The sequence below is a fragment of the Kitasatospora sp. NPDC098652 genome, assembly GCF_044760155.1.
Classification (GTDB): domain Bacteria; phylum Actinomycetota; class Actinomycetes; order Streptomycetales; family Streptomycetaceae; genus Kitasatospora.
This window is the reverse complement of record NZ_JBIWAQ010000021.1, coordinates 114660-168612: the sequence shown is the minus strand read 5'-3', so window position 1 is coordinate 168612 and position 53953 is coordinate 114660. Positions and strand designations below refer to the sequence as shown.

The 53953-nt window shown below is 72.2% G+C and carries 47 protein-coding genes and 2 pseudogenes (1 of these 49 running past the window's edge); 28 read left to right on the top strand and 21 right to left on the bottom strand.

Features of this window, described 5'->3' with window-relative positions; all coding sequences use genetic code 11:
• Nucleotides 1-156: 156 nt before the first annotated feature.
• The 11 genes from ACIQWA_RS33385 (at nucleotide 157) to ACIQWA_RS33335 (ending at nucleotide 11633) form a co-directional block, all read left to right on the top strand.
• A complete protein-coding gene (locus ACIQWA_RS33385) occupies nucleotides 157-1026 on the top strand; it encodes a diiron oxygenase (RefSeq protein ID WP_402488941.1) in 870 nt (289 codons plus the stop codon).
• An 87-nt stretch (nucleotides 1027-1113) separates the two neighbouring features.
• Entirely contained in the window at nucleotides 1114-1974 is an 861-nt protein-coding gene (locus tag ACIQWA_RS33380) for a hypothetical protein (RefSeq protein WP_402488939.1), read from the top strand.
• Complete coding sequence (locus ACIQWA_RS33375; RefSeq protein ID WP_402488937.1) at nucleotides 1974-2990, top strand: NAD(P)H-dependent flavin oxidoreductase; 1017 nt, start codon at nucleotides 1974-1976, stop codon at nucleotides 2988-2990. Before ACIQWA_RS33380 ends, ACIQWA_RS33375 begins: the two co-directional genes overlap by 1 nt.
• Before the next feature lie 10 nt (nucleotides 2991-3000).
• The gene (locus ACIQWA_RS33370; RefSeq protein WP_402488934.1) at nucleotides 3001-3246 is read left to right on the top strand and encodes an acyl carrier protein; all 246 of its coding nucleotides are present in this window, start codon (nucleotides 3001-3003) and stop codon (nucleotides 3244-3246) included.
• Nucleotides 3247-3258: 12 nt separating this feature from the next.
• Nucleotides 3259-5157, top strand: coding sequence for an ABC transporter ATP-binding protein (locus tag ACIQWA_RS33365; RefSeq protein WP_402488931.1), 1899 nt, complete (start codon nucleotides 3259-3261; stop codon nucleotides 5155-5157).
• A complete protein-coding gene (locus ACIQWA_RS33360) occupies nucleotides 5154-6938 on the top strand; it encodes an ABC transporter ATP-binding protein (protein ID WP_402488928.1) in 1785 nt (594 codons plus the stop codon). Before ACIQWA_RS33365 ends, ACIQWA_RS33360 begins: the two co-directional genes overlap by 4 nt.
• A 29-nt stretch (nucleotides 6939-6967) precedes the next feature.
• Nucleotides 6968-7222, top strand: a complete 255-nt coding sequence (locus tag ACIQWA_RS33355; RefSeq protein WP_402488926.1) for a hypothetical protein — start codon at nucleotides 6968-6970, stop codon at nucleotides 7220-7222.
• Between the two features lie 33 nt (nucleotides 7223-7255).
• The gene (locus tag ACIQWA_RS33350; RefSeq protein ID WP_402488924.1) at nucleotides 7256-8392 is read left to right on the top strand and encodes an FAD-dependent oxidoreductase; all 1137 of its coding nucleotides are present in this window, start codon (nucleotides 7256-7258) and stop codon (nucleotides 8390-8392) included.
• A gap of 30 nt (nucleotides 8393-8422) precedes the next feature.
• A complete protein-coding gene (locus tag ACIQWA_RS33345; RefSeq protein WP_402488921.1) occupies nucleotides 8423-10024 on the top strand; it encodes an amino acid adenylation domain-containing protein in 1602 nt (533 codons plus the stop codon).
• Complete coding sequence (locus ACIQWA_RS33340; RefSeq protein ID WP_402488919.1) at nucleotides 10021-10944, top strand: hypothetical protein; 924 nt, start codon at nucleotides 10021-10023, stop codon at nucleotides 10942-10944. The genes ACIQWA_RS33345 and ACIQWA_RS33340 overlap by 4 nt, the downstream gene beginning before the upstream one ends.
• Nucleotides 10941-11633: a 4'-phosphopantetheinyl transferase superfamily protein gene (locus ACIQWA_RS33335; protein ID WP_402488916.1), complete on the top strand. Its 693-nt coding sequence runs from the start codon at nucleotides 10941-10943 to the stop codon at nucleotides 11631-11633. Before ACIQWA_RS33340 ends, ACIQWA_RS33335 begins: the two co-directional genes overlap by 4 nt.
• A gap of 2 nt (nucleotides 11634-11635) precedes the next feature.
• On the opposite strand, the gene ACIQWA_RS33330 is transcribed toward ACIQWA_RS33335, so the two are convergent.
• From ACIQWA_RS33330 to ACIQWA_RS33300, 7 genes are all read right to left on the bottom strand, one after another.
• Nucleotides 11636-12499 (bottom strand): alpha/beta fold hydrolase, encoded by an 864-nt coding sequence (locus ACIQWA_RS33330; protein ID WP_402488914.1) that lies wholly within the window; start codon nucleotides 12497-12499, stop codon nucleotides 11636-11638.
• 653 nt (nucleotides 12500-13152) lie between these two features.
• On the bottom strand, nucleotides 13153-14193 hold the full coding sequence (locus ACIQWA_RS33325) for a hypothetical protein (RefSeq protein WP_402488911.1): 1041 nt from the start codon (nucleotides 14191-14193) through the stop codon (nucleotides 13153-13155).
• A 153-nt stretch (nucleotides 14194-14346) separates the two neighbouring features.
• On the bottom strand, nucleotides 14347-15822 hold the full coding sequence (locus tag ACIQWA_RS33320; RefSeq protein ID WP_402488908.1) for an APC family permease: 1476 nt from the start codon (nucleotides 15820-15822) through the stop codon (nucleotides 14347-14349).
• 532 nt (nucleotides 15823-16354) lie between these two features.
• Nucleotides 16355-17551 carry an ROK family protein gene (locus ACIQWA_RS33315; protein ID WP_402488906.1) on the bottom strand — a complete coding sequence of 399 codons (1197 nt, stop codon included), beginning with the start codon at nucleotides 17549-17551 and terminating at the stop codon, nucleotides 16355-16357.
• A gap of 692 nt (nucleotides 17552-18243) precedes the next feature.
• Nucleotides 18244-19341 carry a lactonase family protein gene (locus tag ACIQWA_RS33310; protein WP_402488904.1) on the bottom strand — a complete coding sequence of 366 codons (1098 nt, stop codon included), beginning with the start codon at nucleotides 19339-19341 and terminating at the stop codon, nucleotides 18244-18246.
• Nucleotides 19335-20483 carry a galactonate dehydratase gene (dgoD, locus tag ACIQWA_RS33305; protein WP_402488901.1) on the bottom strand — a complete coding sequence of 383 codons (1149 nt, stop codon included), beginning with the start codon at nucleotides 20481-20483 and terminating at the stop codon, nucleotides 19335-19337. Before dgoD ends, ACIQWA_RS33310 begins: the two co-directional genes overlap by 7 nt.
• Nucleotides 20484-20529: 46 nt before the next feature.
• Nucleotides 20530-21843, bottom strand: coding sequence for an ROK family protein (locus ACIQWA_RS33300; RefSeq protein WP_402488899.1), 1314 nt, complete (start codon nucleotides 21841-21843; stop codon nucleotides 20530-20532).
• A 54-nt stretch (nucleotides 21844-21897) separates the two neighbouring features.
• Here ACIQWA_RS33300 and ACIQWA_RS33295 point away from each other — a divergent pair, with 54 nt between their 5' ends.
• The 8 genes from ACIQWA_RS33295 (at nucleotide 21898) to ACIQWA_RS33260 (ending at nucleotide 31272) form a co-directional block, all read left to right on the top strand.
• Nucleotides 21898-22689, top strand: coding sequence for an NAD-dependent epimerase/dehydratase family protein (locus ACIQWA_RS33295; protein ID WP_402488896.1), 792 nt, complete (start codon nucleotides 21898-21900; stop codon nucleotides 22687-22689).
• A 16-nt stretch (nucleotides 22690-22705) separates the two neighbouring features.
• The gene (locus ACIQWA_RS33290) at nucleotides 22706-23998 is read left to right on the top strand and encodes an extracellular solute-binding protein (protein WP_402488894.1); all 1293 of its coding nucleotides are present in this window, start codon (nucleotides 22706-22708) and stop codon (nucleotides 23996-23998) included.
• A gap of 71 nt (nucleotides 23999-24069) precedes the next feature.
• On the top strand, nucleotides 24070-24954 hold the full coding sequence (locus ACIQWA_RS33285; protein ID WP_402488891.1) for a carbohydrate ABC transporter permease: 885 nt from the start codon (nucleotides 24070-24072) through the stop codon (nucleotides 24952-24954).
• 40 nt (nucleotides 24955-24994) lie between these two features.
• Nucleotides 24995-25909: a carbohydrate ABC transporter permease gene (locus ACIQWA_RS33280; RefSeq protein ID WP_402488888.1), complete on the top strand. Its 915-nt coding sequence runs from the start codon at nucleotides 24995-24997 to the stop codon at nucleotides 25907-25909.
• The gene (locus ACIQWA_RS33275; protein ID WP_402488886.1) at nucleotides 25906-26565 is read left to right on the top strand and encodes a bifunctional 4-hydroxy-2-oxoglutarate aldolase/2-dehydro-3-deoxy-phosphogluconate aldolase; all 660 of its coding nucleotides are present in this window, start codon (nucleotides 25906-25908) and stop codon (nucleotides 26563-26565) included. Before ACIQWA_RS33280 ends, ACIQWA_RS33275 begins: the two co-directional genes overlap by 4 nt.
• Nucleotides 26558-27508 (top strand): sugar kinase, encoded by a 951-nt coding sequence (locus tag ACIQWA_RS33270; RefSeq protein WP_402488883.1) that lies wholly within the window; start codon nucleotides 26558-26560, stop codon nucleotides 27506-27508. The genes ACIQWA_RS33275 and ACIQWA_RS33270 overlap by 8 nt, the downstream gene beginning before the upstream one ends.
• Nucleotides 27509-27612: 104 nt before the next feature.
• Nucleotides 27613-30177 carry a ricin-type beta-trefoil lectin domain protein gene (locus tag ACIQWA_RS33265; RefSeq protein ID WP_402488880.1) on the top strand — a complete coding sequence of 855 codons (2565 nt, stop codon included), beginning with the start codon at nucleotides 27613-27615 and terminating at the stop codon, nucleotides 30175-30177.
• A gap of 102 nt (nucleotides 30178-30279) precedes the next feature.
• Nucleotides 30280-31272 carry a ricin-type beta-trefoil lectin domain protein gene (locus ACIQWA_RS33260; RefSeq protein ID WP_402488878.1) on the top strand — a complete coding sequence of 331 codons (993 nt, stop codon included), beginning with the start codon at nucleotides 30280-30282 and terminating at the stop codon, nucleotides 31270-31272.
• Between the two features lie 135 nt (nucleotides 31273-31407).
• On the opposite strand, the gene ACIQWA_RS33255 is transcribed toward ACIQWA_RS33260, so the two are convergent.
• On the bottom strand, nucleotides 31408-32478 hold the full coding sequence (locus ACIQWA_RS33255) for an endonuclease/exonuclease/phosphatase family protein (RefSeq protein ID WP_402488875.1): 1071 nt from the start codon (nucleotides 32476-32478) through the stop codon (nucleotides 31408-31410).
• A gap of 88 nt (nucleotides 32479-32566) precedes the next feature.
• On the opposite strand from ACIQWA_RS33255, the gene ACIQWA_RS33250 reads away from it, so the two are divergent.
• The 5 genes from ACIQWA_RS33250 to ACIQWA_RS33230 all read left to right on the top strand — a co-directional run bounded on the left by ACIQWA_RS33250 (nucleotide 32567) and on the right by ACIQWA_RS33230 (nucleotide 36638).
• A complete protein-coding gene (locus ACIQWA_RS33250) occupies nucleotides 32567-33259 on the top strand; it encodes a response regulator transcription factor (RefSeq protein ID WP_402488873.1) in 693 nt (230 codons plus the stop codon).
• Between the two features lie 13 nt (nucleotides 33260-33272).
• Nucleotides 33273-34367: a sensor histidine kinase gene (locus ACIQWA_RS33245; protein ID WP_402488870.1), complete on the top strand. Its 1095-nt coding sequence runs from the start codon at nucleotides 33273-33275 to the stop codon at nucleotides 34365-34367.
• Nucleotides 34364-34942 (top strand): ParB/Srx family N-terminal domain-containing protein, encoded by a 579-nt coding sequence (locus ACIQWA_RS33240; RefSeq protein ID WP_402488867.1) that lies wholly within the window; start codon nucleotides 34364-34366, stop codon nucleotides 34940-34942. The genes ACIQWA_RS33245 and ACIQWA_RS33240 overlap by 4 nt, the downstream gene beginning before the upstream one ends.
• Nucleotides 34943-35004: 62 nt before the next feature.
• Nucleotides 35005-35181 (top strand): hypothetical protein, encoded by a 177-nt coding sequence (locus ACIQWA_RS33235; protein ID WP_402488865.1) that lies wholly within the window; start codon nucleotides 35005-35007, stop codon nucleotides 35179-35181.
• Nucleotides 35182-35786: 605 nt separating this feature from the next.
• On the top strand, nucleotides 35787-36638 hold the full coding sequence (locus ACIQWA_RS33230; protein WP_402488863.1) for a hypothetical protein: 852 nt from the start codon (nucleotides 35787-35789) through the stop codon (nucleotides 36636-36638).
• A gap of 100 nt (nucleotides 36639-36738) precedes the next feature.
• Here the strand turns inward: ACIQWA_RS33230 and ACIQWA_RS33225 are convergent, their stop codons facing one another.
• Nucleotides 36739-37065, bottom strand: a complete 327-nt coding sequence (locus tag ACIQWA_RS33225; RefSeq protein ID WP_402488860.1) for a hypothetical protein — start codon at nucleotides 37063-37065, stop codon at nucleotides 36739-36741.
• Between the two features lie 283 nt (nucleotides 37066-37348).
• Between ACIQWA_RS33225 and ACIQWA_RS33220 the strand changes: the two genes are divergently transcribed.
• The 3 genes and pseudogenes from ACIQWA_RS33220 to ACIQWA_RS33210 all read left to right on the top strand — a co-directional run.
• A complete protein-coding gene (locus tag ACIQWA_RS33220) occupies nucleotides 37349-38002 on the top strand; it encodes a hypothetical protein (protein WP_402488952.1) in 654 nt (217 codons plus the stop codon).
• Between the two features lie 291 nt (nucleotides 38003-38293).
• Nucleotides 38294-39559: a M64 family metallopeptidase gene (locus ACIQWA_RS33215; RefSeq protein WP_402488858.1), complete on the top strand. Its 1266-nt coding sequence runs from the start codon at nucleotides 38294-38296 to the stop codon at nucleotides 39557-39559.
• Nucleotides 39560-39815: 256 nt separating this feature from the next.
• Nucleotides 39816-40188, top strand: a pseudogene (locus ACIQWA_RS33210) (alpha-L-fucosidase); the annotation flags it as partial.
• Nucleotides 40189-40310: 122 nt separating this feature from the next.
• On the opposite strand, the gene ACIQWA_RS33205 reads toward ACIQWA_RS33210, so the two are convergent.
• The 10 genes from ACIQWA_RS33205 to ACIQWA_RS33160 form a co-directional block, all read right to left on the bottom strand.
• Nucleotides 40311-42842, bottom strand: a complete 2532-nt coding sequence (locus ACIQWA_RS33205) for a choice-of-anchor D domain-containing protein (protein ID WP_402488855.1) — start codon at nucleotides 42840-42842, stop codon at nucleotides 40311-40313.
• Nucleotides 42843-43526: 684 nt separating this feature from the next.
• Entirely contained in the window at nucleotides 43527-43697 is a 171-nt protein-coding gene (locus ACIQWA_RS33200) for a hypothetical protein (protein WP_402488852.1), read from the bottom strand.
• 240 nt (nucleotides 43698-43937) lie between these two features.
• Entirely contained in the window at nucleotides 43938-44531 is a 594-nt protein-coding gene (locus ACIQWA_RS33195; RefSeq protein WP_402488850.1) for a hypothetical protein, read from the bottom strand.
• Between the two features lie 90 nt (nucleotides 44532-44621).
• A complete protein-coding gene (locus ACIQWA_RS33190) occupies nucleotides 44622-45317 on the bottom strand; it encodes a hypothetical protein (RefSeq protein ID WP_402488847.1) in 696 nt (231 codons plus the stop codon).
• Nucleotides 45318-45731: 414 nt separating this feature from the next.
• The gene (locus ACIQWA_RS33185) at nucleotides 45732-46958 is read right to left on the bottom strand and encodes a DegT/DnrJ/EryC1/StrS family aminotransferase (RefSeq protein ID WP_402488845.1); all 1227 of its coding nucleotides are present in this window, start codon (nucleotides 46956-46958) and stop codon (nucleotides 45732-45734) included.
• A gap of 5 nt (nucleotides 46959-46963) precedes the next feature.
• Nucleotides 46964-47563, bottom strand: coding sequence for an HAD family hydrolase (locus ACIQWA_RS33180; RefSeq protein WP_402488842.1), 600 nt, complete (start codon nucleotides 47561-47563; stop codon nucleotides 46964-46966).
• Nucleotides 47560-49017 carry a GMC family oxidoreductase gene (locus ACIQWA_RS33175; protein WP_402488840.1) on the bottom strand — a complete coding sequence of 486 codons (1458 nt, stop codon included), beginning with the start codon at nucleotides 49015-49017 and terminating at the stop codon, nucleotides 47560-47562. The genes ACIQWA_RS33180 and ACIQWA_RS33175 overlap by 4 nt, the downstream gene beginning before the upstream one ends.
• A 26-nt stretch (nucleotides 49018-49043) precedes the next feature.
• Complete coding sequence (locus ACIQWA_RS33170; protein WP_402488837.1) at nucleotides 49044-49778, bottom strand: SDR family NAD(P)-dependent oxidoreductase; 735 nt, start codon at nucleotides 49776-49778, stop codon at nucleotides 49044-49046.
• Between the two features lie 35 nt (nucleotides 49779-49813).
• Nucleotides 49814-50968 carry a sedoheptulose 7-phosphate cyclase gene (locus tag ACIQWA_RS33165; RefSeq protein ID WP_402488835.1) on the bottom strand — a complete coding sequence of 385 codons (1155 nt, stop codon included), beginning with the start codon at nucleotides 50966-50968 and terminating at the stop codon, nucleotides 49814-49816.
• Nucleotides 50969-51016: 48 nt separating this feature from the next.
• Nucleotides 51017-52180: an MFS transporter gene (locus ACIQWA_RS33160; protein WP_402488832.1), complete on the bottom strand. Its 1164-nt coding sequence runs from the start codon at nucleotides 52178-52180 to the stop codon at nucleotides 51017-51019.
• A gap of 255 nt (nucleotides 52181-52435) precedes the next feature.
• Between ACIQWA_RS33160 and ACIQWA_RS33155 the strand changes: the two are divergent.
• Nucleotides 52436-52936, top strand: a pseudogene (locus ACIQWA_RS33155) (CobW family GTP-binding protein); the annotation flags it as partial.
• On the opposite strand, the gene ACIQWA_RS33150 reads toward ACIQWA_RS33155, so the two are convergent.
• Both ACIQWA_RS33150 and ACIQWA_RS33145 read right to left on the bottom strand, forming a co-directional pair.
• Nucleotides 52933-53751, bottom strand: coding sequence for a TIGR03943 family putative permease subunit (locus tag ACIQWA_RS33150; protein ID WP_402488830.1), 819 nt, complete (start codon nucleotides 53749-53751; stop codon nucleotides 52933-52935). The pseudogene ACIQWA_RS33155 and the gene ACIQWA_RS33150 overlap by 4 nt on opposite strands.
• Nucleotides 53748-53953 carry the 3' end of a permease gene (locus tag ACIQWA_RS33145; protein ID WP_402488827.1) on the bottom strand. It continues 817 nt past the right edge of the window, so only the last 206 of its 1023 coding nucleotides appear in the window; the start codon falls outside the window, past its right edge — the gene reads right to left on this strand; its stop codon occupies nucleotides 53748-53750. The genes ACIQWA_RS33150 and ACIQWA_RS33145 overlap by 4 nt, the downstream gene beginning before the upstream one ends.

Sequence of the window (53953 nt, the reverse complement as noted above, 5' to 3'; positions counted from 1 at the left end):
AACGCGGCGAGGTGCGCTTGTGCCCTGGGGGTACCTCCCGGCCGAAGGCTGGGGGAGCGTCGCGCGCCCGGCGGGAATTGTCAGACACGCCCTAGCCCCAGCCCACAGCCGGTGGCCCCGGCCCCATCACCGACCAGCGGAGAGAAACCAGTACCCATGAGCACTGCCACGATCTGGGACCGCGAGGTCCGGACCGCCGTCCACCGGCTCACCCAGGCGGCCGAGAACGAGTACTACAACCCCTACAAGACCTTCGACTGGCCGCAGGAAATCGAGCCGTGCGCCAAGTGGCTCAGCGACGACCTGCTGAGCACCCACGGCACCGGCCTTGACCGCGAGCTGACGCCGGAACAGCTGCGGCTGCTGGGCAAGTGGGAGAGCATCAACTTCTACAGCCTCAATGTGCACGGGATCCGGGAACTGATCCTGGAGGTGGTCAACCGCATCCACATGCCCGGCTACGAGATCCCGACCAAGTTCTTCCACCACTTCGTGGGCGAGGAGAACGAGCACATGTGGTTCTTCGCCGAGTTCTGCCTGCGCTACGGCGGCCGGATCTTCCCCGATCTCACCATGGCCTTCCCGCGCCAGGAGTTCTCCGCGGACTTCGAGAACTTCATCGTGTTCAGCCGGATCCTGATCTTCGAGCAGATCGTCGACTACTTCAACAGCAGGATGGCGGCCGACCCGACGCTGCCGGAGACCATCCGGGCGATCAACCGGATCCACCACCAGGACGAGTCCCGCCACATCGCCTTCGGCTGCCAGCTGGTGCGCGCCATCCACGAGCGGCTGGTCGCCGTCGGCGACGAGCGCGAGTTGGCGGCCGCCGCCGCGTACGTGGAGCGTTACATCACCCTGACGCTGCAGCAGCTCTACAGCGTCGAGGCGTACCGGGCGGCCGGCATCCCGGACCCCCTGGCGTTCCGCAACCGTGTGCTCTCGGCCCCGCAGCGCGCGGCGGTGCACGAGCAGATCGCCGGCCGGACCTACGCCTTCTACCGCCGCATCGGCGTGCTCGGCTGACCCCGCCGCACCGCAGCGCACCCCGCCGCACCGCAGCCGCAGCACCCCCCCTGAAGCCGCAGCCACCCCTGAGGAGTCCTCCCCGTGATGTCCGACACTGCCCTCTCTCCAGTCCTGCGGGACCCCGGTCCGGGCCTGGTCGTGCTGGAGCCCGGCCGCGCCCGGCTGTTCCAGGAGCTCGACGCCCTCTTCGCCGGCATCGCCGCGCGGCTGGAGGGCCGCCCGGTTCTCGGCCCGGCGCTGCTGCCGGCCGCCGGCCTGGCCCGCCTGGACTACTTCCGTAACTTCCCGCACCTGGGCATCTCGGCTGCTCGGTTCGGCGAGCAGACCATCGAGCAGCTGTCGGTCGGCCTCGCCCCGCAGGAACTCGGCGCCGGCAGCGTGGCTCCCACCGGCTACATGCTGCCCTCCGCGACCTGCTACGGCCTGCTGCTCTCGCTGGAGGGCGCCGAGGTGGGGCCGGGCCTGCGGCTGACCGCCGTCGGACGCTGCTTCCGCAACGAGACCCACTACGAGGGCCTGCGCCGGCTCTGGGGCTTCCACATGCGTGAGGTGCTGTACGTCGGCACCCAGGACGGCGCCGCCGCCCACTTGGCCCGCTCCAAGGAGCTGATCCTCGCGCTGGCCCGGGAGTTGGGGCTCGAGCTCGGCTACGAGCCCGCCAACGACCCGTTCTACGACAAGGGCGGTTCGCGGGCCAGGCTGACCCGGCTCGATCCGGTGAAGTACGAGTTCACCGCGCCGGACGGGACGGCGATCGCCTCCGTCAACCGCCACCGCAACTTCTTCGGTGAGCGGCTCGCGCTGACCTCGGACGGTGCCAGCGCGCACAGCGCCTGCACCGCGTTCGGTGTCGAACGCTGGGTGCACGCGATGCTGCTGGCGCACGGCGACGCCGGGCGGGCGCTGGAGCGGGTGGCCTCCGTGCGCGGCGACGACCTGCCCTGATGGAGCCGGCAGCGGCCGACGCCCGGCTGGCCATCGGCGCCCTGGCGCTCGGCGTCGGCTTTCCGCTGGTGCAGGCCGGCATGGGCGGCGTGGCCGGCCCGCGGCTGGCCGCCGCGGTGAGCCGGGCCGGTGCGCTCGGCACCGTCGCGCTGTACCGAAGTCCGGCGGCAGGCTGCGCCCGACTGGTGGCCCGGACCGCCGCCCTGACAGACCGCCCGTTCGCCGTCGGCGTGGTGCCCGAGGTGGCTGGACCGCTCCTGGCGGAGCAGCTGGCCGCCGTGCTGGAAACCGCCGACCGGCCGCTGGTGCTGACCAGTTTCGGGCCGCCGCCGGCCGCCTTCGCGGCAGGGGTGCGGGCGGGCGGGCACCGGCTGCTGGTCCAGGTCGGCACGGTCGAGGAGGCCCAGGAAGCGGTGCGGCTCGGCGCCGAGGTGCTGGCGCTGCAGGGCGAGGAGGCCGGCGGACGCCATCTCGGCGCTGCGGGCGCCCGGCGGCTGCTGGCCGAGGTGGTCGCCTGCCGGCTGCCGGTGCCGCTGCTCACCGCGGGCGGGCTGCACAGTGGCCGACAGCTGCGCGCGGCGGCCGCCGCCGGCGCACACGGCGCGCTGGCGGGCACGCTGTTCGCCGCCGCCGCCGAGTCGCAGGCCCACCCGGACTACCGCAGCGCCCTGGTGGCCGCCGGCCCGGGGGCGACTGTGGTCACCGACCGGTTCGCCCTGGGCTGGCCCGGCCGCCGCCACCGGGTGCTGGCCGGGCCGGTCACCGACGCCGAGCGGCCGCCGCCCGCGGCGATCATCGGCTGGCTGACCCAGGACGGGGTCCGCCACCCGGTGCCGCGCGGGGCCGCGACCGTCCCGACCGACCGGGTCGAGGGTGCGGTCGAGGAGATGGCCCGTTACGCCGGCACCGGCAGCGCCGCGATCCGGGCGGTGCTGCCCGCCGCCGGGCTGATCAACCGCCTGCGGGCCGAGGCCGCCGCGGGCGCACCAGGATGTCCACCTTCCCAACCCCAGTGAGGACCGTACCGTGCAGAGCATCATCGAGTGGATCGAGCAGAAGAATCCCGAGCTGCAGGAGGAGATCCTGCCGGACACCGACCTGATCGAGGCCCGCCTGATCAACTCGCTCGACTTCCTGGAGTTCATCTACCTGCTGGAGCAGGTTTCCGGGCGCTCCGTCGACCTCGACCAGGTCACCGTCGACGACTTCCGCTCGCTCAACCGGATCCAGGAGGTCTTCCTCACCGATCCCGCTCCGACCGCCGCGCGCTGAGACGAGGATCCTGTGCAGACGACGTCCCTCCTGGGCGGATACCTCGCTCGGCGGGCCCACCGCTGGCTCCCGGTCCTGCGGCTGCTGCCCCGGGCCGGCCGCGGCACGGTGCTGCTCGCGGTGCTGTTCAACGCCGCGATCGGGCTGCTCCCGCTCGGTTTCGTGTACGGGATGAGCCTGGCGCTCGACCGGGTGCCGCAGGTGGCGGCCCAGTCCGCCGGCTGGGGCCGGGTGGTCGCGGCCTTCGGGCTGGCGATCGGCGCGTTCCTGCTCCAGCAGGTGCTCGCCCCCTTCCAGCTGACGCTCAGCGAGTCGGTCGCCCGCCGGGTGGACGGCTACTGCGTGCGCCGACTGATGTCGCGGGCACTCACCGGCGCCCCGCTGGCCACGCTCGAGGAGCAGTCCTGCCTGAACCTGCTCAGCGACACCCGGACGGCCTTCGACCGGATCACCTCGACGCCGGGCGACGCCGTGGCGGGCACCCTTTCGCTGATCGCCCGCTACACCCAACTGGTCGGCGCCGCGGTGATGGTGGCCCTGGTGCTGTCGCCCTGGGCGGGCGCGCTGGCGCTGCTCACCGCGCTGGTCATCCGGTTCGGGCAGCGCGGCTCGCTCGGGCGGTTCGCCGCGCTCTGGAAGGGCCTGGCGGGTGCCCGTCGGGAGGTCGACTACCTGCGGACCACCGGCGCCGGCGCGGCGGCGGCCAAGGAGATCCGGATCCTCGGGCTGATCGACTGGTTCACCGCGCGGCACGCCGCGGAGAGCGGGCGCTACCTGGCCCGGCTGTGGGAGGGACGTCGGCGGATCCTGTTCTGGCCGTTCGTCGGCTTCACCCTGGCCGGCCTGATCGGCGGCGCGCTGGTGCTCCGTCAGCTGGCCGACGCGGCCGGGCACGGCCGGCTGGACCTGCTCGGGCTCGCCCTCGCGCTCCAGGCGGTGCTGATCCCGATGCGGTTCGGGGTCTACTTCCCGGAGAGCGACACCAAGACCCAGTTCGGCGTGCAGGCCTACCACGCACTGCTGGAGTTCGAGCGGCTGACGGCCGGCCCTGGCGTCGACGGGCGCCCCGGCGGTGCGGCCCTTCCGGAGGGCTCGCCCGAGCGGTCGGTCCGGTTCGAGGAGGTCGGCTTCCACTACGGCCAGTCGGGTCCCGCTGTGCTGGACGGGCTGGAGCTGGAGCTGGAGGCCGGCCGCTCGACCGCGATCGTCGGCTTCAACGGGGCGGGCAAGACCACCCTGGTCAAGGTGCTCACCGGCCTGTACGCACCCACCGCGGGGCGGCTCACGGTGGACGGCACCGACCTGTCGACGGTCGACCCGCGTCAGTGGCAGCACCGGATCGGCGCGATCTTCCAGGATTACGTCCGCTACGAGCTCACCGCCCGGGAGAACATCGTGCTGGGCGCACCCGGTGTGCTGGACGAGGCGGCCTCGCGGGCCGCCGTCGAACGGGCGGTGGACCGGGCCGGTGCCCGCGACCTGGTCGGCTCGCTGCCGCGTGGCCTGGAGACGGTGCTCTCGCAGAGTTACGAGGACGGCCAGGACCTGTCCGGCGGACAGTGGCAGCGCCTCGCGCTGGCCCGTGCGCTGTACGCGGTGGAGGCCGGCGCCAGGCTGCTGATCCTGGACGAGCCCACCGCGCAGCTGGACGTGCGGGCCGAGGTGGACTTCTTCGACCGGTTCCTGACCACCACCGCCGGGCTGACCAGCGTGATCATCTCGCACCGGTTCTCCACCGTGCGGCGGGCCGACCGGATCGTGGTGCTGGAAGCCGGTCGGGTGGCCGAACAGGGCAGCCACGACGAGCTGATGGCCGCGGGCGGCCGCTACGCCGAGCTGTTCCACCTCCAGGCGCGCCGCTTCGAGGACGCGCAGACCGACCCCGAGCCCGAGTTGGAGGCGGCGCAGTGAAGGCACTGGCCCGCATCGCGGCCCTGTTGATCACGATGGCCCTACGCGGCAGCCGCAGCCGGCTGTACGGCTCGGCGGCCCTGCTACTGCTCGGGTACCTGGCCACCCCCGGCATCGCCCTGCTGCTGCGCCGGTTGACCGACGCAGCCCTGGGTGGGCACGCCGACCTGGCCGGCACGCTGGCTCTGGGTGCGGTCGTCCTGCTGCTGGCGGAGTTGATGTTCGGTCACTTCGCGCACCTGCTCTACTTCGAGCTCGGCGAGCTGGCGGAGTCCGCGCTCCAGGAGGAGCTGCTGACCCTGTCCAACGGCCCGCACGGACTGGAGAACTACGACAGCCCGGAGTTCGCCGACACCCTGGTGCTGATCCGCGAGGACCTGCCCAGGACCAGGGCGGCCCTGGAGGCGCTGCTCCAGCTCGGCGGGCTGACCCTGCAGATCCTGATCAGCACGGCGATCCTCGGCACCCTGAGCCCGTGGCTGGTGCTCCTGCCGCTGGCCGCCGTACCGCCGGTGGTGCTGGGCCGGCGCGCTCAGGGCCTGGTCGAGCACGCCAAGGAGCGGGCCGCATCCCGGATCCGGCTCGGCCGCCACCTGCTGGCGCTGGCCACCACCGCGGCCTCGGTGAAGGAGCTGCGCCTGTGCGGCACCGAGACCGAACTGCTCGCCCGCCACCGCGCCGGCTGGGACGCCACCACAACCACCCTGCAGCGCGCCCAGATCCGGGCAGCCGCCCTGCGCGCGGCCGGGCAGACGGTCTTCGCGGCCGCGTACGGCGCTGTCGTCCTGCTGATCCTCTGGCAGGCCGCACACGGACGGGCCGGCCTGGGCGACGTGGTCCTGGTGATCACGCTCGCCGCCCAGATCAGCGTCCAGGTGGCCGGCGCGCTCGGGCTGCTGACCGTGCTGCAGAGCGCGGGCCGGATCGCCGAACGGATGGCGGACCTGCGCCGCTGGTCGGCCGGCATGGTCCGGCCCGGAGGAGAGCGGCCGGCCCCCGCGGCCCTGCGCGAGGGCATCCGCTTCGAGAACGTCAGCTTCTGCTATCCCGGCAGCGACCGCAGAGTGCTCGACGGCGTGGACCTGTTCATCCCGGCCGGCCGCACCGCCGCCCTGGTGGGCGAGAACGGCGCCGGCAAGAGCACCGTGGTCAAGCTCCTCTGCGGGCTCTACCAGCCCACCGAGGGCCGGATCCTGGTCGACGGGGTGGACCTGCGCGAGCTGTCCGCCGAACAGTGGTCCAAGCGGATCGCCCCGCTGTTCCAGGACTTCGCCCGGCTCGAACTGCTCCTGCGCGAGAACGTCGGGATCGGCGCGCTGGAGGCGGTCGAGGACGACGCCGAACTACGCGCAGCGCTGACCAGGGCCCGGGCGGAGCGGATCGTCGACCGGGTCCCCGGCGGCCTGGACGGCCTGCTCGGCCGCGGTTACGGCGACGGGGCGGAGCTGTCCGGCGGCCAGTGGCAGACCCTGGGCCTGGCCCGCTGCCTGGTCCGCAGGGACCCGCTGCTGATGCTGCTCGACGAGCCCGCCTCCGCCCTCGACGCGGCGGCCGAGAACAGCCTGTTCGAGCGCTTCGGCGACGAAGCCGCCCTCGCCGCCCGCCGGCGCGGAGCGGTCACGCTCTTCGTCTCCCACCGCTTCTCCACCGTCCGGATGGCCGACCTGATCGTCGTGCTGGAGAACGGCCGGGTACTGGAAAGCGGCAGCCACACCGAGCTGATGGCCAACGACCTGACCTACCGCGAGCTCTTCGACCTGCAGGCCCGCGCATACCGCTGAACCGACCGTCGACTCCAAGGAGTGCCCCGATGACCCGCGAACAGTTCTACGAGAAGTTCATCGCCCTGCTGCAGGAGATCAAGCCCTACGACGGCGCCGACCCGCGGCCCACCAGCCGGCTCTGGGAGGAGGGCTACGTCGACTCGCTCGCCCTGCTCGACATCGTGGCCTTCCTGGAGGACCTGGTCGGCTACGAGATCGACCTCGGCGGCGACGCCATCACCAACTTCTACACCATGCAGGCCATGTACGACGGCTACCTGCAGGCTCAGGACGGCGCATAGCGGCGACAGCCGCCCATCCGGAAGGAGAGACCCATGCACGCGGACGCCCTCGTGGTCGGTGCCGGCATCGCGGGACTCACCACAGCGGCCCGGCTGCTCCAGCTCGGACTGCGGGTCGACGTGGTGGACCGTGCCGACGAGATCCAGGCGGCAGGCGCCGGGATCATGCTGCACCCCAACGCCCTGGCCCATCTGGACCACCTCGGGCCCGGACTGTACGCGGCCGGCCGCCCGATCGCCCGTCAGATCACCACCGACCCGGACGGAACCGCATCCGTGCTGGACTGGGCCGCGGTCTGGGGCGGCGAGCGGCTGCCGCTGGCGATCCGGCGCCGGACGCTGTCCGAGCTGATGCTGCGCCACCTGCCGGCGGACAGTGTCCGCTGGTCCACCGAGCCGACCGCGCTGAACCAGGGCGCCGACCATGTCGACGTCGTCTTCGCCGACGGAGGGACCGGCCGCTACGGCGTGGTGCTCGGGGCGGACGGCATCAACTCCTGGACCAGGACGTACGTCGACCCGCAGGTGCGGCCGCGGTACCTCGGCCACCTCTACTGGCGCACCACCGTCGAGACCGCGCCGCCGTTCGACTTCGACGACTGGCGGATCTGGCGCTCCGGCGGGCACTTCTTCGGCGGGATGCCGATCGGGGGCGGGCGCTACCACGTCTTCCTGCAGGCCGGTTTGGCGGATCCGCGCCGGGTCGCACCGGAGCTCGCCTACGCCCAGATGGCCGCGATCGCCGCCACCATGAGCCCCGCGGTCGAGGCCCTGGTGCGATCCCTGGACCCGGCGGACAGCTACAACGTCCGCCCGGCACAGGGCCTGTCGGTCAACCGCTGGGTGGACGGCCGGGTCGCCCTCGTCGGGGACGCCGCGCACTCCTTCTCGCCGGCCACCACCCAGGGCGGTGCGATGGCGATCGAGGACACCTCCGTACTGGCCGACGAACTGGCCCGCCACGGCGTCGGCCCGCAGGCGCTGGCCGCCTACCAGGCCCGACGGCAACCCCGGGTCCGCGACTTCTCCCGGATGGCCCGGCTGCACGGGGTGCTCTCCTCCGCCGTCCAGGCCAACCTCACCCCGGGGCGCACCGCGGGCGGCGCCACAACGGCCGGCTCGGCTGCCTGGTTCCGCCGGCTCTACCGCCCCTTGATGGAAGCGGCCTGACCGGCCCTCAGCAGGACAGGAGACACACTCATGACCGGCACTCTCGCCGGAGCGGTACGGCCGATCACCGCCGACAGCATCCTCGAACTGATCCACCGGCAGGCCCTGGCCCGACCGGAGGACCCCGCGCTGGTCCAGGGCGAGCGGGTCTGGACCTTCGGTCGGCTCCGGCAGCGCGTCCTGGAGCTCGCGGCGGGCCTGGCCGAGGCCGGCGTCACCGAGGGCAGCCGGGTGGTGCTCTGGGCGGACCGCTCAGCCGCCGTGGTGGCAGGCGCGCTCGCGGTGATGTCACTGCGCGCCGCCTACGTCCCGGTCGACCCGACCTTCCCCGCGCAGCGGGTGGCCGCCATCGTCGCCGGCTCGGACCCGGTCCTGCTGCTGCACGACGGCGCCACCGGCACCATCGAGCCGCCGGCGCTGCCGGTGCCCCAGCTGGATCTGGCCGAACTCCCCGCGCTCCGTTCCGTCCCGCTTCCGCGGCTGCCCCGGGCCACCGACGTCGCCTACGTCATCTTCACCTCAGGCTCCACCGGCGTCCCCAAAGGCGTGCTGATCGAGCACGGCTCGCTGGTCAACTACGCCCAGTGGTGCGCGCACACGGTGGGCTTCACGGGCGGTGCCGCGGACCGGTCGCAGGGCGGCAGCCCGCTGTTCGGCAGCCTCGGTTTCGACCACGCCATGACCTCATTGTGGCCCGCGCTGAGCGCCGGCCGTCCGGTCACCCTGCTGGCCGGGGTCTGGGACCAGCAGACCCTGTTCGGAGCGCGCCGACAGCCCCACGGCCTGCTCAAGGTGACCCCGTCGCACCTGCGGTTCTTCGAGCGCACCGCCCGGCCCGCCTACCACGACGTCACCCGGCTGCTGATGTTCGGCGGCGAGGCGCTGGACCCCGCGCTGATCGCCTCGGCGGGCGAACGTCTCGCCGGAGTGCGGCTGATGAACCACTACGGGCCCACCGAGGCGACCGTCGGCTGCTGCTTCAACGAGTTCGACCCGGCCGCCGTGCGCGGCCTGCCCAGCGTGCCGATCGGGCGGCCGATCTGGAACACCCGCGCCTACCTGGTGGACGACCGGCTGCGCCCGGCCCGGGCCGGCGAGCCCGCCGAACTGGTCATCGCCGGGGCAGGGGTGGCCGCGGGCTACCTGGGCCGGCCGCCCGGAGACCCGTTCATCGACGAGGTCGAACTCGGCGGCCCGGCCGGGCGGGCCTACCGCACCGGCGACCGGGTGGAGCTGCTGCCGGACGGTACCTTGCTCTACCTGGGCCGGGCCGACGACCAGCTCAAGGTCAGCGGTTACCGGGTGGAGCTCGGCGAGCTGCGCCGACACGCGCTCGCCGTGCCCGGGGTCGGCGACATCGCCTTCGACATCGTCGCGGGCGCGGTCGAGAGCCTGGAGGCGTACCTGGTGCTGAACGGCGAGGCCGCGCCCGACGAGGCGTCGTGCGTGCCGGCAGTCCGTCAGGCGCTCGCCGCCGCGCTGCCGCCCACCCTGGTGCCTCGCCGGATCCGCGTGGTACCCGAGCTGGTGCTCAACGTCAACGGTAAGTGCGACATCGCGGCGACCCGTGCCGCAGCCGCGCAGGCGCAGCCCGGCCGCTCCCGTCCCGACCACATCCAGGAGCGCGTGTGAACGCCGATCCCAGGCCCGCCGTCTACCTCTCCGGCATCGCCGTCGAGTTGGGCGAGCGTGTGCCGATCGCCGAGCTGGACGACCCGTCGGTCGCCGCCGAGCTGACGAACCTCCACGCCGGAGGCCTGCTGCACTGCCGGGTCGCCGAGCAGGACGTGGTGGAACTCGCCGCCGCCGGCGCGCGCAAGACCCTCGCCGCGGCCGGTCTGACCGCCGTGGACGCCGTCGTCCATGCCACCGACTCGCCGTACCGCGAGACCGCGACCAGGGACGGTTGGGCGGTACTCGCCGGCGCCGGCGTGCCCACCGCGCCGACCGTGGTGGTCGGTGGCAGCGCCTCGGCCAACCTCGCCGCCGCCCTGCGGGTGGCCACCGGGCTGCTGGCCGCCGAGCAGCTGGAGACGGTGCTGCTGGTCAGCGCGGACCGGATCACCCGGGGAGCGCGCTACCAGCCCGTCGGCGTCACGGTGCTCAGCGACGGCGCGGCCGCCTGCCTGATCGGCGCCCGGCCCCACGGACCGGGGTACCGGGTGCTCGGTGTCTCCACCTCGATCCAGGCCGACGCGGTCGAGGTGAGCAGTTCGATCAAGGCCGCCAATCTGGTGCGGCTCGGGGTCGCCGAGGCGCGCGAGCGCCTGCTGCAGAACCTGCCGGAGCGCGAGCGCGGCTTCACCTACCTGGTCACCGGGAACTACAGCCTGGCGACCCGAACCTTCCTGGCCCGGCTGTGCGGGATCGAGTCGGCGGCCGTCCACACCCCGACGGTCGCGGAAGTCGGCCACAGCTTCTCCGCGGACCTGCTGCTCGGGCTGGCGTCGCTGCAGGAGCAGGGCCTGGTGGAGCCCGGGGACCGGGTGCTGGTCCTCGCCACCAGCCCGCGCTCCTGGTCGCTGATCGCGCTCGAGCACACCGCGGGGTGAGCCGGGCGGTCCGCGTCGAGGTCTGGTTCGTCGATCTCGACGCGTTCGGTGCGCGGAGCGGGCTGGCCGAGTTGCTCGACGGGCCGGAGACGGAGCGGCTGGGCCGGTTCGGCGACCCGCGGGCGGCCCGGCGCTTCACCGCCGCGCACGCCGCGCTCCGGCTGATCACGGCCGCGCACTGCGGCGTGTCGGCCGACTCGGTCCGCTGGGCGATCACCGAGCACGGCAAGCCGGTGCTCGACCTGGCCGGCCCGGGCCCGCAGGTCAGCCTGAGCCACTCCGACGGCCGGGCGGCGATAGCGCTGGTGCCCGGCCGTCGCCCGATCGGGGTGGACCTGGAGCTGGTCCGGCCCGAGCCGCCCCGGCTGCCGGCCCGGGCGCCGGACCGGCTGCGCCAGTGGTCGGCGTCCGGGCGCCCGTACGACTTCTACCGGGCATGGACCCGGATGGAGGCCTGCGTCAAGGCGGCTGGCGCCAGGCTGACCGACGGCCTCGACCTGCCGGTGTCCGAGTCCGGTCCGGAAGGCCCGGTCCGCGCCGAGGGCGGCACGCTGGCCGGCACCTGCTGGTACGTCAGGGACCTGGCCGGTCCGACGGGTTACGCCGCCGCCGTGGCCCTGGCCGGCCGGGACCGGTTCGCGGTCCGCACCCGCCGGTGGGACGCCCGTAGAACTCCGGCTCTCCCGTAGCGTCAGCCGGCCCGGTCCGCGCGCAGGAACTCCTCGACCAGGGCCACGAAACGCTCGGGCTGCTCCACCCACGGACGGTGGCCCGACTCCGCGAGCACCTCCAGCCGGCTGCCGGGGTGGGCGGCCGCCACCGCGCGGGCCGGCGCCGTCCCGATCATCCCGTCCGCCGCGCCGGCCACCACCAGGACGGGGGTGCCCGCGGCACTCAGGCGGGCGACCCGCTCGGCCAGGGTGTGCGGATCGGCCGAGCCCGCGTAGAAGGCCTCGCGCAGCCATGGGTGCTTGCACGCGTACCGGTCCGGGTATTCGGCCAACCGTTCCTCGGTCCACCGGTGCCAGAAGAAGGGCAGGATGCGCTGCTGCAGCGCCGCAAGCTCCGCGCTCGACCAGCCGCCCTGTGCCAGCAGCCGGTCCGCCTCCGCCGCATCGGGGTACCACGGTTCGGCGAACCGCGAGGCCCGCAGTTCGGTCAGCTCCGCCTCGTCGGGTTCCCGCCCGGCCCGCCCGACCGGTGCGACCAGCACGGTCCGGGTCACCCGCCCGGGAAACGCCGCCAGGTACTCCTGCGCGGTCAGGCACCCGGCCGAGTGTGCCAGCAGCTCGAAGCCCTCCAGGCCCAAGTGCACCCGCAACGCCTCCAGGTCCCGCGCCTGCTCGACGAAGGACACTGTCCCGCGGTCCGCCGGCACCCCGGACCGCCCGGACGCCCGCGCATCGGCCAGCACCAGCCGCCGGTCCAGCCCGCCGAGGTTCCCCAGGTACCGCAGATCCATTCCCGGCCCCCCGGGCAGCACCACCAACGGCGCACCCTCGCCGGTCTCCTCGTACCAGATAGCGCAGTCGTCGTAGGACATGAAGCTAGGCATGATCGTCAGCCTGGCATGCCGGACTCCTGGCTGTCACGAACAGTCCACACTTTGGTCCAGACCAGTCTCCATACGGTTGCCCGTGGCCGGGATACCCGGTCGACCGCCGGCTCCTGCATGCGGGCCTCGCCGATGCGGCCGCCAACGACCGCTCCGCGGGTGCCTGGGACGACCCGCGCTCTCCGTCACCGCCCTGGCGTTCACCAGCACCTACCCGTGTGACCTGTTCGACCTGGTCATCGCCTCAACCGCCGGGTCTTCCGGGCCACGCCCTACGCCACCTGATGACGGACGAGTAGCCGCCCTGCAGACGGCAGCACGGCGCCCGGCACGAAGGTGCAGCTGTACGGGTACAACGGAACCCCCGCCCAGCGGTGGAGCCTGAGCTCCTGACGCGCCGGCGAGGACGGTATCGGGGGGTGAGGCCCGTCGGTCCGGTGAATGCGCGGCGCTCGCCCATCGCACATTCACCGGCCGAGCCCGGCAAGGGCGCGGACCGTGCAGAGGCCGGGTGACTGTGCCGTCCAGGTCGGGGCTCAGGTCACCGGACTGACGCCGCATTCGCGCTCGCCCGGCCCCGACCCGTGGACCCGGACCGAGTGGTGTCCTGGGATCCTCCCGCCGACCCGGAGGGGTGCGGGGCGCGGGGGACATCAACTAGCCTGGCGGGAACGGCACTCCGGGCCGATTGCGGTGACGGTGTGGTGGAACACCGTGCGCTGCCCGGTGGTGGCCTCCGCCCGGACGAGGACGCCTGTGGCCGGGTCCACGGTGAGGTGGCAGGTCAGGGTCTCGTCCGGGGCCCAGGCGCTGAACGGGAAGGTGCGCAGGGGGCGGACGGTGGCCTCGACGGAGGTCGGCGAGGTGGCGGTGACGTGCGCCAGGTGGGACACGATCCTGGCCGGGGTGAGTAGTTCGGCCAGCCGGGCCGCGACCGGGCTGGTCCGGTCCGGCTCGTAGTCACCCGTGACCGTGAGGGATTCCAGGTCGGACGAGATCCTCCAGGAGCGGGCCGAGGGGACGGACGCGAAGGAGAGGTCGTCGTGCGGGTCGGTCTCCAGGCGGACCATGGCCGTCAGTCGGGCGGGCTCCAGCAGGGTAGCGGCCATCCGGGCCAGGACACCGCCCGCCTCGCCCGCGGACCGCACGTCCTGGACGCACAGGTCGCTGACCCGGGCGGTCGCGAGCGGGCCATGCTGGTCCAGGAGCACGGCGGAGCGGAGGAAGCCCGTGTCCGGGTCGAGGTGGACGGACAGGCTGCCGGCGCCCGGTGGCAGCCAGGGATCGGTGGGGCAGGCGAACAACCGGTGCGGGGTGACGTGGAGTTCGACCCAATGGCGGGTTCGGCGTGCGTCGGTCACCGTCCCGATGCCCCGGATCAGGCGGGCCGGGTCGAGCAACGCGGCCCACGGTGCGTCGCTGTCCTCCTCCCGCAGACGCAGGGTGGAGACGCCGCCGAGACGGAAGCTCTGCCGTCCAGTCGGCCGCCGGTGGGCCGGTCCGCCCGCCGCACGGGCGCCGAAGCGGCCGCCGAGGTCCGCTTCGGCGTAGCGGGCCGCGTACTCGATGTCGACCACGGCGTCGACGCGCACGTCCTCGGCCGAGGCCGCCGCGATCCGCGTAACCGCCCAGACGGCCAGCCGGTCTGCGGTCCCCGGCGGACCGGCCGGCCAAGTGAATGCGGAAGCTGCCATGCCCAAGTCTCCTCAGTGCCTGGATGGTGAGGTGGTTGCCGAGGCGTGCCAGGCCGTACATGCGAACCTCGGCCCTGAAGGGACGTCGTGCGCGGGCCCCGGCCGGTGGTGGGGGGGAGGGGCGACCGGTCGGGGCCCGCGGGTCACGCGGGGTCAGGAGGGGGTGCCGGCGTATTCGGGGGTCCGCTGTTGTTCGGTGAGGTATTGTTCGTGGATTTCCTTGGGGCCGAAGGGCCAGACCTTTTCGATGCGGGACCAGACCAGGTAGACGACGCCGCCGAGGGCGACCCAGCCGATGGACCATTCGATGGGGTGGATACCGGGGTTGGCCTTGTCGGCGTATCCGTAGATGGCCAGCCAGCCGATGGCGGCGATGATGCTCGGCAGGGGGTAGAGCAGCATTTTGTAGGGGCGGGCCAGGTTCGGTTGCCGCTTGCGCAGGACGGTGACGGCGGCGATCTGGGCGAGCGCCTGGATGATCACCATGACCGTGGTCAGCAGGGTGATCAGGATGGTCAGGGGCGGGTGGTCGGCGGAGGTCCCGATGTGGCGGGCCAGGAGGTAGCCGGCGGTGGTGATGACGCCCATGGTGAGCAGGCCGGCGGTGGGGAAGTTGTGCCTGGGGTGGAGCTTGGCGAAGGAGCGGAAGAAGAGGCGGTCGCGGGCGGCGTCGTAGGGGACGCGGGAGCCGCCGAGCAGGCCGGTGAAGACCGAGGCGAAGGCGGTGATGAGGATGAGGACGGTGATGATCTGGGCGGGGGTCTTGCCGAGGGTCTGTTCGAGGACGAGGGAGATGACGGCTTGGGAGGCTTGGCTGTTGGGGTCGAGCATGTCCTTCCAGGGCACGACGCCGAGGACGCCGATCTGCAGGAGCAGGTAGATGACCATGACGCCGATGACGGAGTAGACGATGGAGCGGGGGAGCACGCGGCCGGGGTTCTTGACTTCGGCGCCCATGTAGGCGGCGGTGTTGTAGCCGAGGTAGTCGTAGATGCCGATGGTCAGGCCCGAGGCGAATCCGAGCCAGAAGGTGCCGCTGCCGAGCTCGATGGCGTGCTCGGGCCAGCTGAAGGCCATCGACGGGTGGAAGTGGGTGAAGGAGGCGAGGATCACGGCGGCCACGGAGACGAGCATCACGATCCACATGGCGACCGTGACCTTGCCGATGTTCTCGACCTTGCGCCACAGCAGGAGGAGCACGAGGGCGACGACGCCGATGCCGACGAGGTCGCCCTGGCCGGTGCTCATGTCGGGCCACAGGTAGCCGAGGTACTGGACCAGGCCCTGGACGCCGGTGGACATGATGAGTGGGATGAAGAGCATCGCGGTCCAGACGAACAGGAACGGCATCAGGCGTCCGGTGCGGTACTGGAAGGCTTCGCGGAGATAGACGTAGGTGCCGCCGGAGCCCGGCAGTGAGGCGCCCAGCTCGGCCCAGACGAGACCGTCGACCAAGGCCAGGAGTGCGCCGGCGATCCAGCCGATGATGGCGTGGGGGCCACCGAAGGCAGCGACCATGAGGGGGATGGTCACGAACGGACCGCAGCCGACCATCTGGCTCATGTTGATGGCGGTGGCTTGGAACAGGCCGACCCGTCTGATGAGACCGGGGCCTTGCTGGGTGGTCAAAGGGTGCCTCCTGGGGGCTAGAGGTGGCGGTGTGGGAAAAGTAAAATTCCTTAACAGGATCGGGGTCAAGAGCGACGCAGGTCACGGATCGGGTTCACTTCGGATTTCCCACCCGGAGGCTGAGGCGGCTGCTTTCGCCGGCGGATGGCATCGGCAGGGCGAGGGCCATGGCGGGGAGGGCCTCGGGGCGGCGCGGCGATCCGCCGCGCGAGCGGCGGCGGTGGCAGAAGGGGTGTGGTGCCACCTGGCCGTGACGGGCCTCTTCGGCGGATCGGCAGTGGCTCGGCGTTCTCGTGCGGCACTGGCGCCCGCGCGATTCAGATGTGCCCGGACTCCGCGGAGCCGGGCAGCCGGATTTCTCGAAACCGGTATACGGCGGACCTTAGCGCGAGTCCGGCGGACGGGCTACGTTTTGTTTGTCGGCCTTCGGTGACCGTACTTCGACGGTCGACCCGCACCGAACCCTCAGGCGCCGCGCGGCACTCTGATCGGACGCGCGGGCGGGCGGCACGGAGGGACCGCAGGACCGCCGCTACTCGTCGGTCGGTTCCTGGGCGCGTTGCCACGTCTCGAAGACCAGCTCCCGGGTGATCTCCATCCCCATGGCCACCGCGCCGTGCAGTACCGCTGCGTCGCCGAGTTCCGAGGCCGCCAGGTTCAGCCGGAGCGGTGTGATGCGCGGCAGGGCCGCGCGGATCAGCGGGATCAGCAGGTCCGCGCTGCTGCCGATGCCGCCGCCGAGGACCACCAGTTCCGGGTCGATGACGGCGGCCACCGAGGCGATGCCGTGGGCGAGGCGCTGCGCCTCCTCCGCGACGACGGTACGGGCGAGTTCGTCGCCCGCACGGGCCGCGTCGAACACCTGCTTCGCGGTGGTGACGTCCAGCAGGCCCTTGGCGTGGGCCATGGCGACCACGGCCCCGCCGGCGGCGGACTCCTCCAGGAGGGCGTGCCGGGTCCCGCCGGCCGAGCCCTCTCCCGTCGCGCTGCAGCACGGCAGGTAGCCGAGTTCCCCGGCGGCGCCGTGCGCGCCGGGGAAGAGCTTCCCGTCGACCACGATGCCGCCGCCCACGCCGGCGCCGACCAGGAGGTACATGAACAGTCGCCGCCCCTGCCCGACGCCGCCCGCGTACTCGCCCAGCGCCGCGAGGTTGGCGTCGTTCACCAGGGTCAGGCCGGTGCCCAGCTCCGTCTGCAGGCGGTTGACGATGCCCGACGTTCCCCAGCCCGGGAGGCCCACCGGGTAGCGGACCACCTCGTTCTCGTCGACGGCGCCGGGCCCGCCGATGACCGTGTGGAGGACGCTCTGCGGAAGGACGTGGGCCTCGGCGGTGACCCTGCGCGCCAGTTCGACCACCTTGGACGCCGCGCCCTCCGCGTCCCCGGAGTCGTTCGGCTCGTCATGGCGGGCCAGGATCCGTCCGTCCAGGTCGGTCAGCGCCACGCGGACCCACCGGCGGCCGACGTGGACACCCAGCCCGTGCCCGGCGCCGGGGTCGGCCTCGTAGAGCACCGGCGAGCGGCCGCGGCCGGGTACGACGACCTTCCCCAGCTCGCGGACCAGGCCCGCGGACTCCAGGCGGCTCAGCGCGGTGGAGACGGTCGGCTTGGACAGCCCGGTGATCCGCGCGAGTTCGGCCCGTGAGGTGGCACCGTCGGTGCGGAGCCGGTCGATGAGGAGCCGCTCGTTGTTGGTTCGCAGGACGCTGCGGTTCCATGCGGCTTCCACGGTGGTCGGCGCTTCCTTTCGGTACGGCGGTTCGGCTGCGGAGGGTTTCGCCTGTCACCGGAGCCTATACGGTCCCGGGCCAAGATGATCTGCTGTTCAGGGGCATTGCACGGTCTGTCAGAGCCCCGCCCGCGACATGGGGAACGGACCGTGACTGTGCAGTCACGGTCCGCGTGAGTCTGGAGTGAGCCGTGGTGGGGTGCGCGCGGCATCGCAGCGGTGAGGTGGATCAAGTGGGGCCGGGGCGGCGTCTCACCGTCACCTTGAGGGGTCGGCCGCGGCCTCGATGGCGCCCTGGAGGAGGCGGGCGGAGATGAGGCTCGGCCACGGGCGGTTCCATCGGCGTCGGGCCGTGCAGCGTGGACCCGGAATGGCGATGTGCCAGCCGGTGGAGAGGACCAGGTGGTGGGGGCCGGTCGAAGTGCAGCCAGGCCGTCGAGGTCCTCCCGGTCGCCGCGACGAGGGCGTCGCGCAGGGCGAGGGCGGGTGTGACGCCCGGCCGAACGTGGTTCCACCGGCGCCGGGTCGTACGGCACGAACCGGGGACGGAGAGGTGCCATCCCGTGGAGAGGACCTGATAGCGGGCTGTCGTCGCCCGCCTCGGGGGCAGCGCCGATGGCGCGGTCGACGCCGAGGCCCTGGCGGAACTGGACTCGGCGCGCGCGGAGTTGGGACGCGTCCTCCGGGCGGGCTCACGTGGCGCCGGGCACACCGCCGATCGGCAGCACGGGGCTCGGCGCCGTGAGCGCGAGGGTCTGCCCTGCCGGGGTCAGGTGTCCGGAGGACGGGTCGCGGTGAAAGGCCACCAGGGCGTCCGATCGCTCGTTGGCGCAGAAGAGCAGGCGCTGGTCCGGGGAGAGGGCGAGGTCGCGGGGCCAACTGCCGCCACTGGGAACGGTGGTGAGCGGTTCGAGGGAGGCTCCGTGGTCGTGCACGGCGTGCACGGCGATGGTGTCTTCGCCGCGGTTGCCCGTGTAGAGGAACCGGCCGTCCGCGGAGATCCGGACGGCGGCCGGGTAGTTGGCGCCCGGCGTGGTCGGGTCAGGTCGCGTCGAGAGCTCGGCGACGGGGTCGAGGCGGCCGGTGGAGGCGTCCCAGGTGCAGACGGTGAGGGTGGAGGAGAGCTCGTTGACGACGTGGACGTACCGCCCCGAGGGGTGGAAGACGAGGTGCCGGGGGCCGCGGCCGGGTGGCAGCGGGACGCTCCGGCGCTCGACGAGTGGGACGCCGAGGGGATCGAAGGCGTACACGTGGACGCGGTCCGTCCCGAGGGTGGTGCACAGGACGAAGCGGCCGTCCGGCGAGGGCGCGGCCATGTGGGCGTGGGCCGCCGTGGGGCGGCCGTCGAGGGCGGCCGGGCCGGCGTGGCGGATGGTCTGCACCGGTTCGGTGACGGCGATCGTGCCGTCGGCGGCGGTGCGGAAGGCCGACAGGACGCCGTCGCCGTAGTGGGCCGCGAAGACGTGCGACCCGCTGGGGTGGACGGAGAGGTGGCAGGGAAGCGCGCCGCCGCTGGCGGCGACGGTGTGGGGCGTGCGGAGCCCGGTGCGCGGGTGGAACCGGAAGGAGACGACGCGCCCGGCGTCCCGTTCGAGGACGGTGTGCAGGACCCCGCGTACCGGGTCCGCGGCCGTGTAGGAAGGGTGGTCGAGCGGCCGTACATCGCGCAGGCTCAGCGCGCCGGCGGCGTCGTAACGGACGATGCTCAGCCCGGCGCCGGGTACGGTCGCCGGGGCGGAGCTGCCGACGGCCAGCAGACCGCCGGGCGGGGTGGCCGTCGCGGTCACCATTCGGCCAACGAGCCGTCGCGGTGGCGCCACAGCGGATTGCGCCAGCGGTGCCCGGCCTCTGCCGCGGCGCGGACCACCGCCTCGTCGATCTCGATGCCGAGGCCGGGCGCGGTGGGGCGTTCGACAAACCCGTCGCGCTGGGTGAAGACGGCCGGGTCCACGAGGTAGTCGAGCGGGCCCGCGTCGGCCGAGGTGTAGCCGATGCCGAGGTTCTGTTCCTGGATCAGGAAGTTGGGGGTGGCGAAGTCGATCTGGAGGCAGGCCGCCAGCGCGATCGGGCCGAGCGGGCAGTGCGGGGCGATCACGGCGTCGTGCGCCTCGGCCGCGGCGGCGATGCGGCGGACCTCGGAGATGCCGCCGGCGTGGCTGAGGTCGGGTTGCGCCACGGCGATGCCGGCGCTCAGCACCTCGCGGAAGTCCCAGCGGGAGTAAAGGCGTTCCCCGAGCGCGACGGGGATCGAGGTGCCGGCGACCACGGCGCCGATCTCGCGGCTGAACTCCGGCAGCACCGGCTCCTCGACGAAGAGCGGGTCGTACTCCTCCAGGGCCGGCAGCATCCGGCGCGCCATCGCGGTGGAGGCGCGGCCGTGGAAATCGACAGCCAGGTCGGCCTCGTCGCCGATCGCCTCGCGGACGGCGGCGGTGCGCCGGGCGAGGCGTTTGACGGCGGCGGGCGTGTCCAGCGGGAGCAGCCGGTCGGAGCCGTTGAACTTCACGGCGGTCAAGCCGCCCTCCACGGCCCGGCGGGCGGACTCGGCCAGTTCCCCGGGTTCGTCGCCGTGGATCCAGGTGTACATCCGCACCCGGTCGCGGACCGGCCCGCCGAGCAGTTCGTGGACGGGGGCGCCCAGGGCTTTGCCCTTGATGTCCCAAAGGGCTTGGTCGATGCCGGCGACGGCGCTGCTGAGGACGGGGCCGCCGCGGTAGAAGCCGCCCTTGGTGAGCGTCTGCCAGATGTCCTCGATGCGCGCGGCGTCCGTACCGATGATCAGGTCGGACAGCTCGTGGACGGCGGCGGCGACGGTCGCCGCCCGGCCTTCGACGACCGGCTCCCCCCAGCCGACGTGGCCTTCGTCGGTCTCGATCCGCAGGAACAGCCAGCGCGGCCGTACCAGGAAGGTCTCCACTGTGACGATGTTCAACGAACGGTCTCCTCGAAGGGACGGGGCCGCGCCGCCTCGCCCGGCGTCACCGGGCCAGGCGGCGCAGCACGGAGGCGAGGTGGGGCGCTTCCTGGAGGACGAGTGCGGCGCCGCCCCGGGCACCCGCCTGGGTGGACTCCTCGAACTCGGCCTGCACGACGTCGGTGCTGGCGGCGACCGTGGCCATGGCGTGGCGTTCGATGCCCTGGCGGATCGCGTCGAGCACGATGTCGCCGGCGGCCGCGACCGGGCCGCCGACGACGATGCGGCCGGGATCGAGGAGGTTGCAGACGTTGGCGAGCGCCTGGCCGACGACCCGGGCTGCGTCGGCCAGGACGCCCGCGCTGGCACGGTCGCCGGAGCGGACGGCCGCGACGGCGTCGCCGATGGTCGCGCGCTCGCCGAGCATCGGCCGCAGCTGGCCGAGGATGGCGGGGGCGGCCGCCTTCTGGATCAGGCAGCCGCGGTTGCCGCAGGGGCAGGCGGGGCCGTCGTAGTCCACGGAGACGTGCCCGAGCTCGCCGGCGCCGCCCAGCGCGCCGCGGAACAGCGCGCCGTCGACGATCAGGGCGGCACCGATGCCGCTGGTGAGCGTGACGTAGAGCATGGTGGAGGCCCTGCGGCCAGCCCCCCAGAGGTACTCGGCCATGGCCTCCAGGCGGGTGTTGTTGTCCACCATCACCGGCTGCCCGAACCGTTCCTCGAACAGGGCCCGCACGTTGAGGCCCGCCCAGGGCTGGCCGGGCAGCGAGGGGCCGACCGCCCCGGTGGCGGTGGTGACTCGGCCCGGGACGCCGACGCCGAGGCCGACCAGGTCCTCGCGCAGGAGCCGGTGGGCGGTCAGCGCGCCGTCCAGCAGTGCGGCCGCGGCCGTGACGCGCTCGTCGGCGCTCGCGTCCGCTGCGACCTCGACGGCCTCGTTGGCCAGTTCTCGGTGCTCCAGGTCGCTGAGGTGCACGGCCACGCGGTCCAGGGTGAAGTCGAGTCCGGCGGCGACGCCGACGCTCCGGCTGATCGCCACCAGCTCCCGCACCCGGCCGTCCACACCGGCGGCCGCGGGCACCTCGACCTGGACCAGGACGCCGCGCTCGATCATCTCGTTCACGATCGTGGAGACCGTGGCACGCGAGACGTCGATCTGACGGGCGATCTCGGCGCGGTGCATGGCACCTCTGCGAAGCAGGAGCCCCAGGACGCGTTCCTGGTTGGTCCGCCGGAGCGACTGAAGGGAACCACCGGTTTCGACTGACACGGCCGCAGCGTGGCACGGTCGGGCGAAGTGCGTCAAGACTCCGGACGAACAGTCGATCAAATGACGAAGTGTGTTGAGAGTCTTGACACTTATTGCGGGTGGGGCCATAACTGATGGCACCTCCCGGGAGGTTCCCGGGCCGTTCACAAAGGTGGGTCGCGGATGTGGCCTCGAAGCCCCGTGCTGCTGGTCACGGGCGGCGGTGGAGTCCTCGGATCGGTACTCCGGCCGGCGCTGCGCGAGACGTACGCGCTGCGCGTGGCCGACCGGGCCGCGCCGCAGCCGTCATGGACCGACGAGATCCTGGTCGGCGACCTGACGGACCCGGGCTTCGCGGCCGAGGCGGTCGACGGTGTCCACGCGGTCCTGCACCTGGCGGCGCACGCGAGCCCACGGGCCACCTGGTCGGAGGTGGCGCCGAACATCGCCATGACCGACAACATCCTGACCGCCGCGGCCGACAGCGGCGTGCGGCAGGTCGTCCTGGCCTCCTCCAACCACGCGGCCGGCCTGGACTTCCGTCTCGGCGCGCACCCCGTCGACCCGGGCGAGGCCGCCACGTCGTGCTGCCCGTACGGCGCCGCCAAGCTCGCGGAGGAGGCGCTGGGGCAGCAGCACGCGCTGCGCCACGGCGCCGTCGTCGTCAGCCTGCGCTTCGGGCTGGTCGGCTGGCCGCTCGAGGAACGCGACTACAACGCCATGTGGCTGTCCGACCGGGACGCCCGCGCGCTCGTACTCGCCGCGCTGCGCGCCACCCGGCCGGGCGTCCACTTCGGAGTCTCCCGCCACGCCGAGCAGTACTGGAGCCTGGCCGGCGCCCGCGCCGACCTCGGCTACGCCCCCGCCGACGACCTGCCGCCGGGTGCCCGGGACCTGCCCTGGGCCGCCGACCCGCCCTGCCTGATGTTCGACCCCGATGTCCGACCGGGCCCCCCGACCGACCGAACTCCCTGAACCGAAGGACACCTCCATGCGCAGCACCTCCTCGAAGCCGGCCAGAGCGGGCGCCCTCGCGGCGGCCCTGTTCGTGCTGGCCACCGCCTGCACGACGACCTCCAGCGGATCTTCCGGGGGTGACGGAAAGCACGTCACGTACTGGTCGATGTGGACCCAGACCGAGCCGCAGGCGAAGGTCCTCCAGAAGTCGATCGACGCGTTCACCGCGAAGACCGGCATCCACGTCGACGTCCAGTGGCAGGGCCGCAAGGTCCTCGACAAGGTCGCCCCGGCGCTGCTCTCCGGCAACGCCCCCGACCTGGTCGACCAGGGCTTCGACCGCCTGCTGCCGGCCCTGGCCGCCAACGGCAAGGCCCAGGACCTGAGTTCGGTCCTGGCCATGGACACCGGCGAGGGCCGCAAGGTCGGCGAGGTGCTGCCGGCCAAGTTCCTGGACGTCCTGCCGAAGGGCAAGGACGGCACGCCCTGGATGATCCCGTACGAGTCCGTCTCCGTCTCGCTGTTCTACAACGGCAAGGACCCGCTGGTCTCCCAGCCGCCGAAGACCTGGGACGACCTGCTGGCCGTGTGCACGGCCGCCAAGGCCGCGGGCAAGGCGTGCATCGGCACCGACGGCGACCAGGGCTGGGCCTCCCAGTACTGGTTCGACTACCTGCTCAACCGCAACGGCGGCTCCGTCGCCACCCTCGCCGCCGACAGGACCGGCGCCGCGTTCAAGGACCCCGCCGTCCTGAAGAGCGCCCAGCAGGTCGAGCAGCTGGTCAAGGAGGGCTATCTGACCAAGGGGTACGACGCCACCAAGTACCCGGAGCAGCAGAACCACTGGGCCACCGGCGAGTCCGTCTTCTTCCTGATGGGCAGCTGGCTGCCCAGCGAGACGGAGAAGTTCAGGGACCCCGGCTTCGAGGTCAGGTCGGTCGCCTTCCCGACCACCGGCGACGCCACCCGCAACGCGGTCGACTTCCTCCCCTTGGGCTTCACCATCCCCAAGGGCGCCAAGAACGCCGACGCGGCCGGGAGGTTCATCGCCTTCGTCCTGCAGAAGGACCAGCTGAGCGGCTTCTCCACCGAGGCCAAGAACATCGCCCCGCGCACCGAGATCCCGGCCCCCGCCGAACTGGCCGACGTCGCGAAGCAGTTGAAGGACCAGCCCAGCCGGCTGCCCGACGACAACGCCGACGCCGACTGGCAGGACAAGATCCTGGTCGCCCAGTACGACAAGCTCTGGCTCGGCAAGACGGACGCGGCCGGCTTCGTCGACCAGGCGGGCAAGGCGAGCGCCGCCTACTGGACGGCCAAGGGCTGAGCGCCATGACCACAGCCCTACCGGCCCGCAGCGAGCGCCGACGAGGCGGGAGCCGGGCCCCCGGGAGCCCGATGGAACGGGCCCAGCGCCGCACGTTCTGGCCCTTCCTCGCCCCCGCCCTCGTCGTCTTCACGCTGTTCTTCGTGGCGCCGATCGGCTTCAGCGTCTGGCTGGGCTTCCAGAGCTGGGACGGCGTCGGCGAGGCCCGGGGGCGCGGCCTCAAGAACTACACCAACCTCCTGCACGACCAGCTGTTCCTCACCTCGCTGAAGAACACCACGCTCATCCTGCTGGTCGGCGGCGCGCTCATCTTCGTGGTCAGCTTCGCCGTCACCGTCCTGCTGCGCGAGATGCGCGACCGCAACCTCGTCCGCTCTGTGCTGTTCTTCCCGGTGCTGGTCAACCCGCTGGTGTTCGGCGTCATGGCCGGGCTGCTGTTCCGGCCCGACGGCATCGTCAACACCGTCGCCGGATGGCTCGGCGTCGACGACCCGCCCAAGTGGCTCGCCGAGCAGAACCTGATGACGATGATCGTCGGCGTCACCGTCTGGGCGGGCACCGGCTACTACACCACCATCCTGATGTCCGGCGTCGAGCAGATCCCGACCACTTACTACGAGGCCGCCGAACTCGACGGCGCCGGCCCGTGGGGCCGCTTCCGGCACGTCACCCTGCCGCTGTCCTGGGACGTCGTCACCGTCTGCGCGCTGCTGTGGACCATCTCCACCGTCAAGGTCTTCGAACTCGTCCTGGTCTTCGGCGGCAGCACCGGCGGCATGCCGCCGAACAACACCTACACCACCGCGCTGTACGTCTACGAGAGCGCCTTCTCGGCCCGTACGACCCGCGACTTCGGCGTCTCCTCGGCCGCCGCCCTCGTCAGCCTCGTCCTCATCGCCCTCGTCGCCGTCCTGCTGCGGCGGGTGATGCGCCGAGACGCCATCCAGCTCTCCTAGCCGGCGCGCACCCCGTCGGCAGTACGTCAAAGGACCCGCTATGACCGTCATCACCCGACCGCCGGACCCCGACCTCAGGGCGGGCCCTGCCCCGCCCGCCGTTCGGCGCCGACGGCTGAGGCCGCGCCACCTCGGTACCGCCGTGATCCGGGCGCTGTGCCTGGGGAACGTCCTGCTGCTGATCTGGATGGTCCTCACCTCGCTGCGCGACACGAAGGACATCTTCGAGCACCCGGTCGGGCTCCCCGGCCACCTCGCATGGGGCAACTACAGCCGGGCCTGGGACACCGGCGGCTTCGGCCCCGCACTGGTCAACTCGCTGGTGGTGTCCATCGGTTCGGCGGTGATCGCGGTGGCCCTCGCCGCACCGGCGGCGTACGTCCTGGCCCGCACCAGACGCCGGGTCGGCGGCCCCCTCACCCTGCTGTTCGCCCTCGGGATCGGCGTCCCCACCCAGCTGATCGTCATCCCCGTGTACGTGGCCTTCGCCAAGACCCAGAACGCCACCCAGCTCAAGCTTCTCGACAGCATGCAGGGCCTGCTGACCGTCTACGTCGGGCTGGCCATGCCCTTCACCGTCTTCCTGCTCACCGGGTACTTCCGCAGCCTGCCCGTCGAGGTCGAGGAGGCCGCCTGCCTGGACGGCGCCGGCCCGGTGCGCAGCTTCCTGAAGATCGTGCTGCCGATGGCCCGCAACGGCCTGATCACCGCCTTCACCCTGCAGGTGCTCAGCGCCTGGAACGAGACGCTGTTCTCGCTGGTGCTGCTCACCAGCGACGGGAACCGGACCCTGCCCTCGGCGCTGCTGGCGTTCATCGACCAGCAGCAGTTCCAGGGCACCGACTGGGGAGGGATGTTCGCGGGCGTGGTCATCGTCATGGTGCCGGTGCTGCTGCTGTTCGTCGTCCTCGGCCAGCGGCTGATCGCCGGCATGACGGCGGGGGTGAGCAAGTGAGCCCCCTCGACGGCCGCACCCGGCTCGCCGCCGCCCTCCGGCGGCACCGGCTGGTCGCCATCCTCCGCGCGACCAGCGGGTCCGGTCTCGGTGCGGCGATCGAGGCGCTGGCCGAGGCCGGTGTCCGCTGCCTGGAGGTCACCCTGCCCACGCCGGGCAGCCTGACGGCCGTCGCCAAGGCACGGGCCCGGCTGGGGGAGGAGGTCGTCATCGGCGTGGGCACCGTGATGCGGGTCGCGGACGTTCACCGGGCGGCCGACGCGGGCGCCGACTTCATCGTCAGCCCCCATCTGAGCCTGCCCGTCGTGCAGACCGCCCGCGACCTCGGCCTCGGAGCGCTGCCGGGCGTCCTCACCCCGACCGAGGCCGTCGACGCCATGACGGCCGGGGCGACCGCCGCGAAGCTCTTCCCGGCCTCGGTGCTGGGGCCGTCGTTCGCCGCAGCGCTGCGGGCCCCGCTGCCGGGCGTGCCGCTCGTGCCGACCGGGGGCGTCGGTCTCGCCGACGTTCGTCCCTGGCTGGAGGCCGGGGCGCTCGCCGTCGCCGTCGGCTCCCCGCTGCTCGGCGACGCCCTCACGGGCGGGAGCATCGACGAACTGCGCACGAGAGCAGGCGAGTTCGTCACGACCGCACAGGGAGGGGACGGCCGTGCCTGACCTGGTGACGATCGGCGAGACCATGGCCGCGCTCAGCGTGCAGCGCGTCGGACCGCTGCGGCACGCCCGCACGCTCGACCTGTCCGTCGCCGGCGCCGAGTCCACCGTGGCCATCGGCGCCCGGAGGCTCGGCCACACCGCCGGGTGGATCGGCCGTCTCGGCGCGGACGAGCTCGGCGAACTGGTCCGCACGACCCTGCGCGGCGAAGGCGTCGAGGTGCACGCCGCCGCCGACCCCACCGCCCCGACCGGACTGATGATCAAGGAACGGCGCACGGCCGACCTGCGGCGGGTCCACTACTACCGGGCCCACTCGGCCGGTTCCCGGCTGTGCCCGGAGGACGTCCCGCGCGAGATCGTCGAGCGGGCGAGCGTCCTGCACACCAGCGCCATCACCCCGGCGTTGTCGTACAGCGCGGCACAGGCCGTCCGCGAGGCCGTACGGCGCGCCCGTGCCGCGGCCGTCACGGTGTCCTTCGACGCCAACTACCGGGCCAAGCTCTGGCAGCCCGCCGCCTACCGGCAGGCCGTCACCGCCCTGCTGCCGGACGTGGACCTGCTCTTCGCCGGCCTGGACGAGGCCCGGGCCCTACTCCACACCGACCGCACCGATCCCGGGGCACTCGCCCACCTGCTGCTGAAACTCGGCCCGCGCACCGTGGTCCTCACCCTCGGGGCGAGCGGCGCGCTCTCGACCGGCCCCTCGGGCGTCCTGCGCACCGAGGCGGTCCGGGTGACCGAGACCGACCCGGTCGGCGCCGGGGACTCCTTCGTCGCGGGCTACCTCTCCGCCCTGCTCTCCGGCCAGGACGAGACCGCCAGGCTCGCGCAGGCCGCCCGGGTCGCCGCGTACTCCGTCTCGGCCCTGGGCGACTGGGAGGGACTGCCCACGGCCACCGAACTCTCCCACCCCCCAGCGGCCGGCACGGACATCAGCCGCTGACCCGGAACCCCGTCCTCGCGGCGCCTTCCGCCGGAGGCGCCGCGAGGACGGACCCACCACCGATCGGCACTCCCTTTCACCCCCACAGTGGAACGAGGCCCCCCATGCGTCCGATCAGACTCGTCCGACTCATCCGCCCCACGGCCTTGCTGGCCGCGGCCACCTGCGTCGCGGGGCTCACGCTGGCCGTCAGCACCCCCGTCACCGCCACAGCGGCCGCCGGCACCGGTTCGATCACCGGCGCGGCCGGCAAGTGCCTCACCGTCGGCGGCGGGTCCACCGCGGACGGCAGCCCGATCACCCTGTCCGGCTGCGACGGCTCGTCCTCGCAGAGCTGGACGCCGGCCGCCGACGGCAGCGTCCGGGCCCAGGGCAAATGCCTCGATGTCACCGGCGCCAACACGGCGCCCGGCACCCCACTGCAGCTGTACTCCTGCAACGGCACCGGTGCCCAGCGCTGGGCCGCCGGCCGGGACGGCACCCTGGTCAACGCGCGCTCCGGCACCTGCCTGGACGTCAAGGACGGTTCCGTCGCCGACGGCACCCGTACCGTGACCGCCACCTGTTCGCCCGGCGCCGTGGGCCAGCAGTGGAGGGTGCCCGCCACCGACGCTCCCGCGCCCAGCGACCCGGGCACCCAGAACTCCGTCGTGGGTGTCGCCACAGGTCTGCTCCCGCAGGCCGTCGGCGGCGTCGCCCCGCTCAGCTGGTCGGCCACGGGCCTGCCCGACGGGCTGAGCATCAACTACTCCACCGGTACGGTGGTCGGCACACCCAGTGCGGCCGGCTCCGCCACCGTCACCCTCACCGCGACCGACAGCCGCGGCAACACCGGCAGCACCACCTTCACCTGGACGGTCGACGACGCCACCACCGCCACGTCCTGGTACCTGGACTGCTCCGCCGCCAACGGCTCCGGCACCCAGGACTCACCGTGGAACAGCCTCGCCGCTGTGAACGGCCACACCTTCCAGCCCGGCGACTCCCTGCTCCTCAAGGCCGGAACCAGCTGTGACGGCCAGCTGGCCCCGCAGGGCGACGGCAGCGCCACGGCGCCGATCACCATCGGCGCCTACGGCAGCGGCGCCCGTCCGGTGGTCAACGGCGGTGGCATCAGCGGGGCCACCGGGGCGGCGGTCCTGCTGCGCAACCGGTCGTACTGGATCGTCCAGGGCCTGGAAGTCACCAACAACGCCGCCGCCGAAGGGTGGCGTTCGGGGATCAACGTCGTCGTCGACGACCTCGCCGAGCACGACGGCATCACCATCCGCGACAACGTCGTCCACGATGTCATGGGCAGGTCCGACCGCCACGGCGACCACAAGGGCTTCTACCTCTCCCACGGCATCGGCGCCGACCTGCCCGTCAACGGCGGATTCGTCAAGGGCCTGACCATCGCCGGCAACTACGTCCGCGACAGCCACGTCAACGGCATCGGCCTCTACGGAAACCAGGACAACGGCGGTGACAACAACAACGCCGTCCACAACCGGTTCGTCCACATCACCGGCAACACCATCGAGCGCAACAGCAACGACGGCATCGTGATCTGCGTCTCCGACTCGCCGCTGATCGAGTACAACGTCTCGAACCTCGCCGGGACGAACGCCGTCAACCCGGAGAACATCGCGGCGATCTGGGGCTGGGCCGACGACAACCCCACCTTCCAGCACAACGAGGCGTCCAACCTCATCGCCCGCACCAACGACAGCCAGGCGTGGGACTGCGACGGCTACATGACCGGCGCGTGCACCTACCAGGACAACTACGACCACGACAACTACGGCGGCATCCTGCTCAACTGCCTCGCCTGCGGAGGCTCCTACAACGCATCCATCGTCTACCGGAACAACATCTCGGTGAACGACTGCCGGATCATCAGCAACGGCACCCCGGTCAGCTTCGTGTTCGCCAACAACACGATCGACTGCGGCGGCAAGGCGGCAACCATCGGACTGCCGGCGGGCACCACCGTCGCCAACAACATCCTCACCGGCGCGCCCACCGGCTCCACCCTGCCCGCAGGGTCCACCTACCAGCACAACACGTACGCCGGCTTCACCGTGCCCCTCACCGACCCGGCGCCCTCCACCGGCAACCCCGGGTTCACCGCGCCGGGCACCGCGGGCTACGGGATCAACTCCCTCGGCGGCTACCAGCTCGCCTCGCCCTCGCCCGCCCACCGGAGCGGCATCGCCCTCAGCGGCGCCGAAGCGACCGACTACTGGGGCAACCCCACCAGCGCCACCGCCCCCAACCGCGGCGCCTACGGCGCTCCGGCCCTCGGAGCCGCCGCCTGCACCGACGACGGCTCGGCCGCCATCACCTACTCCGGAGGCTGGAACTCCACCGGCAGCACCGGCTGCGGCAGCGGTCTGGACCACTGGAGCAACTCCACCGGCGCCGCGGCCACTTTCACCTTCTCCGGCACGGGGCTGACCTACTACGGCTCCCAGACCCCTGACAACGGCATCGCCGCCCTCAGCATCGACGGCGGCCCCGCTGTCGACGTCAACCTCTACGCCCCCGCCAAGCGGCTCGGGCTCCCGGTCTACACCAGCCCGGTCCTGCCCGCCGGAACCCACACCGTGACCGTCACGGTCAGCGGGCGCAAGGACCCGCGGGCGACGAACACCTACGTCAGCCTGGACGCCTTCGCCGTGAGGTGAGCGCCGGGGACGTCCGCCCGGCCGGGCCATGACGAACCGGCACCGCGGCCCGGCCGGGCTTCCGCACAGCCACCTCCCACCGGAAGAAGGAAGGCTCCACCCATGCCCATGGAATTCGACCAATCCGCCACCCGCAGACGCTCCGGGCCGGGCACGCGGCTCAGGGCGGGCGTACTGCTGGCCGTCGGCAGCCTGCTCGCCGCCCCCTCGCGCACCGACCCCCAGGCCCCGGCGATGGCCGACTCGATCGCCACCATCGACGCCGCCGCCCTCGGCTCGCCCGGCTGCACCGCATACAACCACTTGCGGGCCAGCGCCGACCCGTTCCTGGGAGCCCCGTTCCGCCAGTTCCACGAGCAGCGCTCCGGCGGCACGTTCACCTTCACCACCGCCGAGGGCGGCTACCTCCAGCAGTTCCTGTACGGCTTCACGGGCCTGCGCTGGGGCACCGACGCCGTTACCCTCGACCCCTTCCTGCCGACGCGGCTCCCCGGGGACGACGTCACCGGCCTGAAGTGGCACGGCACCACTTTCGACGTCTCCGTCGGCCAGCAGGGCACCGCCGTCACCGTCCGGTCCGGCCCCGCCCTCGCCGTGCGCGACGGCGGCGGCACCTTCCACGAGGTCGCCCCCGGCACCACGCTGACCCTGCCCACTCGGCACCCGGCCCCGGCCGCCGGCCCGGCCGACTGCGGCGGCCCGGCCCCGAGCGGGCCGATCACCGGCACGGCGAGCGCGCGGTGCGCCGACCTGCCGGGCGGCGCCACCACGGACGGCACCCAGGTCCAGCTCTACGACTGCAACGGCACCGCCGCCCAGACCTGGACCCTGCCCGGCGACGGCACCGTGCGAGCCGCGGGCAAGTGCCTGGACGTGCGCGGCGGTTCCAGCGCGGACGGGACAGCCGTCCAGCTCTACACCTGCAACGGGACACCGGCCCAGCAATGGACGTACGACCCCGGAAGCGGCTCACTGCGGGCCCTGGGCAAGTGCCTGGACGCCACCGGCGGCGGGACGGCGAACGGCACCAAACTCCAACTCCGTTCCTGCTCGGGCGGAACCGGCCAGCGGTGGAAGGTCCCTGCCCCGGGCTAGCCGCTCCTGGCCCGGGGGACGACCGCCGAGTCGCCATCCGGTTTTCCCGGATCTCGAACATTGCACCCCTTGAACTGGGGTGTTGCAACGACTCCTAGAACCCAAGACGCAGTGCGGGCCTCACCGTCCTCGTGTTCACCAGCTGAGGGCGGCCGTGACCGGCCGGTGGTCGCTGCCGTTGGACACGAGCACCCGGGAACTCCGTGGCTCCACGCCGCGGACCAGGACCTGGTCGATCCGCACCATCGGGAACCCGGCCGGCCAGGTGAAGCCGAAGCCGTCCCCGGCCGCGTCCTGGGCCGAGCGCAGCTGGGCCGTCAGGCCGGAGAGCGCGCGGTCGTCCAGGGTGCCGTTCAGATCGCCGAGCAGCACCACCCGCGGGCTCGGGTCGGCGGCGACGGCCCTGCCGAGGGCCTGCACGCCGAGGTTGCGCGAGTCCGTCCAGAAGCCCTTCGCGGGGAACACCCGTACGGAGCCGAGGTGGGCCACGAACACGGTCAGCGGCCCGCGGTCGGTGGTCACCGTGGTGCGCATCGCGCGGTTGACGGCCAGCTTGGCGTCGGTCGGCTTGGTGGCGCCCAGCGGCCCGTAGTCGACGACGTCGATCGGCCGGGTGTCCGACAGCGGGAACCTGCTCCACAGCGCGACCGTGCCCTGCACGGTGTGGAACGGGTACGCCTTCGCCAAGCCTTGCTCGTACACGGGCGTGGACTGCGGGGTCAGCGCCACCAGGGCCAGGACGTCCGCGCCGTGGGAGGCAAGATCGCGTGCGGTCCCGGCAGGGTCGGTGTTCTCGGCGTAGACGTTCTGCTCGGCCACGGTGAGGTCCCCGCCCGGGTGGGAGCGGTCGCCGAGCAGCCCGCCGAAGAGGTACAGCCAGGCCACGACGGGCAGCAGCAGCGCGGCCGTCGCCGAGGCGGAGCGGCGCCACAGCGCGCAGGCCAGCAGCAGCGGGACGAACAGGCCGAACCAGGGCAGGAGGCTCTCCACCAGGCTGCCGAGGTTGCCGAGCCCCCGGTTCGGAATCCACGCGTGCAGCAGCATGGTCAGCCCGAGCAGCAGGGCAAAGGCGGCGAGGACGAAGCCGTGCTTCCAAGGCCCCGGCCGGGAGGCAGCATGTACGGCCCGGCGGATGCGCGCGTGCCAGGCCGCGGCGCCGGTCTTCCGGCCGTTCGTGGTCTGCGCCGGGGGCAGGGTTTGGGTCATGTGCGGCAGTCAAGGCGGTGCGGTGTCGCCGGCGCGTATGGGAATTTCGATACGCGGACGATATGCGGCCGCTCGTAGCATGGCGGGCATGCGTGTGCTGATCGTCGAGGACGAACGACTTCTGGCGGAAGCCATCCGCGACGGGCTACGGCTGGAGGCCATCGCGGCCGACATCGCAGGTGACGGCCACACCGCACTGGAAATGCTGGGCGTCAACGCCTACGACATCGCCGTCCTGGACCGCGACGTCCCAGGTCCGTCCGGGGACGAGATCGCCAGGCGCATCGTCGCCTCCGGCAGCGGCATGCCGATCCTGATGCTCACCGCGGCCGACCGGCTCGACGACAAGGCGTCCGGGTTCGAACTCGGCGCCGACGACTACCTCACCAAGCCCTTCGAACTGCGGGAGCTCGCGCTCAGGCTCCGGGCACTCGACCGCAGGCGCGCCCACAACCGGCCGCCCGTACGGGAGATCGCGGGCCTGCGACTGGACCCGTTCCGGCGCGAGGTCTACCGGGAGGGGCGCTACGTCGCGCTCACCCGCAAGCAGTTCGCCGTGCTCGAGGTCCTCGTCGAGGCTGAGGGGGGTGTGGTCAGTGCCGAGGAACTCCTGGAACGCGCCTGGGACGCGAACGCCGACCCGTTCACCAACGCCGTGCGCATCACGGTGTCCGCACTGCGCAAGCGACTCGGCGAACCCTGGGTCATCGCCACCATGCCGGGAGCCGGGTACCGCATCGAGGAGCAGGAGGGTGGCGGCGAGCGTGGACAGAGCGCCTGACCGGGCATCGGGGTTGAGCGTTCGCCTCAAACTCACCCTCAGCTACGCCGGCTTCCTCATGGTGGCCGGCACCCTGCTGCTCGCGGCGGTGTGGTGGTTCCTCCTCAAATACGTCCCCGGCCGTGCGCTCATCATCCCCGGCTCCACCGACCTCACCGAGGGGGTCTTCCCCGTCCGCGACAACCTCCTGCGCGTCTTCGCCCCGAGGGCGGCCGCGGTGATGGCGTTCCTGCTGCTGTTCGGCCTCGCGGGAGGGTGGTTCCTCGCCGGCCGGATGCTCGCCCCGCTGACCCGCATCACCGACGCCACCCGGCGGGCCTCGAGCGGATCGCTCTCGCACCGGATCGAACTACCGGGCCGCCGGGACGAGTTCCGTGAACTCGCCGACGCCTTCGATACCATGCTGGCCCGGCTCGAAGCGCAGGTCGGCGAACAGCGGAGGTTCGCGGCCAACGCCTCGCACGAGTTGCGCACCCCGCTGGCGGTCTCCAAGGCGCTCCTCGACGTGGCCCGCACCGATCCGGACCACGACGCCGGTGAACTCGTCGACCGCCTCCACACCGTCAACACCCGGGCGATCGCCCTCACCGAGGCCCTGCTCCTGCTCAGTCGCGCCGAGCAGCGGGCCTTCACCCGGGAGCGCGTAGACCTGTCGCTCATCGCGGAGGAGGCCGCCGAAACCCTCCTGCCCCTCGCCGAGCAGCACGGCGTCACCATCGAGACCCGCGGCGACATCACCCCCGCGACCGGATCGCCCGCGCTGCTGCTGCAACTGGCCGTGAACCTGGTCCAGAACGCGATCGTCCACAACCTGCCCGACCGGGGCACGGTGTGGGTGACGACCGGGCTCCGCCACGATGGCGCCGTGCTCACCGTCGAGAACACCGGCGAGCCGGTCACCCCGGAGCGTGCCGCCACCCTCACCGAACCGTTCCAGCGCGGCACCGAGCGCATCCGTACCGACCACGCGGGCGTCGGCCTCGGCCTGGCCATCGTCAGGACCATCACCCACGCCCACGACGGAACCCTCACCCTCACCCCGCGCCCCGCCGGTGGCCTGCGCATCACCGTGGACCTGCCCGCGACGGACGTGCACGCGGACGGGTGACGGGAGTCGTCGTCCTCGCCTCGGCGCCGGCCGCCTACGCCGCCCCGGGTGCCGAGGGCGCCCGGGCGGCCACCTGTGAGCGCGCCGACGGCAGTACGGCGTTCGCGCAGTACCTGTGCGCCGCGCCCGGGGACCTGCTCGACGTCCGCATCGGCGACGTGCACCCGACCCAGTCCTCGGTGGGCTACGACGAGGTGTACTACAAGCTCGGCCGCTACACCCTCGGCAAGGACGAGAACAAGAAGTTCGAGGACTGGTGCGAGTCCGACGGCAGGATGACCGCGGCGAGCGTGTCGCGCGACGCGCGCCTGGACGATCCGTCCTCCTTCACCTGCCAACTCCCGGTCGGCGGGGAGAGCGCGGAGAGCATCAGGGCCATGAAGACCGTCGTCATCGGACCCGGCGGCCAACCGTTCCTGACCGACGGGCACCACCGGCTGACGTCCTTCTACGAGACCCCGGACGGCGGCGCCGACCTGCATGTCCGGCTCCGGGTGGTGGCGAGCAGAACTCGCTGCCGTTCCAGGAGTTCTACTGGGGCAACTGGGTCCGTGAGGCGAAGCCGGTCGACCTGAAGGGCTGGGACCGCAACGACCTGGACAGCTACCTGACCGCGGTCGAGGGCCTCACCCACGCGATGAACGCGCTTCCTGCGGGCGCGCCCGTCGACAGCTGCTTCACCGCCGCGGACCTGGGCGTGCGGGACGAGTGGAACGATCGAAAGTTCGCGAAGCTGAGCAGGCCCTACTCCGACGACAAGCCCGGCAAGTTGGCCTACGCGCTCGAGTACAAGCGGGCGCACGGCCTGTCCTGACCCCTGTCCTTCGGCCGCCCCCTGATGACGGGCAGCGCTCCTCCGGTGATCAGGGGGGAATCGGTCATCACCGGAGGAACACTCCCTGTGTTCCGGTTCGGGCCCGCGACCAGCAGACGAACCGGAGCGTCGGCGGCGGTCCTCCCCGCTGTGTCGGACGGCAAGTCGGCGTCGCCGACACCGGGGATCATGCCAGCAGGTACCTGAGGATTCGATGAGCACGATCCCGAACCGGTCGGCGGCAAGGCTCGTCAAGGTCGACCGAAGGTTGATCAAGGCTGCTCATTGACGTGTGAAACTGTGTGAATTAGGCTTTTCCTGATCAGATTCGAGCAGCGGCCGGATGTCGACCGGCCTGGCCGCGCCGCTCAAGAGGTCTCCATTCTCCAAGAAGTTCGAATGCGAATGAATGGGGAATTGTTCGGGGATAACGATTTCCCCCAAGCAGTGCCAGGAAACCTGGCCGTACGCCTATTCTGCGTCGCATGTCGATCCTTCGAAGATTTCGCGACTCCGGGCCCCGCCTGCGACCGGAGCTCGACGACGTGGAACTCGGCCACACGCGAAGACAACTGACGTCCCGTGCCTTTCCGGGCCACGACGGCATGCGCATCGAGCAGATCGAGCGGCTGCTGCACGAGGCGGGCACGGACTGGGACCGCCGAACGCACCGACTCGCCGTGCTGGCCGAGGCCGCCGCGCCCTGGGAACTCGCCCGTTCCTGGCGAATGCGCAGCCCGCGCGACGCCGACGCGCTGGTGCTGGAGGCATGGGTCGGCCTGGTCCGCGGTCGGCACGCGGGTCGGATGGACGACGCCCGGACCGCCGTCCAGTTCTGTCACCAGGCCGCCGAGGCCAGCCCTGCCGACCCCGCCGCCTGGGTGGCGCTGCTCGGAATCCTGCGCCTGGTCCGCGCCGACTCGCGAGAGGCGTTCGCAGCCTGGGACGAGGTCGTCGCGCGCGACCCGTGGAACCGCGAGGCGCATCTGCAGATGCTGCGGTACCTGTCACCGCAGGAGTGCGGCTCGCGCGGGAGCCAGGCGGACTTCGTGGAGTCGATCCGGGTCTCCATGCCCGCGAACGCGCCGGCCACGGGCGTCGAACTGACCGCGGTGGTCGACGCGTACGGCCGCAAAGCCGTCGGCGGCGGGGTGGAGGCACTGTTCGCGCGCCACCACTGGAGCAGCCCCGGGGCTGCTCGCGCGGTGAACGCGGCCCTGGCCGAGTGGCCCCGCCCGGGCCATCTGCGGCACGCGGCCGCCCTCGCGGATCTGAACCTGCTCGCCTTCGCCCTCGTCCAGGCGGGTCGTGCGACCGAGAGCGCCGGAGTCTTCCGCCTGCTCGGCGGCACGGTCACCGAATGGCCGTGGACGCTCGACGGGGACCCGCTCGGGCGATTCGGCCACTGGCAGGCCAAGGCGGCGAGCGGACGCCTGGCCGGTACCGCTGAGCGGTGATGGTCCCGACGGCGGGCGCGCCCGGGGAGCGCGCCCACGTGCGTGCGGGCGCGCTCCCCGGCCGCAGCCGCGAAGGCCGGCGGCACCGGCCGGGCAGGGCCTAACTGGTCAGGGTGACCTTGTTGAGGCCGATCGGCTGGTCCGGGTCGACGCCCAGGAACTGCGAGGTCTCCAGGGCGAGTTGCTGGCCCCGTACGGTGGCGAGCAGGCATTCGCCGAGTCCGCCGGTGGCCGGCCAGGGCAGGTCGGCGTGCGTGGCGGTGCCGGCCAGCAGGACGGGGGTGCGGCGCTCGGCCAGGGCGAGGCGGAGGTCGAGCGTGTCCTGGTCCGCCGGTCCGGAGCCGGCCAGCAGGAGGGCGGGAGCGGAGGGCCCGCCGACCGCGATCGGGCCGTGGCGGAAGTCCGCGGCGGAGAACCCGTGCGCCATCAGGCCGGTGGGTCGCCGGCAAGACCATCGCGCCCAGGGTGCCGGCTCTCCAGCGGGGTTGTCTCATGCTCTCGGACCTCCGTGGGGAGGGAGCGTTGGCCGCCGGCCACCGATGGGGGCTCCACTCCAGGACCGGAGTGGAGCAATACATCCGATGTATTAGGCAATACCCGTGCACAAGCCCATTCCTGGCGGAAGATTGTGCTGCCATTCATCGGAGCAAAGAGCGAAAAGGCCCCCTCCGCCTCCCTCGGCCAAGGGCCGAGCGCTGTCGACCGCGCACGTGGACCAGCTGGTCGCGGCGCTGTCCCGGCAAGCGTGGGAGCGGATCTCCGGCGGGTCCGGCGCGCACGGCGAACGGATCTCCGACTGGACCCGCCTCGCGATCCGTCCCACTTGGCACAACGGCTTCGGGCAGCGGGTGCGGGCCCGACGAAGCGTCAGTGATCCCGCTGAGATGTCCTCCTACGTCTGCTTCGGTTCGGTCGGCTCCCGGCTGAAAGACCTGCTGTCGGCAGCGGAAGCCGCCGGACGGGCTGAGCGCGGCCCACCCGGTGGGAGTGGCGAGGAGGCCGTCCCCGGGTACGCCGCGGTCGCGGCCGATGCCGAGCGCCATGGTCTGGCCGCCGAGTGGGGTGCCGCTCTCGAGGGGCTCGGCCAGTGTGTGCTGGAGGCGGGGGAACTCGTCGGGGCGCGCGGCCACTTCGAAGCGGCGGAGGCTGTCCTCGCCGAGGGGGGCGTGCCGCCGACCCACCGCGTGCCGGCGATCCGCGGCCGTGCCCTCACTCACTTCCTGGCGGGTGAACTTCGGTACGCCTGCTACCTGTTGGAGTCCAGGCGGATCGAGGCCGCCCTCGACGCGTACCGGACCGGCCTCGGCCACCGGTCCGCACTCGGCGCCACCACCCTCGGGCCCGCCCCCGCCAAGCCCTTCTAGCGCTTTCCGATCGCCCGGTCATGTCGCTTGGTCATGTCAAGGGGCTTGCCAACCTCCGGCGGACCCTCTAGCTTAAGTACTCACATAAGTAAAGTTACAGAACTACTTATGCGCCTGGTCGCGCTCGTCGAACCAGGCATGCACCGCCGGGCAGCCTTGGGCGATCCCCCCACCCCTCGGCCCTGCCATGCCCGCTGAACTCCGCACGGCACCCCCCACGCGAACCGGACGGTCGAGCCAGTCGCCGACTGCTGCACGCACCCGCCGGCCTGACGCCACAAGGAGACGCTCATGCGTCGAAAAGTGTCCGCCCTGCTCTCAGCGGCCGCCGTACTGGCGGCAGTTCTCGTCGCAGCCCCCGTGGGCAACGCGGCACCCGCCACCCCGTCGCAATGGCGCGAGGTCTTCTCCGCCGACGGCACGATCAGCAAGGTCCGCCTGCCGGTCGAGCCGAAGGTCGCCCCCAGGAGCGAGGACCTCCGCGCCGCGGCGGCGGCCAGTGTCGTCGCGCTGCAGGAGACCGGACCGGCCGACTCCCGCTTCAACATGGTCATCCTCGGTGACGGCTACACCGCCGGAGAGATGGGCCTGCTGCGCCGGCACGCCGAGGAGAAGTGGGCCGAGATATCCGCCACCGATCCGTGGCGCAAGTACGCCGGCTCGATCAACGTCTGGCTGGTCAACGTCGTCTCGAACGAGTCCGGCGTCAGCAACGACCCCTCCCAGGGCATCAGCCGGGACACCGCGCTCGGGATGTACTTCTTCTGCGGCGGCGTCGAGCGCCTGCTGTGCCTCAACGAGTCCAAGGCCCAGGCGTACGCCGCGCAGGCCCCCCGCGCGGACGCCGTCGTCGCCGTCGGCAACACCACCAAGTACGGCGGGGCCGGCTACCCCAGCCTCTCCACCGTGTCCGGCGGCGACCCCCGGTCCGGACGCATCGCCATCCACGAACTCGGCCACTCGGTCGGCGGCCTGGCCGACGAGTACTTCACGCCGGGTACCACCTACACCGGCGCCGAGCCGACCGAACCCAACGTCACCAGGGATCCCGGCGGCTCCAAGTGGGCCTCCTACCTCGGCCGGTCCACCCCCGACGGCGGGGTGATCGGTGCCTACCTCGGTGGAAGCCAGTACGAGTACGGCATCTACCGGCCCTCGTCGGACTCCTTGATGCGCAGCCTCGACAAGCCGTTCAACCTCCCCAGCCTCGCCGCCATGGACCGCGCCATCGGCTCCAGGATCAGCGGCGCCACCCCCGGCTGCGCCGCCCAGGGGAACACCCGCACGGGAAGCCTCGCCAGCGGCGGCACCGCCTACGAGCCCGGCGGCAGCAGCTTCTCCGCCGGGGCGGGCGCCCACCGCGCATGCCTGGCCGCATCCTCCGGCATCCGGGTCGCGCTGGACCTGATGACGTGGGACGGAAGCGCCTGGCAGACCGTGGCCACCAGCGGCGCCGACGGCCAACTGTCCTACGACGGCGCCGAGGGCTACTACACCTACCGGGTCCGCTCCCTCAACGGCTCCGCCTCCTACACCCTGACCTACGACACCCCCTGAACCGGCCGGGCACCGACCGCTGAGAGGGCCCGGCACCGTCGGTGGTGCCGGGTCCTCCCGCCGCGGGCGATCTGCTGCCCGTCCGCGTCAGCCCGGCAGAAGAACACGCCCTTGCCCCAGGTCTCGCCGTACATGCCGCTCTCGAAGTCCGCCGTGCCGATCCACACGACGGTCCCCACCGGGGCGGCTGCGGGTGCCGAAGCAGGCGGTGCGCGCCGTGCTGCCGATGCCATCGGCCCCGACCACCACGTCGTGAGCGGCCGTCAGCGCGGCCATCTCCGACATGAAGGCCCAGCTGCAGGAACTGCTGGACCGCTACGACCCGGCACTTCTCTGGTTTCGACGGCGACTGGTTCGGCGAACCCGCCAGCCCCACACTTCAGGACTGGTGGCTCCGGTCGGACGGCCTCGACCTCTACAACTGGTTGGTCGCCCGCAAGCCCGACCTCGTTGTCAACGAACGGGTCAAGGCGGGCCGCGGCCTGGGCGACTACGAGGTCGCGGAGCACGGCATCCCCAGCGCGGCGCTGCCTCGGCCGTGGGAGAGGTGCGACAACATGAACTTCGCCTGGGGCTACAACTCGAACCAAGAGAACTCCTATCGACCTGTCGGCGACTTCATTACGGATCCCGGGTCGTCCCGCCTGGGGCCGACGGCGTGGTGCTCCCTGGGGCGGTGGCAGGCGTGAGCCGGCCACCGCCCCTTCGTCAGGTCCGCGGAGTCCACGGCTCGTGACACGGTCGGCGGTGGTCAGGAGACGCCGGTGCCGGTCAACGTCACGGTCATGGCGCCCTGATCGGTACCGGCGGTGATCGTGTAGCCGTCGGAGAAGTCTCCGCCGTACGGAGGCGTGAAGGTGATCGGTACCGAGACCGATTGGCCCGGGCCGAGGTCGATGCCCTCGCTCACCGGGTCGCTGCTGCTGAAGGTGCCCGTGGGGGCCTTCGCCTTGTTGACGAAGATGGAGATGTTGCCGTCATTGGTCAAGGTGAAGGAGAGTTCCCGCGAGGTGGTGCCGACCGGGACGGCGCCGAACGCCAGGGAGGTCGGAGTGATCACCAGGTGCCCCCGCCCCTCCATCGCGGTGCCGCTCAGCGGAACCGCGACCGTGCCCGAGGCGGTGGTGACCGACAGCGTGTCCGTGCTGCTGCCGACGGTGGTCGGCGTATAGGTCACACTGGCGACGAAGGAGGCCCCCGGCGCGATCACCGTGCCGGCGGCGGGCAGGCCGCGGACGCCCCACGGGGCACTCGGCAGGCCGAGGGCGCCGATCGTCTCGTTCTCGGTGCCGGTATTGGTGAACTGCACGCTGGCCGAGACCGGCACACCGGTGGGCCGTTTGGGGAAGCTCACCGAGCCGGGCAGGGCGCTGAGCCCGCCCTTGACCGCCGTCCCGATCACCGAGAAGCCGAGGGCGCCGGCATCGGTCTCCAGGGTGATGATGCCGGGAGCCGTGCCCGGGGCGGTCGGGGAGAAGGTCACCGGGACGGTCAGCGTGTCCCCGGCCGCCATGGTGCGCGGCAGACTCGGCGTGCTGACCGCGAACGGTGCGGTCGTGCCGACGTGGGTGACGGTGAGCGGCTTGGTCGCGGTCACGGTCAGGTCGGCGGTGCCGCTCGCGCCGAGGGCGGTGCCGCGGATCGTGACCGGCTGTCCGGTCAGGGCCGAGGCGGCCGGGCGGCCGAAGGCGACCAGGTGGCCGTCGCGGGTGCCGACGAACACCCGGCCGTTGTCGGTCACGGGCGTGCTGAACTTCGTACTGGTGCCGACCGGGCCGGACCAGAGGAGGTTCATCGTGCCGTCCGCGTTGGGGGTCCCGTCGTAGGCGTACAGGGCGCCGTTGCGGCCGAACATGTCGTCCGCCCGCACCAGCCAGACCACCGCGGAGCCCGGCGTCCGGCCGGCGGAGCTGACCACCGGTGAACCGGCGGACAGATGACGGGAGTTGATGGCGCTGGCGCCGACCAGGGCGAGCGCGCGGCGGCCGGTGCCGTCGGTGCCGAGCTTGAACGCCTGCAGCGGGCCGCCGTTCTGGGAGAAGTAGACGTAGCCGGTGTCACCACCCCAGAACGCCGGGTGGCCGTAGCAGCCCTGGTAGGGGCCGAGGGTCTGCACCACCGCGTCGGTGCCGTCGACGCCCTGCCCCCTGCCGCCCAGGTCGTCGCGGTCGAGCAGGAAGACCCGGCCGTCCTTGCCCTCGGTCACCGCGAGGTGCCGCACCGTGCCGGTGCCGAACTCGTCGGGGATCGCCATGACCGCGCCCGAGCCCAGGTCGACGTCGTTCAGGTCCAGCGTTTCCGCGTCGGCGGGGGAGAAGAAGTCGGTGGTCTCGAGCTTGCCGTCGCCGCGCACCGACAGGGCGACCACCGATTCGGCGAGGCGGGTCGGGGCGCTGTCACCGGGGCCGGGCGGCGGCGAGACGCCGTTGCCGGTGGAGAACAGGAGGCGGCCCTGCGCGTCGGCGACCAGTCCACCGCCGGAGTGCCAGATACCGCCGCCGGCCTGCCCGGGACCGGTCTGGGAGGCCCACATCGCGGTCTGCCGGCCGGTGGTGTCGACGCCGACCACGTACCCGCGCCAGTTGCCCTGGTCGCAGATCCCGCCGAACCCGGCATACACCACACCGTTCAGGAGCAGCAGGCCGGGCCGCTGGTTCTGGTAGACGGGGGCGAACGGGGTGCTGGGGTCGTTGTCCGGCGTCCCGCCGATGACGACCGGGAACCCGGCCTTCTCCTTGCCGGTGGCCGGGTCGACCGCGTGCATCCTCCAGATCGGCGCCTCGTGGAACTGCCCGCCGTCCTCCTTGGAGGTGAGGTAGACGTAGCCGGATGCCGGGTCGTGGACCGGGGTCGACGTGATCCCCATGCTGGGTGCCAGGTCGGCGCAGGACCAGGTGGCGCCGGGGGTGGTCACGCCGGAGGCGGGCCACGGGGCGCCGTAGGAGACGGTCCACTTGACGTCGCCGGTGGCCGCGTCGATGCCGTACACGTGGTTGGTCTCGGTGGCGACGACGACGGTGCCGCCCACCACCACCGGCGAGGCGTACACCTGCCCGTCGACCGGGGTTGAGTACTGGCGGCCGAAGTCGGAGGAGCTGACCTGGGCCGGCGTCAGGCCGGGTTCGTCCTGGTCCCAGCCGGTGCGGTAGTTGTCCACGGAGATCGTGGCGCCCGCCGCTCGGGAGGGCCCGGTCGTGGCGGTGAGGACGGTCAGGGACGCTAGTAGGACGAGCAGTGCGCTCAGCAGCGCACCCGTCGTTCGTCCGGTGTGGGGCGAAGGCACGATGGGACGTCTCCTCGGTGTGGGGGGTGGCCACCGGGCCATGGCGGCCAACGAGCGGTCCGGCGGAGCGAGTCGAAGCCGAACCATGCTCCGGGCAAGGGAGCTTGATCCACCCTCAGGTCTGGGTGGGATGCCTGACGGCAACGCCGCCCGGAGGGACGCGACGTGGCGCGGTGGATCGGACTGCCCGGGGGCGGCGTCGGGAGAACATCTCGGGACGGTGGACGGAGCCGACCGTCCCCGAGATTTGACAGGGAGATTAACTATGTGGGGAGCCGAACGCAAGAGGCCGAGCCGGCCGAGGTCAGCCCGGGGCGTGGCCGGGGGCGAACCGCCCGGCCTGCTCCGCGTCGGGCGTGAGGACCGTGTCGGCCAGACCGAGCGGCTCGCAGATCTCCCGCCGGATGAGTTCTCCGTACCCGGTGCCGCCCGGTGGGCGAGGGCGAGGCCGAGCAGTCCGGCGCCGAGGTCGGACGAGCATCGTCGTCGGCCCGCGGGAGATCATCGCGGCCCGCCCCAGCGGCGAGCGCGACCTGCACGTCGCCCTGACACGGGCAACCAGGAGACTGTGCACCACCGACGCCGACGAGGCGTCACAGCGAGCCTTCGGGGGATGACCGCAGGAGCCGGCGGGCGATTCGTCAGCCGTGCCGGCTCCTGCGGTCGCGGTTCCGTGCCGGAGGTTCAGCGGATGGTGAAGCGGTCGACCACGAGGTACGGGCCGGACTTCCTCACCGGACGCAGGGTGTGGTGGCCGTCGGGCAGGTCGGCGGTGAACACCGACTGCTGCGCCGAGCGGCTGGGCGCGTGGGTGTCGACGGTCGTCCGCAGGCGGCCGTCGACGTAGACGTCCACCTGGCCTGGTCGCTGTTGGTCTCGGTGCGTACGTCGATGCGGGTGCCGGTGAACGGCACGGTGACCGAGGCGCCGTTCTCGGTGGTCGACCGGGCGTCGGCCTGCCCGCCCAGAGGACCCCGGCCTGGTTGTCCGCGTAGCCCTCTGGTCATCTGAGCACTGCCGGTGCGTAGATCGCGGCTCCGGCCGAACGGTGCGGGTCGGCGTCCTCGGTGATGTGGCCCCACCCGCCCTGTCCCACTACCGAGAACCGCTGCCGCCTCGGGTCGGAGCGCTCGGAGTTCCACCGTGACGGGGGATCCGCCATTCCGTGGAACTCTCGTCCGCCAGCAGGTGCTCGGCGATGAGGAGCGGGACCACGTCCAGGGGCACCCCCGAGTCGAGGGCGATGCGCACCCGGCGGGTGATCCCACGGACCGTCAGTTCGACCTCGGTGGTGGCGTCAATGGTGAGGCGGACGTCTTCGAGGCGGGCTTCGGCCAGGTCGGGGCGGCCGACGTCGGCGGGGTAGTCGGTGAGGAGGAAGAGGTGCTCGCCCAGGTCGGTCAGCAGGTCGGCGTAGACCAGCAGCGGTGGCGCGGTGGCGGGCGGCGAGGTCAGCACCTCCGGTGCGGGCGGCGCCCAGCCCGCGCCGGGTCCCAGGGCGGCGTGCAGTTCGTCTCGCGCGGTGGTGGTGGGCAAGGCCACGGTGCGCCCGCCTGTGCTGACTTCGGCACCGTCCGGTGTGGGGAAGGCGATCCGCTCCAGGCGTCGGGGGCCGTCGGCGTTGGTCCGTTGGAGTGCGCCGGCCTCGCGCAGGAAGTAGCCGCGCCGCAGGTGTTCCTCGTGTGACACCAAGGGTCCGCCTCTGTTCTCGAAACACACGGGTGGCTGGGAAGCCGCGGTACCGCCCCGGCCATCGTGCGGCCGGGGCGGTACCGCGGGTCAGACGTTGGCCGCGTTCTTCACCCAGTCCGGGCAACGGCCGTCAATGCCGAGGCAGTACGCGGTGATCACGCCCTTCGCGTTGCCGTAGTTCACCGTCACCTGTACGTCCCGGCTCTCGACCACCTTGCAGGTGCGCCAGAGAAACCAGCCGGAGCACCGCACGTGGTTCACCTTGGTGACGTAGTTCCAGCTGTCCGGGTTGGCCTGCTTGACCGGGAACCCGGGCGCCGGGTAGCGGGTGGTCGCCCGGATCGCGGCGACGTTGAGGTTGTGCTTGCGCGCGATCTTGTCGTACCCCCAGCCGCTGCCGTCCCCCTTGCGGAGGTTGACGGTGCGGTGATCGCTGGAGGCCCAGCTGGCGACCAGGGCGTAGCGGGGGTCACCGGCCGCCTGGACGGCCGCAGGTGCCGACCCCGCGACCGCGGGCGCCCCGTCCGCGGGGTCCGGCTGCGGCGCCGGCTCCTCGACCGGCGGCTCGGGCTCCACCGGCGGGGCGCCCTGGGCGTACGCCTGGACCAGGGCCGCATCGATGGCGTGAATGTTCGTCAGGTCGGCGACAGTGAGTTCCTGGCCCTCCGTCAGGGTGTCGTCGCCGAAGACCGCGACCGAGACCGCGCTGTCGTCCCCCGGCGCCGGGTCGGCCGTTGCGGCTGCCAGCGCCGACGGCGCGGTGAGGACGAGGATGGCGGTCATGGCTGCGGCAACCAGTGCCGGACGCGTAACGTGCCGGGACAACTCGCTTCTCCTCTTCGACAGTTGATGTTCCGCGATCGTCGCACCGCGCGCATGAGGTTTCGATGAGTCGCAGGACCACCGCGACCTGAAGGCGGACAGGCCCGTGCTGTGTTCGCCGCCGCAGAACCTCCACCAAGCCCGCGACGTCACCGGCGGTGCGGGCCGGGAGGAGCGGTCGAGCAGACCGTACTCGCCGTGCGCGACGGTGCGCATACCGCTTGGCCAGGCAACGCCGGGAGAAACCGGCCTTCGCGTCGACGTGCGCGATCGGACGCCCGGCGCCTACGCGGCGCTGCAATCGGCGACGCCCGGCCCGCCGCGCGTCAGCCGGGCACAGGGCGCTACGGTGACCGGCAGTGCTGCCGCCCGTGGCTACAGGACCCCGTCGAGCGTGGCGTTGAACGATGCCGCGACGGTGTCGACCTCCGCCTCCGAGCTGCTGACGGTCAGCCCGAAGCCGGACCCGAGGTAGCGGTCCGAGACCCCGATCGAGATGGCCACCGCGCGTGCCAGGATGTCGTCCGTCCGTGGCAGGCGAGGGAGTCGGAAGGCCGGCCGACCGTCGGTCGGAGGTCGCCGGAAAGGGGCCGGGTTGGCTCCGGGTGTCGCGAGCGCGGTCAACTGCGGCATGTTCCCGTAGTAGTGGCGCCCGGATCGGATCATCGTCTTGGTGCCGAGCGCCTCGGCGGCCGCGACCGCGTCCTCGGGGCGGTCGAAGAGGTGGACCAGGAGGGTCGCGCACTCGCCGTCGGAGTCGTGCAGGACTCGGCGTCGGATGCCGGGGCGCTCGGGGATCCGTTCGACGAGGGCTCGCTTCAACTGCCGGGTGCTCTTCAGGACGGCGTCGAGCTTGTCCAGTTGGGCGCACGCGACCGCGCCGGAGAGTTCGGCCATCCGCAGGTTGAGGCCGAACAGCACGTCGCCCTCGCCGGTGTCGGTCCGCAGGGGGAACCAGCCCTGGTCCTGGAAGGCGTAGGCACGCTGGTAGAGCCGCGGGTCGGAGGTGAGGACGAATCCGCCCTCGCCGCTGGTGATCACCTTGAACGGGTTGAGGGAGAACGCGCCGATCTCGCCGATCGTGCCGAGCCTGCGACCGCGGTAGGAGGCTCCGCAGGCCTGCGCCGTGTCCTCGATCAGGAAGAGGTCGTGGCGTCGGGCGATGTCGCGCAGGGCGTCCAGGTCGCAGGGCGCCCCGAGCATGTGGACGGCCATGATGGCACGGGTGTCGGGGGTGATCCTCGCTTCGACGTCCTGGGGGTCGAGCGTCAGGGACTCGTCGATCTCGGCGAGAACGGGTGTCGCACCGCTGTAGACGATGCTTCCGATGGAGGCGATGAAGGTGTAACCGGGGACGATCACCTCGTCGCCCGGGCCGATGCCCAGTGCTGCCAGGGCGGTGATGAGCGCGGAGGTGCCGCTGTTGACCGCGATGCAGTGGGCGGAGGAGAAGACGTCCTGCGCCGCGATTTCGAACCGCTGCACGAACGACACCCATTCGGGGACGTCGTAGGCGTAACGGGTGAGGTCCCAGTTGGACAGGACCTCCGCCACGTTGGCTCGCTCCTCGTCGCCGAGGAAGGCGTATCCGGGGCCGGGCATGGGTGTCACCTCTCTGCTGTCGGATGGACGATGTGCGCGGGACGGCTGCGGACGTCGATGACGCGCATGCCCGCGCGGCGGGCCGCCTCGACGCCCTCGTCGCTGTCCTCCACGACCAGGCACTCGTCGGCGGGGGCGCCGAGTCTGCGGGCGGCCAGGAGGAAGAGGTCGGGGGAGGGCTTGCCGTGGTCGACGTCCTCGCGGGTGACCAGCACCGGGAACAGGTCGGCGAGCCCGAGCGCCCGCATCGTCGGCCGGATGGCCTCGGCGGAACCACCGGAGGCCACGGCGGTGCGGACGTGCCCGGCGAGTGAGCGGGCGAGATCGACCACCCACGGAACCGGATGGACCTGGTCGAGGTGGTCCAGGTAGGCCAGCGTGCACCGTTTCGCCACGGCGTCGGCCGGTTCGGGTACGGGCCTGGACTGTTCCGCGGCGAGCAGGGCGATCGCCTCCTCGGTGGAGGTGCCCTGGTGGGACTGCGCCCAACTGCGCTCCAGTGTCAGGCCGAAGCCGTGCAGGGTGTCGCGCATGGCGAGGAAGTGTGCCTCGTGGGAGTCGACGAGGGTGCCGTCCCAGTCGAAGATCACGGCGGAGACGGTCATGTGTTCCTCCGGTCCGCGGCGGCCTTGAGCGCGATCGCGTGGACCGCGGCGGCGATGTTGCCGGTGGGGATGGTGGGCATCACCGAGGCGTCGACCACGGCCAAGCCCTCCACCCCGTACACCCGCAGGTGCGAGTCGACGACGGCGTACGGATCGTCGGGGCGGCCGAGCCGGCAGGTGCCCACCGGATGGAACTGGGTCTCCGCTCGGCGGCGGCAGAACGCGTCGACCTCGGTCCGTCCGGTCGGCGGCCGGACGACGCGGTCACGGCGGTGGGAGAGCAGCGGTTCGCACGCCGCGAGTTCGAAGGCGAGCTCCACCCCGCGGGCCAGGACTCGCCGGTCGGCCTCCTCGGCAAGGTAGTTGGGGTCGAGGAGGGGCGGCTCCAGCGGGTCGGCGGTGGCCAGTCGGAGGCGTCCCCGGCTGACGGGGCGGGTGACGGCGGGGCCGATGGTGAACCCCGCGCCGAAGCTGCCGGCCGAGTTGAGGTCGATCATGGGGGCGAAGGAGAGCTGGAGGTCCGGGGCGGGGAGCCCGGGCCGGGTCCGGACGAAGCCGCCCGCTTCACCGAGGTTGGAGGCCGGGTCGACAGGGACGGCGGTGCGGATGGGAAAGCTGACCGACACCTGGACGTGATCGTGCAGGTTGGCGCCGACACCGGGCCGGTCGGCGGTGACGGGGATCCCGACCTGCCGTAGGTGGTCGGCCGGCCCGACTCCGGAGAGCAGCAGCAGCTGGGCGGATCCGACGGTGCCGGCGCAGAGCAGGATCTCCTGCCTCGCCTGGACGATGCGGGCCTCGCCTTCCACCATGACCTCGATGCCTGTGGCCCGACCCCTCCGGATCACCACGCGGGTGACCTCGGTGCCGGTCCACACGGTGACGGCCTCGGACAGGTCGCACGCCGCGTTCCACCTGGTGCCCGCGCGCTGGTAGACGCGGTAGAGGCCCACACCGGTCTGGTCTCCGGCGTTGAAGTCGGGGTTGGCCGTGAGGCCGTACTTCTGCGCCGCGGCGACGAACGCCTGCGCCAGCGGGTGCGGGTCGGCGAGCGCCGTGACGCCGGCGCCGGTCGTCTCCGGGAACCACGGCCGCAGGACTGCCTCGCTCCAGCCGGAGCCGCCGTAGGCCGTCCAGGCGTCGTAGTCGGTGGACGCGCCCTCGATGTAGACCATCGCGTTGATGGCGGCCGATCCGCCGAGCGCCCGACCTCGGGGCCACGCCAGACGGCGGCCGTCGAGTCGGGACTGGGGAACGGTCCGGTAGTCCCAGTCGAGCTCGCTGCCGAGCAGCTCGGGCCACCGCGACGGGGTCGTGACGCGCGGGTCGGTACGGGCGTCGGGACCGGCCTCCAGCAGCAGGACCGTCGCCCCGTCGGGCAGGTGGGAGGCCAGCAGGCAGCCGCCGATGCCCGCGCCGACGATGACGTAGTCGTACACATCCGTTTCGTCCATGAACGTGACTCCTCGGGGAAGAGTGGTCAGGTGGCGAGGAAGCCGCCGTCGACGCCGATGACCTGTCCGTTGACGTACCCGGTCGCGGGCGAGAGCAGGGACAGCACGACGGAGGCGACCTCCCGTGGTGTCCCGACCCGTCCCTGGGGGATCAGCGAGGGCCACCGGCCCGCGTCCGACCGGTCCTGAAGCGACCTGGTGTACATCTCGGTGGAGATCGGTCCGGGGGCGACGGCGTTGATCCGCAGGCCTTGGGCGGCGTACTCGACCGCGGCGGCGCGGGTCAGTGCCAGCGCCGCGTGCTTGGAGGCCGCGTACGCGCCCACGCCGGCGAACACGGTGCGCAGGGCGTGCACCGACGTGTTGTTGACGATCGTGCCGCTGCCCTGGCCGAGCATGTGGCCGATCTCGTACTTCATGCACAGCCAGAGGCCGCGGGTGTTGACGCCCATGACGCGGTCGAAGGTCTCCTCGTCGATCTGACCGATGAGACCCGGGCCGGAGACTCCGGCGTTGTTGAACGCGCAGTCCACCTGGCCGTACTCGGCGACCGCACTGCTGACGAGCCGCTCGACCTCGTCGGCCTCGCTGACGTCGGCTCGCCTGAAGACCGCCTCACCTCCGGCCCGGCGGATCAGGCGCGCGGTCTCTTCGCCGGCATCGGCGTTTCGTGCGGCGAGGACGACCTTCATGCCGCACGCGGCGGCCTCCAGCGCGGTGGCCCGGCCGATTCCGGAGCTCGCGCCGGTGATCAGGAGCACGCGGTCGGCCAGTCCTGGGAGCGGGGCCGCCGCCGTCACGCCGCCGCCCGGAGGGCCAGGGCGGCCGCTCGGGCAGCCGCGCGGGCGATCTCGGCAGGGCTGACGTCGTTGAGGAAGATCGTCTTGCCGATGCCCGTCAGCATCGGCAGGTTCTGCCGTCCGTTGCGGTGCTTGACCGTGTCGGCGAGGGCCCGGCCGAGCAACTCCACGTCGTCGAACCCCCGGTGCCACAGCGGCAGGCCGAGTCCGGCCATGGTGGTGAGGATGCGGTCGAGGTGCGCGTCCTCGAGGTAGCCGCGGTCGGCGGCGATCACCGCGGACAGCAGGCAGTCGATGGCCACGGCCTCCCCGTGCAGCAGCTCGTCGACGAAGGTCATCTCCACCAGCGGGCTGAAGGAGTGACCGTAGTCGACGATCCGCTCCAGGTCCTTCTCCCACAGGTTGGGCCGGAGTTCGTCCAGCATCCCGCCGATGGCGGCGCGCACGGCCTGCCGTGCGGGCTCCGATCCGTGGAACTTCGTGTCGATGAGCATGCGGCCCCGTCGTTCCAGGAGCCGGAACAGGGGCTCGTCCTTGATCAGCGCCATCTTGAGGATCTCGCCCGCACCGTTGGAGACCTGGCGGCGGTCGAGCGTGCGCAGGAAGGTGTCGTCCAGCAGCGTCAGCGGCGGCGGGCTGTAGGAGCCGAGCCGGTTGCGGTACCCCTGGTAGTTCACGCCGGTCTTCACCGCCACGCTCACATCGACCAAGGAGAGCAGCGTGGTGGGGACGCGGACGAACGGGATTCCCCTGCGGTACAGGCTCGCGGCGAGGCCCACCACGTCCAGGACCACACCGCCGCCGATGGCGATGGGCGGATCGCTGACCCGGCGGGTGCCGAGCTCGTTGAGCGCGCCGACGATCCGGAAGACCTGCCCCATCGTCTTGTGCCGCTCCTCGCCGGACAGCACGAGGAGACGGTACGGAACGTTCCGCTCGCTGAGGTACCGGGCGATGGAAGGCCCGTGGAGCCGGTGGACGGCGTGGTCCACGATGACCAGCCGGGTGCCGATGGGCGGAGTGCCCTCCGGACTCTCGGCGAGTGCCGGGTTGTCGGGGTCGAGCAGACCCGAGCACTCCTTGATCTCGTAGCGGATGTCGAGCGTGGAGCTGACTTCCCACGTGTGTGGACGAAGCACGGTGCTCTGCATGGCGATATCCCTAAAGTCGTTTGAGCTTGCGCTGGTTGGACTTCGGACTTACGAGTTCACGACGGGCTCCGCCGTCCGCCGGACGGCGACGCCGAGACCGGCGACGGTGAGGAGGAGCGGAACGAGGAGGAAGGCGCGGTGGATACCGATCGCGCCGGAGAGCAGGCCGAGGGTCAGTGGCCCGAGACCGGTGGCCAGGCTCTCTCCGATGCTGACCCGGGCCATGGCCTGGTCGGGACGGCCGGCGGAGGCGTGGACGGCGTTGGTGACGGTCAGCGGGAACTGCAGCGCCATGCCCAGGCCGCACAACACGATCCCGGTGAGAGCGAGGACGGGTCCGGTCGAGAGCCACAGCAGGGTGAAGGCGACCGCGTTGAGGGACAAGCTGGCGAGGAGGAGGGTGTCGGCGGGAACGGCGCGGGCGAGGCGCGCACCCCCCAGACGGCCGACGACCATGCCGAGCAGCATCAGGGTGATCGCCATGGTGGCGGTTCCGGCAGCCAGCCCGGTGTGCGAGCGGAGTTCCTCCGAGGCCCAGAACGACATGCACATCTCGACGGTCGCGCAGGCCAACAACACGGCCCAGGCCCGCCAGTAGTCGCGCGGCAACGAGCTGAGGCGGCCGGCCGAATCGGCCGTCGTGTCCCGGGTGTCGCGCAGGCGGACCCGGCCGAAGGCGAACCGGATCACCGCGATGAAGGGCAGCAGCAAGAGCAGCCCCCACCGCCAGTCGAGCCCGAGCAGCCGCAGACCGCCGAGGAGGGCGGGCGCGGCGAGACCGACGGCGACGCTGATGCCGTTGGCCTCGCTGATCGCGGCCGCGGCATGCTCGCCGTGGTGCTCGGCGAGCGCGGCCGTCGTCGTGTTGATCACCACAGTGCCCGCGAACCCGGCGATCAAGGCGCCCGCACAGGCCACCTCCACACCCCGGCCGGCACAGTAGATCGCGGCTCCGACACCGAGGAGCGAGAGAGCCGCCCACTGCAGGGTGGTGCGCGCCAGACGTCGGCTCAAGCGGGCACCACCGAGCCCGGCCAGCAGCATCCCGAGGGCCAGGGCGGTGCCGCTCAGCGACGCCTGCGCGTCGGACACACCGAGATCCCTGGCGAGCAGCGGGACGGAGGGCCCGAAGCCGTAGAGGAAGAAGCCGAACGCCGACAGCTGGAGGTAGAGCATCCAGGTCACGGAATCGCGGGTGATGCGACGGGACACACCGGCTCCTCGGCTATCGGCACTGACGATGTTCGCGCTGGCGCACTCGGTCGGCCACGGGGCGGCAGGCCTGGGTTCCCCAGGAGCTACTTTATTAAGGTATTTTCCTTTCTATCCCGCCCCTTGACGAACCGTCAAGGGATGCCCAGTGCGTTCAGGTCGGTCCGGAGGCCGTCGCCACCGCCATCGGCTGCGCATGAGCATGTCTCGCAGGACGGACCGAAATGATCTTGATGCGTTCATCGGCTTCATCAGGAGGACGCCGTACGGCTGCGGGCCACGCTGACCCGGCTCAACCCCGCTGCCCGGATCGTTCCGGCGAGCTTCGGCGAGGTCGACCCCGCCGAACTGCTCGGCACCGGCCGCTTCGACGTCGAGCGCGCCCAGCAGGCCCCGGGCCGGGTCGCCGAACTCAACGGCGAGCACATCCCCGAGACCGAGGAGTACGGCATCTCCAGCACTGTCTTCCGCGCCGACCGGCCGTTCCACCCGGGCCGGCTCTGGGAGTTCGTCACCGACGGCCTGGACAGCGGCGCGTACGGCGGCACTCTCCGCTCCAAGGGCTTCTTCCGCCTCGCCACCCGCCCGCCCGTCACCGGCCTCTGGTCGCAGGCCGGTTCGGTGGCGCGCTTCGCACCGGCCGGCGTCCACGCGGCCGGGCAGGGCCAGGTGCTGGTCTTCATCGGCACCGCGCGGATGACCGCTTCCCGGAGTGGGAGACACGGGCTCGACGACACCTGCGCGCTGGAGGGCTAACCGTCGCTTCCGGGTGGCACGTCGCGGTAGGGGGCGCGCGGCTGGGGGACGGCGTGCTGCTCGATGGCGTCGAGGCGCGGTTCGGCGGTGGCGGGCGTGTCGGGGGTGGGCCGCCAGAAGCCGGTGAGGTCCACCCAGCTGTTGGTTTCCGGCGTCGGCCCGGGCGCGTGCACGAGGATGCGCAGCCGGCGGGCGTCGGCGGCGCAGCAGCTGACCACGAGCCGGTTGAGGTACCACTCGCCGGACTTCGTGCCGGGCGTGACGAAGCCGGTGAGGCGGACCTTGCGGCCGGTCAGGCTCTTCTGCGGGTCGCGGCTGCGGCCGATGAACTCGGTCAGCGCCATCGGGGTGGCGATGGACGGCGCGGCGGGCGGTTGCTCGGCCAGGTCGGCATAGGCGGCAGGCTCGACGGTGGCGTCCGCGCCGTCCCGGGAGGCGGTGAACGCGCCGAGGGCGGGCGGGGTGAAGCAGAGCAGCAGCACGGCGGGCACGGTCAGCAGCCACGCCACCCGGGGGTTGTGGTCGTGGTCGTGCCCGTCCTCGTGCTCGTCGTGGGCGGGCCGGTGCCACTGGGCGTTGCCGTCGGCGTCCCGGCGGAACCGCAGCACCGGTTCGCGTCGTCGGGCGGTCAGCCTGCGTACGGTGCCCGCGATCCCGAGGGCCAGCAGGACGAGGCCCGAGGCGATCAGCGGGATCCGCAGTCCCTCCTTGACGTACTGCAGGTACGCGTCGCTCAGGACGGTGATGCGCAGCAGCGCGATGCCGACCAGCGCCAGGAGCAGGGCCGGGGCGATGCCCCGCAGGGTGGTCTTCACAGCAGGACCGCTCCGATCACGACGCTGGACAGGATGGCGACCAGGAAGGTCGCGGTGGAGAAGCGCAGGGCGAACGACCGTCCGAAGGCGCCGGACTGCAGGGCGATGAGCTTGAGGTCGACCATCGGGCCGACGACCAGGAAGGCCAGCCGGGCGGTGGGGGAGAAGCCGGTGAGCGAGGCGGCGACGAACGCGTCCGCCT

What these genes read in the sequence shown, in the direction of transcription:
- ACIQWA_RS33310 (WP_402488904.1), bottom strand. Translation starts at nt 19,341, where the DNA reads ATGGTGACCGCGACGGCCACCCCGCCCGGCGGTCTGCTGGCCGTCGGC.
- ACIQWA_RS33380 (WP_402488939.1), top strand. Translation starts at nt 1,114, where the DNA reads ATGTCCGACACTGCCCTCTCTCCAGTCCTGCGGGACCCCGGTCCGGGC.
- ACIQWA_RS33330 (WP_402488914.1), bottom strand. Translation starts at nt 12,499, where the DNA reads ATGCCTAGCTTCATGTCCTACGACGACTGCGCTATCTGGTACGAGGAG.
- ACIQWA_RS33355 (WP_402488926.1), top strand. Translation starts at nt 6,968, where the DNA reads ATGACCCGCGAACAGTTCTACGAGAAGTTCATCGCCCTGCTGCAGGAG.
- ACIQWA_RS33385 (WP_402488941.1), top strand. Translation starts at nt 157, where the DNA reads ATGAGCACTGCCACGATCTGGGACCGCGAGGTCCGGACCGCCGTCCAC.
- ACIQWA_RS33350 (WP_402488924.1), top strand. Translation starts at nt 7,256, where the DNA reads ATGCACGCGGACGCCCTCGTGGTCGGTGCCGGCATCGCGGGACTCACC.
- ACIQWA_RS33165 (WP_402488835.1), bottom strand. Translation starts at nt 50,968, where the DNA reads ATGCAGAGCACCGTGCTTCGTCCACACACGTGGGAAGTCAGCTCCACG.
- ACIQWA_RS33250 (WP_402488873.1), top strand. Translation starts at nt 32,567, where the DNA reads ATGCGTGTGCTGATCGTCGAGGACGAACGACTTCTGGCGGAAGCCATC.
- ACIQWA_RS33175 (WP_402488840.1), bottom strand. Translation starts at nt 49,017, where the DNA reads ATGGACGAAACGGATGTGTACGACTACGTCATCGTCGGCGCGGGCATC.
- ACIQWA_RS33230 (WP_402488863.1), top strand. Translation starts at nt 35,787, where the DNA reads ATGCGCATCGAGCAGATCGAGCGGCTGCTGCACGAGGCGGGCACGGAC.
- ACIQWA_RS33290 (WP_402488894.1), top strand. Translation starts at nt 22,706, where the DNA reads ATGCGCAGCACCTCCTCGAAGCCGGCCAGAGCGGGCGCCCTCGCGGCG.
- ACIQWA_RS33215 (WP_402488858.1), top strand. Translation starts at nt 38,294, where the DNA reads ATGCGTCGAAAAGTGTCCGCCCTGCTCTCAGCGGCCGCCGTACTGGCG.
- ACIQWA_RS33180 (WP_402488842.1), bottom strand. Translation starts at nt 47,563, where the DNA reads ATGACCGTCTCCGCCGTGATCTTCGACTGGGACGGCACCCTCGTCGAC.
- ACIQWA_RS33375 (WP_402488937.1), top strand. Translation starts at nt 1,974, where the DNA reads ATGGAGCCGGCAGCGGCCGACGCCCGGCTGGCCATCGGCGCCCTGGCG.
- ACIQWA_RS33325 (WP_402488911.1), bottom strand. Translation starts at nt 14,193, where the DNA reads ATGGCAGCTTCCGCATTCACTTGGCCGGCCGGTCCGCCGGGGACCGCA.
- ACIQWA_RS33225 (WP_402488860.1), bottom strand. Translation starts at nt 37,065, where the DNA reads ATGGCGCACGGGTTCTCCGCCGCGGACTTCCGCCACGGCCCGATCGCG.
- ACIQWA_RS33185 (WP_402488845.1), bottom strand. Translation starts at nt 46,958, where the DNA reads ATGCCCGGCCCCGGATACGCCTTCCTCGGCGACGAGGAGCGAGCCAAC.
- ACIQWA_RS33255 (WP_402488875.1), bottom strand. Translation starts at nt 32,478, where the DNA reads ATGACCCAAACCCTGCCCCCGGCGCAGACCACGAACGGCCGGAAGACC.
- ACIQWA_RS33285 (WP_402488891.1), top strand. Translation starts at nt 24,070, where the DNA reads ATGGAACGGGCCCAGCGCCGCACGTTCTGGCCCTTCCTCGCCCCCGCC.
- ACIQWA_RS33280 (WP_402488888.1), top strand. Translation starts at nt 24,995, where the DNA reads ATGACCGTCATCACCCGACCGCCGGACCCCGACCTCAGGGCGGGCCCT.
- ACIQWA_RS33295 (WP_402488896.1), top strand. Translation starts at nt 21,898, where the DNA reads ATGTGGCCTCGAAGCCCCGTGCTGCTGGTCACGGGCGGCGGTGGAGTC.
- ACIQWA_RS33260 (WP_402488878.1), top strand. Translation starts at nt 30,280, where the DNA reads ATGCCCATGGAATTCGACCAATCCGCCACCCGCAGACGCTCCGGGCCG.
- ACIQWA_RS33190 (WP_402488847.1), bottom strand. Translation starts at nt 45,317, where the DNA reads ATGACCGCCATCCTCGTCCTCACCGCGCCGTCGGCGCTGGCAGCCGCA.
- ACIQWA_RS33235 (WP_402488865.1), top strand. Translation starts at nt 35,005, where the DNA reads ATGAACGCGCTTCCTGCGGGCGCGCCCGTCGACAGCTGCTTCACCGCC.
- ACIQWA_RS33265 (WP_402488880.1), top strand. Translation starts at nt 27,613, where the DNA reads ATGCGTCCGATCAGACTCGTCCGACTCATCCGCCCCACGGCCTTGCTG.
- ACIQWA_RS33300 (WP_402488899.1), bottom strand. Translation starts at nt 21,843, where the DNA reads ATGGCCCCACCCGCAATAAGTGTCAAGACTCTCAACACACTTCGTCAT.
- ACIQWA_RS33345 (WP_402488921.1), top strand. Translation starts at nt 8,423, where the DNA reads ATGACCGGCACTCTCGCCGGAGCGGTACGGCCGATCACCGCCGACAGC.